The sequence below is a fragment of the Arenimonas fontis genome (assembly GCF_008386465.1).
Taxonomy (GTDB): domain Bacteria; phylum Pseudomonadota; class Gammaproteobacteria; order Xanthomonadales; family Xanthomonadaceae; genus Arenimonas; species Arenimonas fontis.
Genome location: NZ_VUOD01000011.1, coordinates 1 through 56077 on the forward strand (window position 1 = coordinate 1; position 56077 = coordinate 56077).

Annotated in this window: 51 protein-coding genes (1 of these 51 cut by a window edge); 30 read left to right on the forward strand and 21 right to left on the reverse strand. The window is 69.9% G+C overall.

Annotation, left to right across the window (positions count from 1 at the left end):
- A partial coding sequence (locus tag F0415_RS11060) for a transposase (protein WP_149860985.1) occupies window positions 1–121 on the forward strand: 121 nt, incomplete at its 5' end.
- A gap of 18 nt (window positions 122–139) precedes the next feature.
- Here F0415_RS11060 and F0415_RS11065 read toward each other — a convergent pair.
- The gene (locus F0415_RS11065; protein ID WP_149861283.1) at window positions 140–910 is read right to left on the reverse strand and encodes an ABC transporter permease; all 771 of its coding nucleotides are present in this window, start codon (window positions 908–910) and stop codon (window positions 140–142) included.
- Complete coding sequence (locus F0415_RS11070; RefSeq protein WP_149861284.1) at window positions 907–1842, reverse strand: ABC transporter ATP-binding protein; 936 nt, start codon at window positions 1840–1842, stop codon at window positions 907–909. Before F0415_RS11070 ends, F0415_RS11065 begins: the two co-directional genes overlap by 4 nt.
- A 126-nt stretch (window positions 1843–1968) precedes the next feature.
- On the opposite strand from F0415_RS11070, the gene F0415_RS11075 reads away from it, so the two are divergent.
- The 4 genes from F0415_RS11075 to F0415_RS11090 all read left to right on the forward strand — a co-directional run bounded on the left by F0415_RS11075 (window position 1969) and on the right by F0415_RS11090 (window position 6235).
- Window positions 1969–2721 (forward strand): FAD-binding oxidoreductase, encoded by a 753-nt coding sequence (locus F0415_RS11075; protein ID WP_281286604.1) that lies wholly within the window; start codon window positions 1969–1971, stop codon window positions 2719–2721.
- A 159-nt stretch (window positions 2722–2880) separates the two neighbouring features.
- Window positions 2881–4332 carry an alpha/beta hydrolase gene (locus F0415_RS11080; protein WP_149861285.1) on the forward strand — a complete coding sequence of 484 codons (1452 nt, stop codon included), beginning with the start codon at window positions 2881–2883 and terminating at the stop codon, window positions 4330–4332.
- On the forward strand, window positions 4329–5063 hold the full coding sequence (locus F0415_RS11085) for an ABC transporter ATP-binding protein (RefSeq protein WP_149861286.1): 735 nt from the start codon (window positions 4329–4331) through the stop codon (window positions 5061–5063). Before F0415_RS11080 ends, F0415_RS11085 begins: the two co-directional genes overlap by 4 nt.
- Window positions 5060–6235, forward strand: coding sequence for an ABC transporter permease (locus tag F0415_RS11090; protein WP_149861287.1), 1176 nt, complete (start codon window positions 5060–5062; stop codon window positions 6233–6235). Before F0415_RS11085 ends, F0415_RS11090 begins: the two co-directional genes overlap by 4 nt.
- A gap of 107 nt (window positions 6236–6342) precedes the next feature.
- Here the strand turns inward: F0415_RS11090 and F0415_RS11095 are convergent, their stop codons facing one another.
- From F0415_RS11095 to rpmH, 5 genes are all read right to left on the reverse strand, one after another.
- A complete protein-coding gene (locus tag F0415_RS11095) occupies window positions 6343–7347 on the reverse strand; it encodes an energy transducer TonB (protein ID WP_149861288.1) in 1005 nt (334 codons plus the stop codon).
- A gap of 160 nt (window positions 7348–7507) precedes the next feature.
- Complete coding sequence (gene mnmE / locus F0415_RS11100; protein ID WP_149861289.1) at window positions 7508–8836, reverse strand: tRNA uridine-5-carboxymethylaminomethyl(34) synthesis GTPase MnmE; 1329 nt, start codon at window positions 8834–8836, stop codon at window positions 7508–7510.
- 193 nt (window positions 8837–9029) lie between these two features.
- Window positions 9030–10754 carry a membrane protein insertase YidC gene (gene yidC / locus F0415_RS11105; RefSeq protein WP_149861290.1) on the reverse strand — a complete coding sequence of 575 codons (1725 nt, stop codon included), beginning with the start codon at window positions 10752–10754 and terminating at the stop codon, window positions 9030–9032.
- A gap of 38 nt (window positions 10755–10792) precedes the next feature.
- Window positions 10793–11239 (reverse strand): ribonuclease P protein component, encoded by a 447-nt coding sequence (rnpA, locus tag F0415_RS11110; protein ID WP_246149946.1) that lies wholly within the window; start codon window positions 11237–11239, stop codon window positions 10793–10795.
- Between the two features lie 52 nt (window positions 11240–11291).
- Window positions 11292–11432 carry a 50S ribosomal protein L34 gene (gene rpmH / locus F0415_RS11115; protein WP_026817103.1) on the reverse strand — a complete coding sequence of 47 codons (141 nt, stop codon included), beginning with the start codon at window positions 11430–11432 and terminating at the stop codon, window positions 11292–11294.
- Between the two features lie 177 nt (window positions 11433–11609).
- Between rpmH and dnaA the strand changes: the two genes are divergently transcribed.
- The 12 genes from dnaA (at window position 11610) to F0415_RS11175 (ending at window position 25628) form a co-directional block, all read left to right on the forward strand.
- Window positions 11610–12932 (forward strand): chromosomal replication initiator protein DnaA, encoded by a 1323-nt coding sequence (gene dnaA, locus F0415_RS11120; RefSeq protein ID WP_149861291.1) that lies wholly within the window; start codon window positions 11610–11612, stop codon window positions 12930–12932.
- A 224-nt stretch (window positions 12933–13156) separates the two neighbouring features.
- Window positions 13157–14257 (forward strand): DNA polymerase III subunit beta, encoded by a 1101-nt coding sequence (gene dnaN, locus F0415_RS11125; RefSeq protein WP_149861292.1) that lies wholly within the window; start codon window positions 13157–13159, stop codon window positions 14255–14257.
- Between the two features lie 97 nt (window positions 14258–14354).
- Entirely contained in the window at window positions 14355–15437 is a 1083-nt protein-coding gene (gene recF / locus F0415_RS11130) for a DNA replication/repair protein RecF (RefSeq protein WP_149861293.1), read from the forward strand.
- Window positions 15438–15787: 350 nt separating this feature from the next.
- Window positions 15788–18241, forward strand: coding sequence for a DNA topoisomerase (ATP-hydrolyzing) subunit B (gene gyrB / locus F0415_RS11135; protein WP_149861294.1), 2454 nt, complete (start codon window positions 15788–15790; stop codon window positions 18239–18241).
- 85 nt (window positions 18242–18326) lie between these two features.
- The gene (locus tag F0415_RS11140) at window positions 18327–19043 is read left to right on the forward strand and encodes a CPBP family intramembrane glutamic endopeptidase (RefSeq protein WP_149861295.1); all 717 of its coding nucleotides are present in this window, start codon (window positions 18327–18329) and stop codon (window positions 19041–19043) included.
- A gap of 78 nt (window positions 19044–19121) precedes the next feature.
- Complete coding sequence (locus F0415_RS11145; protein ID WP_149861296.1) at window positions 19122–20711, forward strand: UUP1 family membrane protein; 1590 nt, start codon at window positions 19122–19124, stop codon at window positions 20709–20711.
- Between the two features lie 3 nt (window positions 20712–20714).
- The gene (locus F0415_RS11150; RefSeq protein WP_149861297.1) at window positions 20715–21686 is read left to right on the forward strand and encodes an alpha-L-glutamate ligase-like protein; all 972 of its coding nucleotides are present in this window, start codon (window positions 20715–20717) and stop codon (window positions 21684–21686) included.
- 189 nt (window positions 21687–21875) lie between these two features.
- On the forward strand, window positions 21876–23138 hold the full coding sequence (locus F0415_RS11155) for a tetratricopeptide repeat protein (protein ID WP_149861298.1): 1263 nt from the start codon (window positions 21876–21878) through the stop codon (window positions 23136–23138).
- Window positions 23139–23252: 114 nt separating this feature from the next.
- Window positions 23253–23912, forward strand: a complete 660-nt coding sequence (locus F0415_RS11160; protein WP_149861299.1) for an energy transducer TonB — start codon at window positions 23253–23255, stop codon at window positions 23910–23912.
- Window positions 23913–23960: 48 nt separating this feature from the next.
- Entirely contained in the window at window positions 23961–24746 is a 786-nt protein-coding gene (locus F0415_RS11165; RefSeq protein WP_149861300.1) for a MotA/TolQ/ExbB proton channel family protein, read from the forward strand.
- A gap of 27 nt (window positions 24747–24773) precedes the next feature.
- Window positions 24774–25187, forward strand: a complete 414-nt coding sequence (locus F0415_RS11170; protein ID WP_149861301.1) for an ExbD/TolR family protein — start codon at window positions 24774–24776, stop codon at window positions 25185–25187.
- Window positions 25188–25199: 12 nt separating this feature from the next.
- The gene (locus tag F0415_RS11175) at window positions 25200–25628 is read left to right on the forward strand and encodes an ExbD/TolR family protein (RefSeq protein ID WP_149861302.1); all 429 of its coding nucleotides are present in this window, start codon (window positions 25200–25202) and stop codon (window positions 25626–25628) included.
- Between the two features lie 149 nt (window positions 25629–25777).
- Here F0415_RS11175 and F0415_RS11180 read toward each other — a convergent pair whose 3' ends face one another.
- On the reverse strand, window positions 25778–26539 hold the full coding sequence (locus F0415_RS11180) for a pyridoxine 5'-phosphate synthase (protein WP_149861303.1): 762 nt from the start codon (window positions 26537–26539) through the stop codon (window positions 25778–25780).
- Window positions 26540–26624: 85 nt separating this feature from the next.
- Here F0415_RS11180 and F0415_RS11185 point away from each other — a divergent pair, with 85 nt between their 5' ends.
- Window positions 26625–29498: a ligand-binding sensor domain-containing diguanylate cyclase gene (locus tag F0415_RS11185; RefSeq protein ID WP_149861304.1), complete on the forward strand. Its 2874-nt coding sequence runs from the start codon at window positions 26625–26627 to the stop codon at window positions 29496–29498.
- Between the two features lie 36 nt (window positions 29499–29534).
- On the opposite strand, the gene F0415_RS11190 is transcribed toward F0415_RS11185, so the two are convergent.
- The 3 genes from F0415_RS11190 to cls all read right to left on the reverse strand — a co-directional run bounded on the left by F0415_RS11190 (window position 29535) and on the right by cls (window position 31557).
- On the reverse strand, window positions 29535–29777 hold the full coding sequence (locus tag F0415_RS11190) for a GlsB/YeaQ/YmgE family stress response membrane protein (protein ID WP_149861305.1): 243 nt from the start codon (window positions 29775–29777) through the stop codon (window positions 29535–29537).
- Between the two features lie 38 nt (window positions 29778–29815).
- The gene (locus F0415_RS11195; RefSeq protein ID WP_149861306.1) at window positions 29816–30088 is read right to left on the reverse strand and encodes a hypothetical protein; all 273 of its coding nucleotides are present in this window, start codon (window positions 30086–30088) and stop codon (window positions 29816–29818) included.
- Window positions 30089–30150: 62 nt separating this feature from the next.
- Window positions 30151–31557: a cardiolipin synthase gene (cls, locus tag F0415_RS11200; protein ID WP_342780507.1), complete on the reverse strand. Its 1407-nt coding sequence runs from the start codon at window positions 31555–31557 to the stop codon at window positions 30151–30153.
- A gap of 52 nt (window positions 31558–31609) precedes the next feature.
- Here cls and F0415_RS11205 point away from each other — a divergent pair, with 52 nt between their 5' ends.
- Window positions 31610–32692, forward strand: coding sequence for a PA0069 family radical SAM protein (locus F0415_RS11205; protein WP_149861308.1), 1083 nt, complete (start codon window positions 31610–31612; stop codon window positions 32690–32692).
- A 106-nt stretch (window positions 32693–32798) separates the two neighbouring features.
- On the opposite strand, the gene F0415_RS11210 is transcribed toward F0415_RS11205, so the two are convergent.
- Together F0415_RS11210 and F0415_RS11215 are read right to left on the reverse strand one after the other, a co-directional pair.
- Entirely contained in the window at window positions 32799–33497 is a 699-nt protein-coding gene (locus F0415_RS11210; RefSeq protein WP_149861309.1) for a 2OG-Fe(II) oxygenase, read from the reverse strand.
- 53 nt (window positions 33498–33550) lie between these two features.
- Window positions 33551–34552 (reverse strand): class 1 fructose-bisphosphatase, encoded by a 1002-nt coding sequence (locus F0415_RS11215; RefSeq protein ID WP_149861310.1) that lies wholly within the window; start codon window positions 34550–34552, stop codon window positions 33551–33553.
- Window positions 34553–34681: 129 nt separating this feature from the next.
- On the opposite strand from F0415_RS11215, the gene F0415_RS11220 reads away from it, so the two are divergent.
- Both F0415_RS11220 and F0415_RS11225 read left to right on the forward strand, forming a co-directional pair.
- On the forward strand, window positions 34682–35914 hold the full coding sequence (locus F0415_RS11220) for an MgtC/SapB family protein (protein WP_149861311.1): 1233 nt from the start codon (window positions 34682–34684) through the stop codon (window positions 35912–35914).
- Window positions 35915–35934: 20 nt separating this feature from the next.
- Complete coding sequence (locus F0415_RS11225) at window positions 35935–36534, forward strand: hypothetical protein (protein ID WP_149861312.1); 600 nt, start codon at window positions 35935–35937, stop codon at window positions 36532–36534.
- Window positions 36535–36549: 15 nt separating this feature from the next.
- Here F0415_RS11225 and F0415_RS11230 read toward each other — a convergent pair whose 3' ends face one another.
- Together F0415_RS11230 and F0415_RS11235 are read right to left on the reverse strand one after the other, a co-directional pair.
- Window positions 36550–37191, reverse strand: coding sequence for a response regulator (locus tag F0415_RS11230; RefSeq protein WP_149861313.1), 642 nt, complete (start codon window positions 37189–37191; stop codon window positions 36550–36552).
- Window positions 37188–38330, reverse strand: a complete 1143-nt coding sequence (locus F0415_RS11235; RefSeq protein WP_188310373.1) for a sensor histidine kinase — start codon at window positions 38328–38330, stop codon at window positions 37188–37190. Before F0415_RS11235 ends, F0415_RS11230 begins: the two co-directional genes overlap by 4 nt.
- A 141-nt stretch (window positions 38331–38471) precedes the next feature.
- Here F0415_RS11235 and F0415_RS11240 point away from each other — a divergent pair, with 141 nt between their 5' ends.
- Window positions 38472–39158 carry a DUF2306 domain-containing protein gene (locus F0415_RS11240; RefSeq protein WP_149861315.1) on the forward strand — a complete coding sequence of 229 codons (687 nt, stop codon included), beginning with the start codon at window positions 38472–38474 and terminating at the stop codon, window positions 39156–39158.
- Between the two features lie 51 nt (window positions 39159–39209).
- On the opposite strand, the gene F0415_RS11245 is transcribed toward F0415_RS11240, so the two are convergent.
- Together F0415_RS11245 and phhA are read right to left on the reverse strand one after the other, a co-directional pair.
- Window positions 39210–40730 (reverse strand): FAD-dependent oxidoreductase, encoded by a 1521-nt coding sequence (locus tag F0415_RS11245; RefSeq protein ID WP_149861316.1) that lies wholly within the window; start codon window positions 40728–40730, stop codon window positions 39210–39212.
- A gap of 94 nt (window positions 40731–40824) precedes the next feature.
- Window positions 40825–41712, reverse strand: coding sequence for a phenylalanine 4-monooxygenase (gene phhA / locus F0415_RS11250; protein WP_149861317.1), 888 nt, complete (start codon window positions 41710–41712; stop codon window positions 40825–40827).
- Window positions 41713–41839: 127 nt separating this feature from the next.
- Here phhA and F0415_RS11255 point away from each other — a divergent pair, with 127 nt between their 5' ends.
- Window positions 41840–42316 carry an Lrp/AsnC family transcriptional regulator gene (locus tag F0415_RS11255; protein WP_149861318.1) on the forward strand — a complete coding sequence of 159 codons (477 nt, stop codon included), beginning with the start codon at window positions 41840–41842 and terminating at the stop codon, window positions 42314–42316.
- 12 nt (window positions 42317–42328) lie between these two features.
- On the opposite strand, the gene F0415_RS12795 is transcribed toward F0415_RS11255, so the two are convergent.
- Genes F0415_RS12795 through F0415_RS11270 form a run of 3 tightly spaced genes read right to left on the reverse strand, consistent with a single transcriptional unit; the run spans window position 42329 to window position 45346 of the window.
- The gene (locus F0415_RS12795) at window positions 42329–43528 is read right to left on the reverse strand and encodes a GGDEF domain-containing protein (protein WP_149861319.1); all 1200 of its coding nucleotides are present in this window, start codon (window positions 43526–43528) and stop codon (window positions 42329–42331) included.
- Between the two features lie 45 nt (window positions 43529–43573).
- Window positions 43574–44335, reverse strand: a complete 762-nt coding sequence (locus tag F0415_RS11265; protein WP_246149947.1) for a rhomboid family intramembrane serine protease — start codon at window positions 44333–44335, stop codon at window positions 43574–43576.
- Window positions 44336–44374: 39 nt separating this feature from the next.
- Complete coding sequence (locus F0415_RS11270) at window positions 44375–45346, reverse strand: TerC family protein (protein ID WP_149861321.1); 972 nt, start codon at window positions 45344–45346, stop codon at window positions 44375–44377.
- A gap of 267 nt (window positions 45347–45613) precedes the next feature.
- Here F0415_RS11270 and F0415_RS11275 point away from each other — a divergent pair, with 267 nt between their 5' ends.
- The 5 genes from F0415_RS11275 (at window position 45614) to F0415_RS11295 (ending at window position 50567) form a co-directional block, all read left to right on the forward strand.
- Window positions 45614–46786 (forward strand): GGDEF domain-containing protein, encoded by a 1173-nt coding sequence (locus F0415_RS11275; RefSeq protein ID WP_149861322.1) that lies wholly within the window; start codon window positions 45614–45616, stop codon window positions 46784–46786.
- A gap of 35 nt (window positions 46787–46821) precedes the next feature.
- Complete coding sequence (locus tag F0415_RS11280; protein WP_149861323.1) at window positions 46822–47994, forward strand: class I SAM-dependent rRNA methyltransferase; 1173 nt, start codon at window positions 46822–46824, stop codon at window positions 47992–47994.
- Window positions 47995–47997: 3 nt separating this feature from the next.
- Entirely contained in the window at window positions 47998–49200 is a 1203-nt protein-coding gene (locus F0415_RS11285) for a TCR/Tet family MFS transporter (RefSeq protein WP_149861324.1), read from the forward strand.
- A gap of 46 nt (window positions 49201–49246) precedes the next feature.
- Entirely contained in the window at window positions 49247–49840 is a 594-nt protein-coding gene (gene folE / locus F0415_RS11290) for a GTP cyclohydrolase I FolE (protein WP_149861325.1), read from the forward strand.
- A 157-nt stretch (window positions 49841–49997) separates the two neighbouring features.
- Window positions 49998–50567, forward strand: coding sequence for a hypothetical protein (locus tag F0415_RS11295; RefSeq protein WP_149861326.1), 570 nt, complete (start codon window positions 49998–50000; stop codon window positions 50565–50567).
- Between the two features lie 12 nt (window positions 50568–50579).
- Here F0415_RS11295 and F0415_RS11300 read toward each other — a convergent pair whose 3' ends face one another.
- Entirely contained in the window at window positions 50580–54107 is a 3528-nt protein-coding gene (locus F0415_RS11300) for an indolepyruvate ferredoxin oxidoreductase family protein (protein WP_149861327.1), read from the reverse strand.
- 189 nt (window positions 54108–54296) lie between these two features.
- Between F0415_RS11300 and F0415_RS11305 the strand changes: the two genes are divergently transcribed.
- Together F0415_RS11305 and F0415_RS11310 are read left to right on the forward strand one after the other, a co-directional pair.
- Window positions 54297–55493, forward strand: a complete 1197-nt coding sequence (locus F0415_RS11305) for an EAL domain-containing response regulator (protein WP_149861328.1) — start codon at window positions 54297–54299, stop codon at window positions 55491–55493.
- An 11-nt stretch (window positions 55494–55504) separates the two neighbouring features.
- Window positions 55505–56077, forward strand: partial view of an ATP-binding protein gene (locus F0415_RS11310; RefSeq protein WP_149861329.1) — the start only. 2277 nt of this gene lie beyond the right edge of the window; 573 of the gene's 2850 nt are visible here — the first part of the coding sequence; the start codon lies at window positions 55505–55507; the stop codon falls past the right edge of the window.

The following is a 56077-nucleotide window of genomic DNA, read 5'->3' on the forward strand; positions in this document are numbered from 1 at the left end:
AACCAATCTGGTCGAAGGCATCAACAACAAGATCAAGGTCATCAAGCGGGTGGCCTACGGCTACCGGGACGACGCCTACTTCTTCCTGAAGATCCGGGCGGCCTTCCCCGGACTTGGGTGAAGAACCAGAAAAATGGGGTCAGCTGCGCAGGCCGGTGCCTTTGGAGAGCAGGCGCAGGGCCAGGGCACCGAGGACCAGCACGAAAGCCAGCATCAGGGCATAGGCGGTGACTATCGGAACGTCGCTCTGGCCCAGCAGGCCGTAGCGGAAGGCGTTGACCATGTAGAAGATCGGGTTGAGGTGGGTCGCCGCCTCGGCCCAGGCCGGCAGCAGCTTCACCGAATAGAACACGCCGCCGAGGTAGGTCAGCGGGGTCAGGATGAAGGTCGGCACGATGGCGATGTCGTCGAACTTCTTGGCGTACACCGCGTTCACGAAGCCGGCCAGCGAGAAGATCACCGCGCCCAGCACCACCGTGCTCAGCGTCACCAGCGGGTGCGGCAGGCGCACGGTGGTGAACAGCATCGCGATGCCCAGCACGATCGCGCCGACCATCAGGCCGCGCAGCACGCCGCCGGCGACGTAGCCGCCGAGGATCACCCAGTTCGGCATCGGACTGACCAGCAGCTCCTCGACGTGGCGGCCGAACTTGGCGCCGAAGAAGCTGGAGCTGATGTTGCCGTAGGCGTTCTGGATCACCGACATCATCACCAGGCCGGGGACGATGAAGTCCATGTAGCCGATGCCGTCCATGGGCCCGATCCGCGAGCCGATCAGGCTGCCGAAGATCAGGAAGTACAGGGTCATGGTGATCGCCGGCGGCACCAGGGTCTGGCCCCAGATGCGCATGATCCGCGAGACCTCGCGGCGGGCGATGGTGTAGAGCGCGACCAGGTTCGGGTTGCTCATACCGCCACCTCCGGCTTGCCGGTCAGGCGCACGAACAGTTCCTCGAGCCGGTTCGACTTGGTGCGCATGCTGCGCACGCGGATGCCGGCCTCGGCCAGGCCGGCGAACACGCGGTTGAGATCCATCTCGCGCGGCATCTCCAGGTCCAGGGTGTGGTTGTCCGGCGCCGTCAGGCGCACGCCGGGAATGGCTGGCAGCATCGGCGGCAGCACGCCGTCGATGTCGAGCAGGAAGCCTTCGACATCGAGCTTGGCCAGCAGGCTGCGCATCGGCCCCTGCTCGATGATGCGGCCGTGGTCGATGATGGCGAGGTTGCGGCAGAGGCTCTCGGCCTCTTCCAGGTAGTGCGTGGTGAGGATGACGGTGGTGCCGGCGGCGTTCACCTCGCGCAGGGTCTTCCACATGCCGCGGCGGATCTCGATGTCGACGCCGGCGGTGGGCTCGTCGAGGATCAGCAGCTTCGGCCGGGTCATCATGGCGCGGGCGATCATCAGCCGGCGCTTCATGCCGCCCGAGAGCGTGCGCGACATCTTCGTCGCCTTGTCCCAGAGCTGGGCCCGGCGCAGTTCCTCCTCGGCGCGCGGCAGGGCCTCGCGGCGCGGGATGCCGTAGAAGCCGGCGTAGTTGACCAGGATGTCGAGCGGCTTCTCGAACATGTTGAAGTTGATTTCCTGCGGCACCAGGCCGATCAGCCGCATCGCTTCCGAGCGCCGCGCGTGCAGGTCGACGCCGAACACGCGGACATCGCCGGCCGTCTTGTTCACCAGCGAGCTGACGATGCCGATCAGGGTGGACTTGCCGGCGCCGTTCGGCCCGAGCAGGGCATAGAAGTCGCCCGGCTGGACCGTCAGCGAGACGCCCTTGAGCGCCTCGACGCCGTTGTCGTAGGTCTTGCGGAGATCGCGGATCTCCAGCGCGGCTTGTTCGCTCATGAGGTTCCTGTGGCCGCGGCGCGCCTGCGCCGGGAAGGGTCGGCCGGTATTATACGGAGCCCCTTGCCGCGGCCCCGGGCCGCCGTCCGGGACAGTCCATCCCATCCGCCTGCACCGGAGGCTCCTGTGGCCATCGTCCAGTTCCCGCTCCGCCTGGTGGGCAGCCGCATGCTCGCGCCGAGCGTGCGCCATCTGGTATTCGCCCGTGACGATGGCCAGCCGCTGGACTTCATCCCCGGACAGTTCATCCAGGTGCATTTCCAGTACCCGGACGGCACGCCGACCAAGCGCAGCTATTCCCTCGCCACCATCCACGACCATGCCCTGGGACCGGGCGAGGCGGTGGAGATCGCCGTCAGCTACGTGCCCGGCGGTGCCGCCACTGCCCTGTTCCAGGCCATGGACGAGGGCCAGCAGATCATGGCCAGCGGCCCCTACGGCCGCTTCTGCCTGATGCCGAACGACGCCAACCGGCGCTACCTGCTGGTCGCCACCGGCACCGGCGTCACCCCCTACCGCTCGATGCTGCCGAAGCTGGCCGAGCTGATGCGCACGCGCGACATCGAGGTGGTGGTGCTGTTCGGCTGCCGCAGTCCGGCCGAGCAGCTGTACGCCGGGGACTTCCTCGCCTTTGCCGAGAGTCACCCGGGTTTCCGCTACATCACCTGCTTCAGCCGGGAGATGCCGGCGGCGCCGCGTCCGGACGACCGTTCCGGCCACGTCCAGGACGTCCTGCCGGAACTGGCGCCCGACCCCGACGGCGACATCGCCTACCTGTGCGGCAACCCGAACATGGTGGACGCGGTGTTCGAGGCCTTGAAGGCGGCGGGACTGGCCGTGCCGCGCATCCGGCGCGAAAAGTACGTCTCCGGCAAATAGCGTGACGGCCGCCGCCGACGCCGGACGGCGTCCGTGTTCCCGCCTTCGGTCCCGGCCCGCCGGCTCCCGTCGCGCCCCGGCCCGTTCCGTCACATTCCTGCTTCCCGTCCGTCCCTTCTGTCATCCTGACGGCCTTGCGGCCACCGCTGAGGGAGTGTGATGAAGCGAATGCTGTTGTCGCTGGTTCTGACAGCCGGCCTGGTCCCGGCGACGGGACAAGCGCGAGCCTGGGGCAGCCTGGAATTCACCACGTGCGAGCTGGGCCAGCCCGGTTCCGCAGTCACGGTCCAGGCCGAATGCGCCCGCCTGGAGGTCCCGGAGAATCCGGATCGACCGGACGGCCGGAAGATCAGTCTCAAGGTGGCCATGCTGGCCGCCCGCGCCGCCGAGCCGGCTGCCGACCCGGTGATCTTCCTTGCCGGCGGTCCGGGCCAGGCCGCCACCGAAACCTTTCCGGCCATGGCCGCTTCGCTGTCGCGCCTGCGCGACCGGCGGCATCTGCTGTTCATGGACCAACGCGGCACCGGCGGCTCGCATCCGCTGGCCTGTCCGTTCCCGGACGAGCTCGCCGGCGACCTGCCGCCGGAACGCCTGGTGGCCCTGGCCCGCGACTGCCTGGCCGAGCTCGATGCCGACGTGGCGCAATACACCACCAGCGTCGCCGTGCGTGACATCGAGTCGCTGCGGCAGGCCCTGGGCGCACCGGCACTGAACGTCTACGGCGGTTCCTACGGCACCCGGGTCGCGCAGCAGTACGCGCGTCAGTTCCCTGACGCGGTGCGCAGCCTGATCCTGGACGGTATCGTGCCTCCGGACCTGGCCCTGGGTGCCGAGCACGCGCTGAACCTGGACGCCGCGCTCGAACCGATGCTGGCGGCCTGCGCGCGGCAACCGGCCTGTGCCGAGGCCTTCGGCCAGCCCTACCGCCGCCTCTACACGCTGCGCGACCGCGCCCGGGCGACGCCGGAAACGGTGCGCATCCGCGATCCGCTGAGCCACCGTCCGCGCGAGCTGCGCCTGGACGGGGCCACGGTGGCGATCGTGGCCAGGCTGTTCGCCTATGCGCCGGAAACCGCCGCCCTGCTGCCGCTGCTGGTGGACGAGGCCCTGCAGGGCCGGCCGGAGTCGCTGCTGGCCCAGGCGGTGATGGTGATGGATTCGCTGACCGGCCAGATCAACCACGGCATGCAGCTGTCGGTGACCTGCGCCGAGGACGCGCCGCGGCTACAGCGCAAGGGCGGGGACGAACAGCGCCTGCTGGGCAATGCGCTGGTGGAGGTGCTGCTGCAGCAGTGCAGCGTCTGGCCCAGGGGACCGGTGGCGCCCGGCTTCGCCGAACCCCTGCGCAGTGACGTTCCAGCCCTGCTGCTGTCGGGCGAGTTCGACCCGGTGACCCCGCCGCGCTACGGCGAACGCGTGGCCGAGACCCTGCCACGGTCGCGGCACCTGATCGGCAAGGGCCAGGGCCACATCCTGCTGGCCCGCGGCTGCACCGCGCGGCTGGCCGCCGAGTTCCTCGATTCGCTGGACCCGCAGGGCCTGGACGCGAGCTGCCTGGACGTGCTCGGCGCCAGCCCCTTCTTCACCAGCTACAACGGAGCCGAGCCATGATCGAGGTACGCGACCTGCACAAGGCCTTCGGCAAGGTGAAGGCGGTGGACGGCGTCGGTTTCCGCGCCGAGGACGGCCGCATCACCGGCCTGCTGGGTCCCAACGGCGCCGGCAAGACCACCACCCTGCGCATGCTCTACACCCTGATGCGTCCGGACCGCGGCCAGGTGCTGGTGGACGGCATGGACGCCGGCACCGACCCCGAGGCGGTACGCCGGCGCCTGGGCGTGCTGCCGGACGCACGCGGCCTGTACAAGCGCCTGAGCAGCCGGGAGAACATTCGCTACTTCGGCCGCCTGCACGGTCTGGACGAGGCCACCATCGCCGCCCGCACAGACGCGCTCGCCGCCGCCCTGGACATGGGCGACATCATCGACCGCCGCACCGAAGGCTTTTCCCAGGGCCAGCGGGTGAAGACGGCGATCGCCCGGGCCCTGGTGCACGACCCGCGCAACGTCATCCTGGACGAGCCGACCAACGGCCTGGACGTGATGGCCACGCGGGCGATGCGCCGCTTCCTGCGCCAGTTGCGCGACGAGGGTCGCTGCGTGCTGTTCTCCAGCCACATCATGCAGGAGGTGGCGGCGCTCTGCGACCACATCGTGATCATCGCCCGCGGCCGGGTCGTGGCCGAAGGCAGCGCCGACGAGCTGCGCGCGCAGACCGGCGAGGACAACCTCGAAGACGCCTTCGTCAAGGCGATCGGCAGTGAAGAAGGACTGATGGCATGAACGCCGGCCTGACCGTGTTCCTGAAGGAGGTCGTGGAGAACCTGCGCGACCGCAAGACCGTGATGAATGCCCTGGTGATGGGTCCGCTGCTGGGACCGGTCCTGTTCGCCTTCCTGATGGGCTTCATGATCAGCAAGCAGCTCGACAACGCCGAGAAGCCCTTGCAGGTGCCCGTGGCCGGCGCCGAGCATGCGCCCAACCTGGTTGCCTGGCTGCGCCGCCAGGGCGTGGACGTGCAGGACGCGCCGGCCGATCCGGAGGCGACGATCCGTGGACGCCAGGCCAGGGTGGTGCTGCGCATCCCGGCCGATTACGGCGCGTACTGGCGCCAGGGCCGCACCGCCCAGGTCGAAGTCCTGCACGACAGTTCGGACCAGGAAGCGCGCGCCCCGCATTCGCGGCTGGTATCGCTGCTGGAGGCATACGGTCGCCAGCAGTCGGCCCTGCGGATTTCGGCCCGCGGCCTTCACCCGGCCATTCTCCAGCCGCTGGCGGTGGCCAGCCGCGACCTGGCCAGCAGGCAGCAGCGGGCCGGACAACTGCTGGCCTTCCTGCCCTACCTGCTCGTCCTCGGTTCCTTCCTCGGGGGCATGTACCTGGCCATCGACACCACCGCCGGCGAACGCGAACGGCAGTCGCTGGAGCCGCTGCTGGCCAATCCGGCCAGCCGCGCCCAGATCGTGCTGGGCAAGCTCGGCGCCACCTTCGCCTTCGCCATGGCCAGCATGATGCTGAGCCTGGTGGTGTTCGGCATCGCCTTCCGGTACATCCCGCTGGACCGGCTGGGCATGAAAGTGGAGTTCGGCGCCTCGCTGGTGCTGAGTGCCGGTCTGCTGATGGTGCCGCTGGTGATCTGCTTCGCCGCCCTGCAGACCGTGGTGGCGGCCTACGCGCGCAGCTACCGCGAGGCGCAGACCTACCTGTCGTTGCTGATGCTGCTGCCGATGATCCCGTCGGTGGTGTTGATGGTCTCGCCGATGCGGCCGGAGGACTGGAATTCGGCGGTGCCCCTGCTTTCGCAGAACCTGCTGGTGATGGCCCTGGCCCGCGGCGAGGAGATCGGCCTGCTGCGCTACGGCCTCAGCTTCGGCGCCACCCTGGCCCTGGCCACCCTGCTGGTCTGGCTGGCGGTGCGCATCTACCACCGCGAACAGCTGGCCGTGTCGGCCTGAGCCCGCTTGCGCCGGCGGGCCGCGGCGCCCGGCACGGTGGCGGGTGAAGAAGCAAAAAGCCCGGCGGATCACCGCCGGGCTTCCCGTCCCTTTGCTTGTCGCCTTCCTTACGGCCGGAAGACGAAGGTGCGCGAGATCGTGACCTGCTCGTCCAGCGGCTCGAAGCGCCAGTCGCGAACCGTCTGCAGCACCTCGCGGTCGAAGACGCCGCGCGGCTGGGCGGCAACGATCCGCACGTCGGCGACGCTGCCGTCGGTGGCGATCACGATCTCCACCGTCACTTCGCCGGATTCGCGGGAGCGATAGGCCGCGCGGGGATAGGCCGGCTGCGGCGTGCGCACCGGGATCGGCGTCGTGCGACGGGGCCGGGTCGGTTCCGCGGGAGTCTGGGCGGTCGGCTGGGCCGGGGTCGGCGTCGTCGGCGCCGGGGTGGCGGGGGCCGGCGTGGCCGGCTGCGGCGCCGGGGTGGCGGGCTGCTCCGGCTGGGCGGCGGCGGCCCGCGCGGCTTCCTCCGCGGCGCGCTGGGCGGCCAGCTCCTGCTCGCGCTGGCGCTGCGCCTCGCGGGCCGCTTCCTGGGCGGCGCGCTCGACCACCGCGGCCTGGCCCTTGGCGATCGAGTCGCGGATGCGCGGCAGGGCCGGTGCCTGGGGATCGGTGCGCTCGATCAGGGCACGAAGGCGCTCGGCCTCGGTGAAATCCTCGCGGCCGATGGCCTGTTCGGCGGCGATGATGGCGTAGGGCATCAGGTCGATCAGGGCGCTTTCGGCCGAGGCATCCGGCTTGTCGCTGCGTTTGCGCAGGGCCAGGTAGTACTCCATGGCGTTGTCGCCGGCCGGCGCGTAAAGACGCTGTTCGCGCAGGGCCTGGCCGCCGCGTTCACGCAGCTCCTCCACCGACAGGGCGGCGAGGGCGGCCTCGGCCTCGGCGGCGGCCTGCTCGGCGGCGATCTGCTCGGCACTGGGGCCGGCGGGTTCGGCCGGGGCGGGCGCCTCGGCACCGGTAGTGGCGGCAGGTTCGGACGGTTCGTCCGTCGAGCAGGCGGCCAGGCCCAGGGCGAGGGCCAGGGCCAGCGTCCAGCGCAGGGAGCTGGCGGAGGCGGCGGATGCGGTCATCGGATTTCCCCTGAAAGCTGCAAGAGCATGACGTTCAGCACATAAGAGTTTGGCCGCATTGTCAAGGCCAGCACGTTTCGCGGTGGGCCCTGGCCACGGGCGGAAGCGGGAAAGGTGACGCAGATCGCGGTTTCCGCTGCCCCACCGGCGCCAGGGCCGCCTACTTGCCGATGCAGAAGCTGGAGAAGATCCGTCCCAGTAGCGCGTCGGCATCCACCCGGCCGGTGATCCCGCCCAGCGCCTCCTGGGCCAGGCGCAGTTCCTCGGCGGCCAGTTCGCCGGCCCCTTCCGCCAGCCGGGCCGCCGCGGCCTCGAGCCGCTCGGCGGTGTCGGCCAGAGCCTCCAGATGCCGGGCCCGGGCGCTGAAGACACCTTCGCTGCCTTCGCCCAGGCCGGCAGCTTCGCGCAGCGCCATTCGCAGCAGCTCCAAGCCGGCGCCGGTGCGGGCCGAGAGCCAGAGGTGCCGGCCGTCGGCGCGGTCTTCGGCATGGGGCGGAGCGCCGCTGAGATCGCATTTGTTGTGCAGCCACAGCACCGGCACGCCCGCCGGCAGGCCGGTCGGCGGCTGCGGCGCGCGGTCGTCCAGCACCGCCAGTATCCGATCGGCCCGCCCGAGTTCGGCGCGGGCGCGGCGGATGCCCTCGGCCTCGACCGGATCGGGCGAATCGCGCAGGCCGGCGGTGTCCACCAGGGTCAGTTCGATACCGTCCAGGCGCAGCCGCTCGCGCAACAGGTCGCGGGTGGTGCCGGCGATGTCGGTGACGATGGCGCGATCCTCTCCGGCCAGGGCATTGAGCAGGGAAGACTTGCCGGCGTTGGGCGCGCCGACGATGACCACGTGCAGGCCATCCACCAGGCGCTTGCCGCGCTCGGCCGCGACCCGCAATGCGGCCAGGCCCTCGCGCACCGTCTGCAGGCGCCGGCGCAGTTCCGGCGCGGCCAGAAAGTCGATCTCCTCTTCCGGGAAATCCAGCGCCGCTTCGAGCCAGGTGCGCAGCGCGGTCAGATCCTCGGCGACTGCGTGCACCCGCTGCGAGAACTCGCCTTCGAGGGAGCGCCGGGCGGCGCGGGCCGCGGCTTCGGACGAGGCATTGATCAGGTCGGCGACCGCTTCGGCCTGCGCCAGGTCCAGCCGGCCTTCCAGGAAGGCGCGCTCGGTGAATTCGCCGGGGCGGGCCTGCCGCGCGCCCAGCTCGAGGCAGCGCGCCAGCAGCGCCGCGAGCAGCACCGGGCTGCCATGGCCCTGCAGCTCCAGCACTTCCTCGCCGGTGTAGGAATGCGGTGCCGGAAACCAGATCAGCAGGCCATCGTCGATCAGCTCGCCGCCGGCCTCGCGGAAGCGCGCGTAGTGGGCGTGACGCGGCCTGGGCGGGCGGCCCAGCAAGGTCCGCGCGATCTCCGGTGCCCGCGGCCCGGACACCCGCACCACACCGATGCCGGCGGCGCCGGCGGCGGTGGCGATGGCGGCGATGGTGTCCCGCTGGCTCATCGGGTCCTGCTGGATAAGGATTCAGGCGCGGATTTACGCGGATGGACGCGGATAAAGCAATTCGAGTTCAGGCCGGGAGGTGCTTCCGCGCATCGCCGGGATGAGTGGGGTGCGGAGCCGGAGAGATAAAGAGGGCGGCCTGGGCCGCCCTCTTTTCCGGAACGCTTCATCCGCGTTGATCCGCGTCAGGAACCTATTTGACCGCCGCCGGTGCGGTCTTGTCGCCGTGGCGCTTGGTGATGACCCACTGCTGCAGCAGGCCGAGGATGCCGTTGGTGCACCAGTACAGGACCAGGCCGGAGGGAAAGAAGGCCATCAACACGCCGAAGGCGATCGGCATGAAGGTCATGATCTTCTTCTGCATCGGGTCCATGCCCGGTGTCGGCGTCATCTTCTGGGTCAGGTACATGACCGCCAGATTGATCGCCGGCAGGATGAAATAGGGGTCGGGCGCGGTCAGGTTCTGGATCCAGCCGATCCAGGGCGCCTGGCGCATCTCGACGCTCTCCAGCAGCATCCAGTACAGCGCGATGAACACCGGAATGGTGACCAGGATCGGCAGGCAGCCGGCGGCGGGGTTCACTTTCTCCTTCTTGTACAGCTCCATCACCGCCATCTGGAACTTCTGCCGGTCGTCACCGTAGCGCTCCTTGAGGGCCTCGATGCGCGGCTGGATCGCCCGCATCCGGGCGAAGCTCTGGTACTGCTTGGCCGACAACGGGTACAGGATCAGCTTGATGATCAGCACCGTCAGGATGATGGCCCAGCCCCAGTTGCCGGTCAGCGCGTGCAGCGGCTTGAGCACGAAGTCGAACATCGGCTGGGCCAGGAAGGTGAACACGCCGTAGTCCAGGGTCAGCTTCAGGCCCTCGGCCACGTCCTGCATCTGCGCCTGCAGCTTCGGGCCCACCCACAGCGTCGCCTCGCGGGTGGCGCTGGCGCCCGGCGCCAGCTCGAAAGGCGCGCCGACGCTGCGTACCAGGTAGCGGGTCTGGCCGTTGCCCAGGGTCGCCAGCGAGAAGCGCTGTGGTTCGCTCTTGTCCGGAACCCAGACCAGGGCGAAGTGATGTTGCAGCATGGAGATCCAGCCACCGGTGACGTCCTTGTTCAGCGGCCCGTCCTCGACGAAATCCGCGAAGGTCCGCTTCTCGAACTTGTCCTCCGGGCTGTACCAAGCGGCGCCGACGAAGCTGTAGGCCTCGGGATTGGTGAAGCTGAAACCGCCACCGCGCTCCGGCGGGGCGACCCGCTGCAGCTGCTGGTAGCCGTAGCCGCGCCAGACGGCCTCTCCCTGGTTGCGGATCTCCTGGCGGACGGTGATCGCGTAGCTGCCGCGCTCGAGCACCAGAACCTTGCGCACGCCGAGGCCGCCGGGGTCGGTCCAGACCAGGGGGACCTCGAGCCGGTCCTGGCCCTCGGCAAGTTCGTAGCGGCCACGGCCATCTTCGGTCCGGAACATCGCTTCATGGCTGGGTGCCGCGCCGGCGCTGGCCACCAGGCCGGACTGCGCCACCGAGAAGTCGGCCGCATCCAGGTCGAGCAGGCGAACCTTGCGCTCCGGCCGGTCCTTGTCCACCGGGTAGGCCAGCAAGTCGGCGCCGACCACGCTGCCGCCCCGCAGGTCCACGCGCAGGTCCAGCACGTCGGTGCGTACCGTCAGCAGGCGGGCGGGTTCGGCCGGGTCCGCGGACGCGGCCGGCGCAGTGCCCGACAGGGCCGGCGCTGCCGGCACCGCCGTCGCCTGCGGGACGGAACCGTCACCGGCGGGCACGGCCCCGTCCCCGGGAAGCGGCTCGGCGCCGGCCTGGGCGTCCGGGCCGGTCGGGGGGACGGGCGCCGGCGCCTGGGTCCATTGCAGATACAGCATGGCGCCGACGAGCAGCCAGGCGACGAGAAGGAAGGTGCGGGTCTGGTTCATGGGCAGGCGGCGATCGCCGGCGGGGCGCCGGGTACGCGTCAGGACTCGGGCGGATTCGTGGCTGGGCGCGCGGACGCGTCCGGGAAGGGCGGCATTGTGCCGCCCGCGGCCGGGGCCTTCAATGACCGGGCACGTTGCAGCAGACCCGCCAGTTGCTCGCGCAGCGCCGACAGGGGCTGGGCGGCGGCGCCCGGCTGGGCGACCAGGACGTAGTCGCCGGCGGGCAGACCGGCCCGCTCCTGCCGGAACAGCTCGCGCGCCAGGCGCTTGATGCGGTTGCGGACGACCGCCCGCTTGTCCACTTTCCGCGACACCGCGATTCCGAGCCGGGGCTCGCCGGGCTCGGAGCGAAGGCGGACGATCAGGCGGAGTTGCGGGCTGGACAGCCGCTTGCCTTGCTTGAAGGCCGCCTGGAAGTCGGCGGCAGCGCGCAGGCGCGCGCGCGGCGGGAAGGAGCGAGAAATGTCGGGCGCCTGCGGAGCCAAGGCCGGATCCGATGCCCGTGCGGCCACCGCCGGCCGGGCCGGCGGCGACGGGTCAGACGGCGAGGCGGGCGCGGCCCTTGGCACGGCGACGGGCGAGGATCTTGCGGCCGTCGGCGGTCTTCATGCGGGCGCGGAAGCCGTGGTCGCGCTTGCGCTTGAGGTTGCTGGGCTGGTACGTGCGCTTGGTGGCCATGATGGCACCCCGGTAGGCGGAATGGGCGGAAAAGACGCGGGACTATAGCGGCCGGGCCTTTTTGCGTCAAGGCGAAGCGGCGTGGCATCCGGCCTCGGCCGGCGCTAGACTGCGCCACCCCGATCACTTATCCACAGCGGCGCCCCGGTGCCGCGCCGCAGGAATTTTCCCCACGACATGGATGCTGCCTGGCCCCGCTGCCTGGAACGACTGGAGGCCGAACTGCCGGCCGACGAGGTGCACACCTGGTTGCGGCCGCTGCAGGCGGAGGTCCGCCCGGACGGCGTCACCCTGTACGCGCCCAACGAGTTCGTGGTGGACCGGGTGCGTCAGCATTACCTGGCGCGGATCCGCGAACTGATCGCCCATTTCACCGGCCAGCCGGCCGCCGTGGGTCTGGCGGTGGGCTCGGCCGGCCGCTCCGAGCCGCAACCCGCGGCGGCGTCCCCGCGGCCGGCCGCGCCGACGCCGGCGGCACCTTTCCAGGGCAACCTGGATCCGCACTACACCTTCGAGAATTTCGTCGAGGGTCGCAGCAACCAGCTGGCGCGCGCCGCGGCGCTACAGGTGGCGCAGGCGCCGGCCCGATACAACCCGCTGCTGCTGTACGGCGGTTCGGGCCTGGGCAAGACCCACCTGATGCATGCCGCCGGCAACCTGATGCGGCGGAACAATCCCGGCATGCGGGTGCTGTACCTGCGCTCGGAGCAGTTCTTCAGCGCCATGATGAAGGCGCTGCAGGAAAAGACCATGGACCAGTTCAAGCGCCAGTTCCACGAGGTGGACGCGCTGCTGATCGACGACATCCAGTTCTTTGCCGGCAAGAACACCACCCAGGAGGAGTTCTTCCACACCTTCAATGCGCTGTTCGACGGCAAGCAGCAGATCATCCTGACCTGCGACCGCTATCCGCGCGAGGTGGAGAACCTGGAGACCCGGCTCAAGACCCGCCTGACCTGGGGTTTGAGCGCCGCCATCGAGCCGCCCGACTTCGAGACCCGGGTTGCCATCCTCAGCACCAAGGCCGCCGAACGCGGCGTGCGCCTGCCCGAGGAGGTGGCTTACCTGATCGCCAAGCGCATGCGCTCGAACGTGCGCGACCTGGAAGGAGCGCTCAACACCCTGGCGGCCCGCGCCAACTTCATGGCCCGGGCCATCGACGCCGATTTCGCCCTGGAGACCCTGCGCGACCTGTTGCGGGCCCAGCAACAGGCGGTCTCCATAAGCAACATCCAGAAGACCGTGGCAGACTACTACCAGCTGCGCATGGCGGACCTGCTGTCCAAGCGCCGGACCCGTTCCCTGGCCCGGCCGCGGCAGATGGCGATGGCCCTGTCCAAGGAACTGACCGAGCACAGCCTGCCGGAGATCGGCGATGCTTTCGGGGGGCGCGACCACACCACCGTCATGCACGCCTGCAAGGTGATCCGCGAACTGCGCGAGACCGACGGCAAGCTGCGCGAGGACTGGGACAAGCTGCTGCGCAAGTTGAGCGAATGAGGCGCTGCCGGGAAACCTCGGGGCGACCTGTGGACAAGCTGGGGGAGGATTCCGGGGCCGGATTCTGTCCACAGCTTTTCCCGAACGGTCCGGGGTCCGGCCCACAGCCGCGACGCCCAGAAAAGATAAGCAAAAACAAGAGGTTGCATGTGTTATCCGGCATTTTTGCCGGCTCCACCGCCACCACGTTCTGATATATCCACCCTAGGAGCTTGGGGAACCGCATGCGTTTCAGCCTGACGCGAGAAGTCCTTCTCAAACCCCTGCAGCAGGTCGTCAACGTGGTCGAACGGCGCCAGACGTTGCCGGTGCTGGCCAACCTGCTGGTCAATGTCGAACGCGGTCGCCTGTCCATGACCGGCACCGATCTGGAAGTCGAGATGGTGGCCCGGTCCGAGGTCGAGGACGGCCAGGACGGCGAGACCACCATTCCGGCCCGCAAGCTGTTCGAGATCGTGCGGGCCCTGCCCGACGGCAGCCGGGTCACGGTCAGCCAGTCCGGCGAGAAGGTGACGGTGCAGGCCGGTCGCAGCCGCTTTACCCTGGCCACCCTGCCCGGCAAGGACTTCCCGGCGGTGGAAGACCTGGAGCTGGTGGAGCGTATCCGTGTTCCCGAGGCGGCGCTCAAGGAGCTGATCGAGCGGACCGCCTTCGCGATGGCCCAGCAGGACGTCCGCTATTACCTCAACGGGCTGTTGCTCGACCTGCGCGAAAGCTCGCTGCGTTGCGTGGCCACCGATGGCCATCGCCTGGCCCTGTGTGAAGCGCCATTGCCGGCAGGGGCCCAGACCCGCAAGCAGATCATCCTGCCGCGCAAGGGCGTGCTGGAGCTGCAGCGGTTGCTGGAGGGTGGAGACCGGGAGGTCGAGCTCGAGGTGGGCCGCAACCACCTGCGCATGCGCCGGGAGGACGTCACCTTCACTTCCAAACTGATCGAGGGCAAGTTCCCGGATTACGATGCGGTGATTCCGATCGGCGCGGACAAGGAAGTGAAGGTGGATCGGGAAGCGCTGCGGGCCGCCCTGCAGCGCGCCGCGATCCTGTCCAACGAGAAGTACCGGGGCGTCAAGCTGGAGATCAGCCCTGGCCAGTTGCGTATCGTGGCGCACAATCCCGAGCAGGAGGAAGCGCAGGAAGAGGTCGAGGCCGAGACCCGGGTGGACGGCCTGTCCATAGGCTTCAACGTGACCTACCTGCTGGACGCCCTGAGTGCGTTGCGGGAAGAGTCGGTGCTACTGAACCTGCGGGACGCCAATTCCTCGGCCCTGGTCCGCGAGGCCAGCCACGACCGCAGCCGGCACGTGGTGATGCCGCTGCGGCTGTGAGCCGTGGGTTCGCCCACCCTGCCCGCCGCCCGGCCCATGCCGGGCGGTGTCGTTTTGTGGGACTGGAAGGGGCTGGCCGGGGTCCGGGAGTAGGCCCATGCGGTTGAATCTGCTGCGGGTCCGCAATCTGCGCTGCCTGGTAGAGGCGGAACTGGCGCCGGCCCCGGGCCTGAATCTCCTGACTGGCGGGAACGGGGCCGGAAAGACCAGCCTGATCGAGGCCGTGCATTTGCTGGGGTATGGCCGCTCCTTCCGTGGCCGTGTCCGCGACGGGCTGGTCCGCGGCGGCCAGACGGCACTGGAGTTGTTCGCCGAGTGGCAGGACGGCCAGGGCCGCCGCCGAAGGGTCGGCCTGCGCCATACCGGCCAGGAGTGGGAAGCCCGCCTGGACGGGGCCCCGGCCCCCAGTCTGACCGAGCTGTGTGCCGAGCTGGCGGTGGTGACCTTCGAACCCGGCAGCCACGAGCTGCTTGCCGGCGGCGGCGAACACCGGCGACGTTTCCTGGACTGGGCCTTGTTCCACGTGGAACCGGAGTTTCTCCCGGTCTGGCGACGTTACGCGCGGGCGCTCAAACAGCGCAATGCCCTGCTCAAGCGGCAGCCGGTCGCCGCCGCCCTCGAGCCCTGGGACCAGGAACTGGCCCAGGCCGGGGAGATATTGAGCCGGCTGAGAAGTGCCTATCTGGCGCGGCTGGAACCGGTGCTGGCCTCGACGGCGGAGGAGTTCCTGGCCGAGCTGGGTCGCCCGGGCCTGCGCTTCCAGCCGGGTTGGCGCCGGGAGGAGCAGAGTCTGGCTGATGCGCTGCTGTTGAGCCGGGAGCGGGATCTGGCGCTGGGCTACACCAGTCTGGGCCCGCACCGGGCGGACTGGCGGGTGGAGTACCCGGCCCTGCCCGGCCGGGAGGCCCTGTCACGGGGCCAGGAAAAGCTGACCGCCCTGGCCTGCGTCCTGGCTCAGGCCAGGGCCTTTGCCGCCGACCGGGGCGAGTGGCCCCTGGTCTGCCTGGACGATCTCGCCTCCGAGCTGGATCGGGTGCATCTGGCGCGCGCGCTCACGTCGCTGGTGGGGTCCGGGGCGCAGATACTGCTGACCGCCACCGAGATGCCCGATCTCCTGGCCGGGCCACTGGCGCCACAAGCACGGTTCCACGTGGAACAGGGGGTGCCGCGGCCCCTCTGAAGCCTCCGGACCCGGGTTGGGTCATCGCCGGGGAAGGGCTGGGCGGAAACAGGGTCCGCCAACCAGGCGGAACCGGGCCCGACGGAATCCCCACCCAAGGCCGGCCACCCGCCTGAGGTGCCGTGCCTGCTCCGGCAGGCTAGTTCGCCCGGCCGGGGTCACGCGGCCGTCGCGGGCATCCCGGTGGCCTGGTCCGGCCGATCGGGCTCGCGTGAGGGCCCCATCGGCGGTCCTGCCGCCTGCCTTGTACGCTGCCCGCAAGGTATACTCGCGCACTCATTATTGATAAGCGCGCTGCGGCTCCTCCGGGGACGCGGCCGCGGCCAGGATTCCCGCGAGACTGCCCTTCGATGACCGACGCCCCGACCCCGCAGAGCCCCGGCAGCACCAACTACGACTCCAGCAAGATCACCGTCCTGCGCGGCCTGGAAGCCGTACGCAAGCGCCCCGGCATGTACATCGGCGACGTGCACGACGGCACCGGCCTGCACCACATGGTGTTCGAGGTGGTGGACAACGCCATTGACGAGGCCCTGGCCGGATACTGCGACCACGTCGTGGTCACCCTGCATGCCGACGGGTCCTGCTCGGTGGCCGACAACGGCCGCGGCATCCCGGTGGACATCCACAAGGAGGAAGGGCGTTCGGCGGCCGAGGTCATCCTCACGGTGCTGCATGCCGGCGGCAAGTTCGACGACAACAGCTACAAGGTGTCCGGTGGCCTGCACGGCGTTGGCGTGTCGGTGGTGAACGCGCTCAGCAGCCGCCTGTGGCTGGACATCTGGCGTGACGGCCAGCACCACCAGCAGGAGTACGCCCTCGGCGAGCCGGTCTACCCTCTCAAGGCCGTGGGCCCCTCCGGCAACCGGCGCGGAACCACCCTGCGTTTCCTGCCCAGCGCGGACATCTTCACCGATACCGAGTTCCACTACGACATCCTGGCCAAGCGCCTGCGCGAACTGAGCTTCCTGAACTCCGGGGTGCGCATCGAGCTGGTGGACGAGCGCGAGGAGGGCAAGCACGACGTCTTCCAGTACGAAGGTGGCATCCGCAGCTTCGTGGAACACCTGGCGACGCTGAAAACGCCCCTGCACCCCACGGTAATCTCAGCCATGGGTGAGAAAGACGGCATTTCCGTGGAGATGGCGGTGCAGTGGACCGACGCCTACCAGGAAACCATGTTCTGTTTCACCAACAACATCCCGCAGAAGGACGGCGGCACGCATCTGCAGGGCTTCCGCGCCGCGCTGACGCGCACCCTCACCACCTACATCGAACAGAACGGCATCGCCCGCCAGGCCAGGATCAACCTCAGCGGCGACGACATGCGCGAGGGCATGATCGCGGTGCTGTCGGTCAAGGTGCCCGACCCCAGCTTCAGCTCGCAGACCAAGGAAAAGCTGGTCAGTTCCGAAGTGCGCCCGGCCGTGGAGGCGGTGGTGGCGGCCAAGCTGGAGGAGTTCCTGCAGGAGCGTCCGAATGAAGCGCGCGCCATTGCCGGCAAGATCGTCGATGCTGCCCGAGCCCGCGAGGCCGCGCGCAAGGCCCGCGACCTGACCCGGCGCAAGGGCGCGCTCGACATCGCCGGCCTGCCCGGCAAGCTGGCCGACTGCCAGGAGAAGGATCCGGCCCAGAGCGAGCTGTTCATCGTCGAGGGTGACTCGGCCGGCGGCTCGGCCAAGCAGGGCCGCAATCGCCGCAACCAGGCGGTGCTGCCGCTGCGCGGCAAGATCCTCAACGTCGAGCGCGCGCGCTTCGACCGCATGCTCTCCAGCGCGGAGGTCGGCACCCTGATCACGGCGCTCGGCACTGGCATCGGCAAGGACGAGTACAACCCGGACAAGCTGCGCTACCACCGCATCATCATCATGACCGACGCGGACGTGGACGGCTCGCACATCCGCACCCTGTTGCTGACCTTCTTCTACCGGCAGATGCCCGAGCTGATCGAACGCGGCCACGTCTACATCGGCCTGCCACCGCTGTACAAGCTCAAGCAGGGCAAGAACGAGATCTACCTGAAGGACGACGCGGCCCTGAACGCCTACCTGGCCAACTCGGCGGTGGAAAACGCCGAGCTGGTGCCGGGCGAAGGCCTGCCGGGCATCTCCGGTCCCGCCCTGGAGAAGTTGCTGCTGGCCTACCTCGGGGCGCGCGACACTGCGCGGCGCTTCGCCCACCGTGTCGACACCGCGGTGCTGGAGGCGATGCTGGAAATGCCGCCGCTCAGCGCCGAGCAGTTCGCCGCGCCGGCGCAACTGGCGCCCTGGTGCCGGCAGCTGGAGTCGCGGCTGAACGCCACCGGTCTGGGCCGTGCCCGTTACCGTTTCGACATCCAGGCCGCCGATGAGGAGCGCGGCCTGCCGGCCGCCTTGCTGGCACACCGTCAGCAGCACGGCCTGACGGCCACCCAGGTGGTGCCGGCTTCCCAGCTGCTGGGTGGTGAACTGCGCGCCGTCACCGAAGTGGCCGGCCAGCTCGATGGCCTGCTGCAGGCCGGTGCCGAAATCCGCCGGGGCGGCCGCAGCCAGCCGGTGTCCAGCTTCCGCCAAGTGCAGGAATGGCTGATGGAAGAGGCCAAGAAGGGTCGCACCATCCAGCGGTTCAAGGGCCTGGGCGAGATGAACCCCGACCAGCTGTGGGAAACCACGGTCAATCCGGAAACCCGGCGCCTGCTGCGGGTGCGGATCGAAGACGCCGTCGCCGCCGACCAGATCTTCTCTACCCTGATGGGCGACGTGGTCGAACCACGCCGCGAGTTCATCGAGGACAATGCGCTGAGGGTGGCCAACCTCGATGTCTGAGGCCGGAACGGGCGTAGCCCCGCCGCCATTGCCGTCGCCTCCGTCCGACGCGGCGGCCGGTCCGGTCTCGCCATCGCTGGCGGTGATGGCGACGATCGATTTCTGCCTGGCCATCGGCGCGATGCTGGGCCTGGCCTTCCTGTTCGTATTGCCGGTGGCCGTGCTGGCGATGGCGGAGGCGGGAACGGAGGCCGTGCGCGCCGCCGGTGCGGAGGCGGTGATGGCCGGCTGGCTGACCGAAATGGTGACAGCGGCGGTCCTGGCCAGCCTTTGCGCCGCCGTGCTGGTGTGGCTGATCAGGCGCCGGACCCTGGCAGGACATCTGCCGGCCATGCCAGGCGCGCGGGCCGCCCTCGTGGCAGTGGCGGGCGGCCTGGCGGTACAGGCCTTCGCCATCGGCGTCGGGCTGCTTGGCCAGCAAGTCGGCGGCGAGGTTCAACCCAGCAATGCGCTGCCACTGGCCGAGCTCGCCCAACGAAGCCCGTGGCTGGCCTGGCTGCTGGTGGTGGCGGTGGCCCCGCTGGCCGAGGAGTTGCTGTTCCGGCACGTGCTGCTGCGCCGCTTCGCCCTGGCCGGGCGCGCCGGCCTGGGCCTGGCCATCACCTCCCTGGGTTTCGCCGCCCTGCACGAGCCCTGGCCCGGTGCGGCAGGCGTAACGGCATGGTTGAGCACGGTGATGGTCTATGTCGCCATGGGCCTGGGGTTCGGCCTGGTGTACGTGCGAACCGGCCGCTTCTGGGCCGCCGTGCTGGCCCACGCCGTCTGCAACCTGGCCGCATTGCTGGCCATGACGTATTCCTGAGTTCGGGCCGGGCGGTACACTTTGCCGGCGCCGCACGGCGCCCGCCGGCATGAAGCCGGAACGCGAACCGGACAGGCCATGAGCAAACGACATCTCTATCTGTTGGCCCTGGCCATCATCGTGGCCGCGCTGGCGGCCATGCACTACAAGTGGAACACCCTGCGTTTCCCGGTCGTGCCGGACGCGAAGGTGCAGGTGTGGACCGTGCAGGCGCACGTGGAATACCAGCCGCGCCGCGCCGCCAACACCGTGACCCTTCAGCTGCCCTGGCACACGCCTGGCTGGATCGTGCTGGACGAGCGTTTCGTCGCCCGCAACTACTCCAAGCTCGAGGAACGCAACGCCCAGGGCCGGGAAGTGCAATGGGCGATCCGGCGCGCGCTCGGCGAGCAGGACCTGTACTACCGCGCCACCATCGTCCGCTCGGAACTGCGCGACGAGGACCGGCTGGATTTCGAGCCGGCGATCCCGCCGCCGCCGGAGCTGGAAGAGCCCTACGCCACGGCAGCCCAGACCCTGCTCGACCAGGTTCGCGAACGGTCCTCGAACACGGTCACCTTCGCCCGCGAACTGCTGCGCCGCCTGGGCGAAACCGAGCCGAGCGAGGAGGTGGCGTTGCTGCGTGAGCGGTTCGGCCAGGACGACAGCGCCCGCACCGCCTTCGTGGTGCAACTGCTGGCGATCCGCAACATCCCGGCCCGCATGGTGCATGGCATGCACCTGCCGGAACAGGCCTCGGAACAGGACGGCCGCCTTCTCAGCTGGCTGCTGGTGCACGACGGCCTGGCCTGGCACATGCTGGATCCGCGCACGGCGGCCGAAGGCATGCCGCGCGACCTGTTCGTCTGGAGCACCTCGGGCAAGCCGGTCCTGGTGATCGACGGCGAACCGCCGGCGACCCTGCAGTTCAGCGTGGCGCGCAACCTGGCCGACGCCATGGCCACGGCCGAGCGCCGACTGGAAGTGCGCGATGCCAACCTGGTGCGCTACTCGCTGCTCAGCCTGCCCCTGCAGGCGCAGCAGACCTACCAGGTGCTGCTGATGGTGCCGGTGGGCGCCTTCATCATGCTGATCCTGCGCAACCTGGTCGGGGTGAAGACCTACGGCACCTTCATGCCGGTGCTGGTGGCCCTGGCCTTTCGCGAAACCGCACTGGTGGCAGGCATCGTGCTGTTCGTGCTGGTGGTCGGCACCGGCCTGCTGGTGCGCTTCTACCTCGAGCGCCTGCGGCTGCTGCTGGTGCCGCGGCTGACCGCGATCCTGATCGTGGTGGTGCTGTTGATGGCGGCGGTCAGCGTCTTGTCCAACCGGCTGGCCATCGAAGTCGGGCTGAGCGTGGCACTGTTTCCGATGGTCATCATGGCCATGACCATCGAGCGGATGTCGGTGGCCTGGGACGAGCGCGGCGGCGCCACCGCCATCCGCGAGGGCATCGGTACCCTGGTGGTGGCCGCGGTGGCCTACGTGGTGATGAGCTGGCAGCCGCTGGAGCACTTCGTGTTCGTCTACCCGGAGGTGCTGCTGGTGCTGTTCGCCCTGTCGCTGGTGCTAGGCCGCTACTCCGGCTACCGGCTGAGCGAGCTGGTGCGGTTCCGGGCCCTGGCCGGCGAACCGGACCCGATCGCCCCGCCGCCGGAGAAGCCGGCGGCGCCGGACGCCAGGGCCTGAGCCATGGCCTGGTTCAATCCCTTCCGGGTCGCCAGGCGGCTGCGCCAGATCGGCCTGATCGGCATCGGCGAACGCAACGCCCACTACGTGCTGATGCACAACCCGCGCAAGTTCTACCCGCGGGTGGATGACAAGCTGCTGACCAAGAAGCTGGCGCTCAAGGCCGGCTTGCCGGTGCCCGACCTGTACGCGGTCGTGCGCGAAGAGCACGAGATCGCCGAACTGCACGACAAGCTGGCCTGTCGCGACAGTTTCGTGGTCAAGCCCGCGCATGGTTCCGGCGGCGACGGCATCCTGGTAATCACCGGCCGGCGCGGCGACAAGTACCGGCGCGCGTCCGGCACCCTGATGAGCCGGGAGGAATTCGAGCACCATCTGTCCAACGGCCTGTCGGGACTGTATTCACTGGGTGGCCAGCCGGATCACCTGATCGTCGAGTACTGCGTGCAGTTCGACCCGATCTTCGATCGGGTCAGCTACAAGGGCGTGCCGGACATCCGCATCATCGTTTTCCTCGGTTATCCGGTGATGGCGATGATCCGTCTGCCGACCCGCATGTCCGACGGCAAGGCCAACCTGCACCAGGGCGCCATCGGCGTCGGCATCGACATCCCCAGCGGCCGGACCAAACGCGGCGTCTGGGGCACCGAAGTCATCCGCGAGCACCCCGATACCGAACAGAGCATCGTCGGCCTGGAGATCCCGCAGTGGCCGCGCCTGCTGGAAATGGCCGCCCGTTGTCACGAACTGTCAGGACTGGGCTACGTCGGCGTGGACTTCGTGCTGGACAGGGAGCGCGGCCCCCTGATCCTCGAGCTCAACGCCCGGCCCGGCCTGGCCATCCAGATCGCCAACGGCAATGGCCTGGGGCATCGCCTGCGCAAGATCGAAGCGCTGCGCGACGCTGGCCGGCTGTCCCGCGATCCGGTCGAGCGGGTTGCCTTCGCGCGCGCCAACTTCCCGACTACCGGCTGAACGGCGCCCGCCTCTTAACGCGGTTTTAAGACCGTGGGCGCACGGTCACGCCATTCTTCGGACGCCAAAGAGCCCCTATACGGCGGCGGACGGTCGAACCGGCCAAAGCCGGCTTGAGCCGGCGGCGAAATCCCGTTTACCCTAGCCGGCCCCGGCCGCGTTCAGGCGCGGCAGCAAGGAGTATCACCCATGAAGGCATTGCAGCATCTCAAGCTGGTCGCAGTCGCGTTCCTGGTCGCGGCCCTGGCCGTCACCGACGCCGACGCCCGCCGGGAGAAAAAGCAGGAGGCGTCCGTCGACTTCCCGAACGCCACCCGCGTGGACCCGAAGCCGGACAGCAGCCCGCGCCTGGCCAAGGACATGCAGCGCATGAACGATGCCTATGGCGACGGAGACATGGAGAAGGTGCTGCAGATGGCCGGACAGGTGCTGGCCAGCAGTAGGGCCAAGCCGTACGACATCGCCGTGGCGCACATGTTTTCCGGTTTTGCCGCTTACGATCTCGGCCAGGTCGATCTGGCCATCGAGCACATGACCAAGGCGATCGATACGAACGCCCTGCCCAACAACAACCACTTCAGCACCATGCACACCCTGGCGTCGATCTACGCCCAGGAGGAGCAATACGACAAATCGATCGAGTACCTGGATCGCTACATCGCCGAAACCAGGACCGACAAGGCCGACGTCTATGCCCTGAAGGGGCAGATCCACTACAACAGTGAGCAGTACCCGCAGGCAGTGGAGGCCATCAAGCAGGCGATGCAACTGCAGAAGCAGAACCAGCCGGCCAGCTGGCAACAGATCCTGATGGCCTCGTACCACGAGATGGGCGATGACAACGCGGCCCTGGCCCTGGCAGAGCAACTGTACCGGGACAGCCCCGAAGACAAGCAGGTCGTGCTCAACCTGGTCACCATCTACAGCCAGCTCGACCAGAGCGACAAGGCCATCGCCCTGATGGAGCAGGCCCGGGCCAAGGGGATGCTCACCGAGCAGCGTGACTATGAGGTTCTCTATTCCGCCTACCTGAACACCGATGGCGGCGAAGCCAAGGCGGCCGAGGTCATCAAGGAAGGCCTCGACAAGGGACTGCTCCCCGGTGACGCCCGGACCTACACCTATCTTGGGCAGGCGTATTACTTCAGCGACCAGGTGAGTCCGGCCATCGAGGCTTTCCGCAAGGCCGCCGCCGCGGCCGCCGACGGCGAGCCGGGCCTGTATCTGTCGCAGATCCTCAGCAACGAAGACCGGCAGCCGGAGGCCAAGGCAGCAGCCCAGGCCGCACTGGCCAAGGGCCTCAGGAAACCCGGCGAGGCCTGGATGATCGTCGGTCGGGCCGAGTTCTACATGGACAACCTTCCCGCGGCCCGTGCGGCCTACCAGGAGGCCATGAAGGATCCGGCGACCCGGGAACAGGCCAGGAAGGCGCTGGCCCAGATAAGCCGCTGATTGCGGGCGTTTGGTAAACGAAAAGCCTCTGGTATAAGCTAGCAAGTTCCCGCCGGGCCCCGGCGGGCCGCGGCCACGATGCCGCCAGAACGAACGAACCGAGCCGCCACCTGCATGACGGACACGATACACAACTATCAAGACAAGCCCCAGGGCATCAGCTGGGCGCGCATCGGCGGCAACGCGTTTGCCATTGCCCTGCATGCCGTCGTGTTCATGGCGATGATGGCGCCGGTGAACCCGCCCGGTAAGGAAGGGCCCAAGGAAGAGGTGACGCTGGTCAGCTTCATCGAGCCGCCGCCGCCGCCGCCGCCGCCGCCGCCGCCGCCGCCCGAGCCGCCGAAGGTCCTGCAGAAGATCATCGAGCAGCCGCGCCCGACGCCGGTGCCGCCGCCGCCGGAGGAGCCGCCGGTGGTGTTCGACGAGCCCAGCCCGATCGACATCGAGGCGCCGCCGCCGGCGCCGCCGGCGCCGCCGGCGCCGCCAGCCGATTTCGCGCCATCGGAAGACATCAGCGGGCGTGCGATGTTCCCGCCGCGTTATCCGCCGCAGGAACTGCGCCGCGGCATCGGCGGCCGGGTTGTGCTGCGCGTGACCATCGACGCCAACGGCAATGTGCTCAACGTCACGATCGAGCGCTCCAGCCGCAACCGCAATCTGGACCGTTCGGCCATGGACGCCGCGCGGCGCTGGAAGTTCAACCCCGGCATGCGCAACGGTCAGAAGGTGGGGGGTGACGTCCTCGTGCCTGTCGACTTCATTCCACCGCGTTAAAGCTCCAAGACCACTCCCAACGGTTCACTACCCTAGAAAGGCACCCTTATGCTGCAGGACATCATTCTCAACGCTGCTGCCGCCGCTGCCGGCGGTGCCGCCAACAACGCCGAGGCCCTGTCCAAGATGGGCTTCGCCCACCTGATGAACGAGATGATGGGCGACCCGGGCGAGTTCATCGTCTCCTGGGTCGTGCTGATCATGCTGGTCGTCATGTCCTTCGGTTCCTGGTGGTACACCATCGTCAACGCCATCAAGAACGCCATGATCTCCAAGCGCGCCGACAGCATCGTGCGCACCTTCTGGGAGACGCCCAACGCCCAGGATGCGATCCGCTTCATGGAAGAGCAGCCGGCCAACGAGCCGTTCTCCAAGATCGCCCTGGATTGCGCCCAGGCCGCCGCCCACCATCAGCGCCATGAGGGCAGCCGCCTGGTGGACGCGCTGAACCGCTCCGAGTTCATCGATCGGGCCCTGCGCCAGGCGGTGACCCGCGAAAGCGCCAAGCTCGAGAACGGCCTGACCTGGCTGGCCACGGTCGGCGCGACGGCTCCGTTCGTCGGCCTGCTCGGTACCGTGTGGGGCATCTATGGCGCCCTGATCCGCATCGGTGCCACCGGCCAGGCCTCCATCGACGCCGTCGCCGGCCCGGTGGGCGAGGCGCTGATCATGACCGCCCTGGGTCTGTTCGTCGCCATCCCGGCGGTGCTGGCCTACAACGCCTTCGTGCGCCAGAACCGCAACACCTACGCCAAGTTCGATACCTTCGCGCACGACCTGCACGACTTCTTCGCCACCGGTTCGCGCGTGGGCGACGCCCCGGGCAAGCGTTAAGCAACCGACCGACCAGGAGCCAAAGGCATGGCCTTCTCCAGCAATTCCTCCGGCGGCGGCCCGATGGCCGACATCAACGTCACGCCCCTCGTGGACGTGATGCTGGTGTTGCTGATCATCTTCATGATCACGGCGCCGCTGATGTCGCACAAGGTCAAGGTCGAGCTGCCGCAGGCCACCCTGGAAGAGAAGCCTGTCATCGAGATTCCGCCGATCACCATCGCGGTGACGGCGGAGGGCAAGACCTACTGGAACGACGAAGCGGTGACCCGCGACATGCTCGAAGCCCGGTTGGCGGTGACGGCCCAGCGCCAGCCGCAGCCGCAGATCGACATCCGCGCCGACAACATCACCCGCTACGAGATCATCCACGAGATCGTCCAGGATGTCCGCCGGGCCGGTATCCGCAAGGTGGGCTTCGTGTCCACTCCCGAGCGCTGAGGTAAGACCGCCATGGCATTTTCCAGCAATTCCGGCGGCGGCCCGATGGCCGACATCAACGTCACGCCCCTCGTGGACGTGATGCTGGTGCTGCTGATCATCTTCATGGTCACCGCGCCCGCCCTCTCCTACCAGATCCAGGTGGACCTGCCGCAGCGTTCGACCAAGCCGCCCGAGCAGCCCAAGGACCCGCCCGAGCCGATCCGGCTGCGGGTGGAAGCCGGCGGCACCGTCACCTGGAATGGCACGCCGATGCCGATCTCCGCCCTGCAGGCCGCCCTCGAGGTGGAAGCCGAGCGGGCCGGCGGCGACGTGACCAAGCAGCCCACCGTCGAGATCCAGACCGATCCCGACGCCCAGTACGAAACCCTGGCCAAGGTCCTGTCCCGCGCGAAGAACGCGGGCATGGCCAAGATCGCCTTCGTGGAACCGGGCGCCTGAGACCCGGCTTCCGGCCATACCCTGCAGCGACGCCGCCCACCCGGGCGGCGTTTTTTTGCGCCTTCGGAGCCAGCGTCCGGAAGCCGGGCCAGGCGCCGGGATCCGGGGCTGTGCCGTTGTGTCAGACCGTCCGAACGGAAAGCGTCGGCTCAGCTGCCCTGCCGGCTGGCGGCGATGATGTCCAGGTAGGCCCGGACGGTGGTGTCCAAGCCGGCGTACAGGGCTTCGCCGATCAGGGCATGACCGATGGAGACCTCCAGGACGCCGGGCACGGCGCGCAGGAAATCGCCCAGGTTCTCCTGGCTCAGGTCATGGCCCGCGTTCACCCCCAGTCCCAGTGCCCGGGCGCGCCTGGCCGTTTCCGCGCAGCGCTCCAGCTCCGGTCCTGCCATGCCGGCCGCGTGGGCTTCCGCGTACGGGCCGGTATAGATCTCGATGCGATCGGCCCCGATCTCGGCCGCCCTGTCCAGGGCCGGCGCCCCGGCATCCACGAACAGCGACACCCGCACCCCCATGGCCTTGAGCTCGGCTACCAGCGGGCGCAGCCGATCCGCGTCCCGGGCCAGGTCGAAGCCATGATCGGAGGTGATCTGGCCGTCGCCGTCCGGCACCAGCGTGGCCTGGGTCGGGCGTACCCGCTCCACCAGGGCGAGAAAGCCCGGATAGTCGTCCCGCGGCGGTGCGAAAGGGTTGCCCTCGAGGTTGTACTCGGCCCGGCCGGCGACCAGCGCCGCCAGAGCGTCCACATCCGCCGGCCGGATGTGCCGCCGGTCGGGACGGGGGTGCACGGTGATGCCGCCCGCACCGGCGGCGATCGCCACCTCCGCGGCCCGGGTCACGCGCGGTTCGAGTCCGCCGCGGGAGTTGCGCAGCACGGCCACCTTGTTGACGTTCACGCTCAGTACGGTCATGCGTCCAGCGTACTGCGGCCACCGCCCGGCGGAAAACCGGTTCCCGGCCCCTTTTCCGCCCCCCGGCGGGATGGATAATCGGCCCATGCGCCCGTCCCGCCTCGTCCTGATCGGCCTGTTGGCCTTCTGCCTGCTGGCCCCGCTGCCCGAGGCGAGCGCCGGGACCATTCCCGGCGCTCCGCTGTTGCAGAGCTTCGGATCGGGCGTCACCAAGGCCATGCCAGGACACTTCGCCCTCGCCACCGGCGCGGGCGGCGAGCTGTTCGTCGGCAATGTCGAGGGCGTGCTGGTGTACGACGGCGTCACCTGGGAGTTGACCGAGCTTGCCGGTCGCTCCCCGGGCCGTTCGCTGGCCCTGGGGGCCGACGGACAAATCTACGTCGGCGGCTACGACACCTTCGGCCGGCTGGCCCGCAACGGCGAGGGACGCTTCGTCTACGAAGAGCTGCTGAGCCGGGCCGGCCTGCGCGATGTCCAACGTCACGTCGGCATCGTCTGGGAGGTGCTGGCCCGACCGGAAGGCGTGTACTTCCGCGCCGAGCGGAACCTGCATTTCCTGCCCTACGACAACGGCAACCCGGAACGCTGGCCCCTGCCGGAAGAGGCGCGATCGTTCTACGTGGTGGACGACCAGCTTTGGCTGCGCGTGCAGGGCCAGGGCCTGGTGCGCTTCGACCAGGGCCGCTTCGTTCCGGTACCCGGCGGGGCAAGCTTCGCCGATGTGCCGGTCGCAGGCCTGGTGGAGCGTCCGGACGGAGTCCTGGTGGTGGCGGAAAATGGGCTCCACCGCCTGGGCGGGAATGGCGTGCAGGCCGTGCCCGGCGAGGGCAGCGACGTGGTCCGCAGCACCCGCAGCTACGTCGTGCAGGCCTTGGCGGACGAAAGCCTGGTGGTCGGCAGCCTGGACGGAACCCTGTTTCGGCTCGATCGCGAATTGCGTCTGCGCGAGCGCATGGCTCTGGGCGCGTTCGCCGTCCATGCCCTCGGCCTGGATCGGGAGGGTGGCTTGTGGGTGGCCACCGAGGGGGACCTGTACCGTCTGGCCTTGCCCTCTCCCTGGTCCTTCCTCGGGCCCGAGCAGGGCCTGGTCGGCACGCCGCTGGATTTCGCCTGGCACCGGAACGCGCTCTGGCTTGCCACCAGCCGCGGCGTCCAGCGCCTGCGCCAGACCGGAAGCGGCCTGAAAGCCGAGCGGCTGGACTGGACCAGGTTCGAGGCCCACGCCCTGCTGGAGACCGAGGCAGGCCTGCTGGTCGGCCTGCGCGAAGCCATGATGGTGCTGGATCCAGGCAAGGAAGCGCCTCGCGTCCTCTGGGGTGGGGCGCCCGAGCGGGGCATCTATGCGCTCGAGCGATCGACTTTCGACAACGGCCTGGTGTACGCGCTCGGCAGCACCGAACTGGTCCTGCTGCGCCTGCACGACAACCGTTGGCAGGCATCGGCGGAAATCCCGCTGGAAGGGATCAGCGTCAACGGCCTGGAGGAGCTGGCGCCCGGCGAACTCTGGTTCGGCGATACCCGCGGCCCGGTGCAACGCTGGCGCATTGACACGGCGACCGGCAAGGTACTGGAACGCACCCGCTTCGACGACGCCCGCGGCCTGGTCGTGACCCCGCGCGAGGGCACCTTCGTCTATCAGCTGGATGGGCAGCTGCGCGCGATCAGCGGCAAGGCCGGCTTCCGCCGGGAAGGCGAGCGTTTCGTCCCCGATGCGGCACCGCCCTACACCCTGGTGGACAAGCCGCATGAACTGCTGGTGGAGGAAACGCCGCTGGGCGCCTTCGCCTACACCCGGCGCCAGTTGTGGCACCGCCCTCCCGACGCGGACCGTTGGCTGGCCATGCATCCCGGTTCGCCGCAGGCCGTCGGCTACGCGAACCTGCGGGTGAACAGGGACGGCGTCCTGCGCATCGCCACCTGGTCCGGGCTGTTGCAGTACGACCCGGAAACGCCGGCGCCGCAGCCCAGTCCGCTGCATCTAGGCATGGAGACGGTAACGGCGCGCGGCCCGGACGGCAGCGTCCTGCGCCTGCCGACCCGTACCGGAGACCAGCCGGTCGAGGTGCCGGCGGGCCACAGCCTCAGCCTGCGCTTTGCCATGGTCAGCATGGAAAGCGGCGCCGAGTTCCGCTATCTGCTGCATGGCGTCACCCCGGAATGGAGCAGCTGGGCCGATCGGGACCTTTTCATCCGCGCGCTGCCGGCCGGCGACTATGCCCTGGAGGTGCAGGCCCGTACCCGCACCGGGCGCATGGCGCCGGGCATGATCTATCGGTTCCGGGTGCTGCCGCGCTGGTATGAGCAATGGTGGGCCATCGGCCTGGGCTTGCTGGCGGTCGCCGGCTTCGCTTCCCTGTTGACCGTCTGGAGCGTCCGTCGCCGCACCGAACGCTACCTGATGGAGAATCGCCGGCTCGAGGCGCGCATTGCCGAGCGCACCCACGAGCTGGAAGAGCTCAACCGCAGGCTGGCCGAACTGGTAACCGAGGATGCGCTGACCGGCGTGGCCAACCGGCGCGCCCTGGAAAGCGGTTTGCGCCGCGAGTGGTACCGCTGCCTGGACCAGCGCCGGCCGCTGTCGGTGCTGATGATCGACGTCGACCACTTCAAGGCCTACAACGACACCCACGGCCACCTCGAAGGCGACGCCCAGCTGCGCCGGATCGCCCAGCGGCTGGCCGCCGAGCACGATCCGCAGCGCGAGCTGCTGGCCCGTTACGGCGGCGAGGAGTTCGCCCTGCTGCTGCCGGGGGTGCACCGGGACGAAGCGGCGCGCAGGGCCGAGCGCATCCGCTCAGCCATCTCCGCTTCGGATATCGGCATGACCGTCAGCATCGGCGTCGCCGGTTACGAGCCGGACGTGCAGTCCGATCCGGAGAACCTGCTGCGACGCGCCGACGCGGCCCTTTACGCTGCCAAGCGCGCCGGCCGCAACCGCGTCGAAGTCGACGCCGGCTGAGGGCTGGCCTGGAGCCGGCCGCCCCGGCCAGTCCGATCAGGCCTTCTTGATCAGCCCGATGATCGCCAGCAGGATCACCGCGCCGACGAAGGCGGTGATGAAGCTGCCGACGGTGCCGCCGAAGGCGATGCCCAGCTTCGGCAGCAGCCAGCCGCCGAGCCAGGCGCCGACTACGCCGACGACGATATTGATGATCACGCCGAAGCCGCGGCCCTTCATCACCACGCCGGCCAGCCAGCCCGCCAGGGCACCGATGAGCAGGAAGATGATCAGGTTCATGCAGACCTCCGGGGTCGGGAACAGGGACGTTGCGGTCTTCAGGTCGCCGGTCCGTCCGGCGGCGTTCCGCCGTCGCCTGGCGATTTCCTGGCCTCCGCCCGTTCGCGGATGCGGCGCAACTCGTCCGGGCTCAGGATGTGGCTGACGTCGCGCGAGCGGCTGGCGATGCGCGCCTGCAGCCAGCCCACCACCCAGGCCAGCATGAAGCCGAAGGCGCCGAGCAGGAACAGGAAGGACAAGGCGGTGGAGATGCCCCGCGACATCGCCAGGGCCAGGCACAGCACCGACAGCAGCAGGTAGATCCAGTACATGGGCGCACCTCGCGTTGCCCGGCAGTGTAGCCGAAGCCGGCAACGACGCCAGCCCTGCCGGATCAGAGCAGGGGCGACAGCAGCCTTGCCCAGGCTTCACCCAGGCGCCGCCCGAGACCGCTGGCCCGGCCGGCGACGACTTCGCGGCTTTCCGCCAGGCACGCCGCGATCTCCTTTTCCAGGGCGCCGGCGGTGCCGACGTCGTGCAGCAACACGTTCAGCTCGAAGTTCAGGCGGAAGCTGCGGTAGTCGAAGTTGGCGCTGCCTAGCAGGCAGGTATCGCCGTCCACCAACAGCGCCTTGCTGTGCAGCATGCGCGGCTGGTACTCGAACACGCGGATGCCGGCCGCCAGCAGCTCGTCGTAATAGGAGCGGGCGGCAGCGCGGACGATGGCGGAATCACTGCGCGCGGGCACCAGCACGCGCACGTCCAGTCCCCGCAGCGCCGCCGAGGTGAGGGCCATGCGCGCGGCCTCGCCGGGCACGAAGTAGGGGGTCACCAACCAGACCCGCCGGTCTGCCTGATGGATGGCCTCGACCATGACCCGGTGGATGGCCTCCCAGGGCGAATCAGGGCCGGACGGCAACACCTGGGCCAGCAAGCGGCCAGGCGGAAGTTCCGGCCACAGATTGCGGTCGCGCAGGGCCACGCCGGTGGTGTAGTGCCAGTCCTCGAGGAAGGCCAGTTGCAGCCAGCGCACCACCTCGCCGCGCAGGCGCAGGTGCAGGTCGCGGAAGGCGTCGGCGCGCAGGCGTTCGTCCTGGGTGTCGGAAACGTTGATGCCGCCGGTGAAGGCCTCCCGGCCGTCCACCACCACCAGCTTGCGGTGGCTGCGCAGGTTCACCCGCGGTCGCCACAGCCAGCGCAGCCGGGCCGGGTGGAACCAGGCGACCTCGGCGCCCGCCTCGCGCAACGGGGTCAGGAACCGGTTCGGGGTCCGGCCCGAGCCGATCGCGTCCAGCAGCAGCCGGACCCGCACCCCGGCACGGGCGCGCTCGGCCAGGGCGTCACGCACCGTCGTCCCGATCCGGTCGGCTTCGAAGATGTAGTACTCCAGGTGCAGGTGGTGCTGCGCGCCGGCGATGGCGGCCAGCAGCGCGTCGTAGGTGGCGTGACCGCCGACCAGCAGCTCGGCCTCGGTGGCGGTGGCCGGGGCGTAACGAGTGACGGACTGGCCCAGTTTCGCCACCGTGACGCAATCCTCGCTGGCCCGCAGGCCGTCCGGAAGGGCCGCCTGCAGGCCGGAACGCGCGCGGGTGCGGCGATGCCGTTGCCGGCGGATCCGCTGCGGCCCCAGGAAGTGATAGACCACCAGCCCCAGCACCGGCAGCGCCGCCAGCGCCAGCAACCAGCTGAGGGTCGCGATGGGCTCGCGCTTCTGCAGCACGATCCAGCAGGCCAGTACCAGCAGGTACAGGCCCCACACGGCCAGCAGCCAGGGTTCGAGCTGGGGCCAGAGTTCGCGCATCTGGGTCATTCGTGTCCCGGCCGGTGAGACGGCGCCGGCGTAGGCTGGAATGATGGCAGACAAGCCGCCAGTGCAGGCGATCAAGGGCCGGGGCGCCGCCGGCAACGGCGAGGGCCGCTTCGCGGTGACGCGGGTGCAGGCCGAGGACGACGGCTGGTTCCGGGACGGCGAGCCGCCGCCGAACCCGGCCACCACGGTCACCGAGGAACGGGCCCGTTCGCTGCTGCGGCGGAACGATTCGCCCGACCTGCCCTTCGACCGGTCGGTCAACGCCTACCGCGGCTGCGAGCACGGCTGCTTCTACTGCTTCGCCCGGCCCTCGCACAGCTACCTGGAGCTCTCGCCCGGCCTGGATTTCGAGACGAAGCTGTTCGCCAAGAGCAATGCCGTCGAAGTGCTGCGTGCGGAGCTGGCGAAACCGTCCTACCGCTGCGCGCCCGTCGCCATGGGCACTAACACCGATCCCTACCAGCCGATCGAACGGCGCTGGCGCATCACCCGCGGCATCATCGGGCTGCTGGGAGAATGCCGGCACCCCTTCACCATCCTCACCAAGAACGCGCTGGTCGAACGCGACATCGACCTGCTGGCGCCGCTGGCGCGGGAAGGCCTGGTTTCGGTGGCGCTGTCGGTGACGACGCTGGACAACCGGCTGTCGGCGCGCATGGAGCCGCGGGCCAGCGCTCCGCACGCGCGGCTGCGGGCGATCCGCCGCCTGGCCGAGGCAGGCATTCCCACCGGCGTGGTGTTCGCGCCGGTCCTCCCCGCCATCAACGACCACGAGATGGAGGCGGTGCTGGCGGCGGCACGCGAGGCCGGGGCCATCCGCGCCGGCTATGTCCTGCTGCGGCTGCCGCACGAGCTCAAGGACCTGGTCCGCGAGTGGCTGCAGGCGCACTACCCCGAGCGCGCCGCGCACGTGCTCAGCCTGGTGCGGCAGGCGCGCGAGGGCAAGGACTACGACGCCCGCTTCGGCCTGCGTCAGCGCGGCAGCGGCGCCTGGGCCGAACTGCTGGCGTCGCGCTTCCGCCTGGCCACGCACAAGTTGGGTTACCGGGAATGGCGAGCGCTGCGGCTGGATGCGACGAAGTTCCGGCCGCCGGCCGAAGCCTCGCCGCAGGGCCGCCTGTTCTAGCCGGCAGCCGGTGCGGGAGCAGGGGTTGGGGCAGCGGGCCCGGCCGGCGGGCCAGCGGGCCAGCGGCCGGGGCGCGTGGCGGGGCCTGCGCGGCGGGGCTTGTGTCCTAGGCCTGCCCGAAAATCTGCTCGGCCCGATTGAACAGGATCCAGCTGGTGGCGATGTACTTGTCGCCGCCCTCTGGCCGGTTGCCGCGATGGGTGTGGGTGAAGGCCGCCGGGGCGATCACCAGGCTGCCGGTGCGCGGAGCGATCTTGCGGTTCTGGTACAGGAATTCGGTTTCGCCGGCGGCGAAATCGTCGTTGAGGTAAACCGTCCAGAGCAGGTGCCGGTGCAGGGTCTCGCAGCGGGCATCGCGCGGGTACAGCTCGCAGTGCCAGTAGGGATAGCCGCCCTGGCCGGCGCGGTAACGCTGCAGGTTGATGGCGCCCGGGCGCAGCAGGCTGCGGGCGATGCTGGTCAGGGATTCGTCGCTCAGCGCGGGGAAATCCTCGGCCCGGAGCGGCCGCGAGCCGTCCGGCAGCGGCACCTGGATCATCAGCGGCGCGATCAGGCAGTAGGGATAGCGGCGCAGGTAGCGCACCAGGCAGTGGAGCAGGGCCTGGCTAAGTTGGGCCTCGACATCGCGCCATTCCGGCTTGCCGCTGATGCCGATGTCGCGACTGTCCTTCAGTTCCGGGTGCAAGCCGCCCCCGACCAGGCCGGGCTGGTCCTCCCCGCTGGCGTCGAACCGGCGCACGATGTCGGCACAGAGCTCCGGCGCCAGGGCGCCCTCGAACACTTCGATGAAATCGTCGTTGCGCATCCGTGCCCCTCCCCGGGCAATGGCGACGCCCGTCCGCGGCGTGTCGGGCCGGTTCAGCCGTCGGCGTGGTAGCCCACGGCCGCTGCCACCTCGTTGCGCGAGCCGAGAAACACCGGCACGCGCTGGTGCAGGGCGGTCGGCTGCACTTCCAGCAGGCGCTGGCGGCCGGTGCTGGCGGCGCCGCCGGCCTGCTCGACCACGAAGGCCATCGGGTTGGCTTCGTACATCAGACGCAGGCGGCCGCCCTTTTCCCGGCACTTGGCATCCAGCGGGTACATGAAGATGCCGCCGCGGCTGAGGATGCGGTGCACGTCGGCCACCATGCTGGCGACCCAGCGCATGTTGAAGTCCTTGCCGCGCGGACCGGTCTTGCCGGCGAGCAGGTCGGCGATGTAGCGCTGCGTGGCCGGCTCCCAGTGCCGCTGGTTGGACATGTTGATGGCGAACTCCTGGGTGTCGGCCGGGATCCGCACGTCACGGCGGGTCAGCAGGAAGCTGCCGATCTCGCGGTCCAGGGTGAACACGTGCGTGCCGTGGCCGGTGGTCAGCACCAGCAGGGTGCTGGGGCCGTAGACCGTGTAGCCGGCGGCGACCTGGGCGGTGCCGGGCTGCAGGAAATCCTCGTCGCGCGGCTCGGTCACGCCCTCCGGGCAGCGCAGCACCGAGAAGATGGTGCCCACCGAGACATTGACATCGATATTGCTGCTGCCGTCCAGCGGGTCGAACAGCAACAGGTAGTTGCCGCGCCGCGCCGCGTCGGGGATGGCCTGGCTATGGTCCATTTCCTCCGAGGCCAGGCCTGCCAGATGGCCGCCCCAGGCATTGGCTTCCAGCAGGATCTCGTTGCTGAGCACGTCCAGCTTCTTCTGCGCCTCGCCCTGCACGTTGCCGGTGCCGGCCTCGCCCAGCACGCCCCCGAGGGCGCCCTTGCCGACGGCGATGGAGATGGACTTGCAGGCGCGGGCGACCACCTCGATCAGCAGTCGCAGGTCGGCGTTGATGTGGCCGGCATGCTGTTCCTCGATCAGGTGGCGGGTCAGGGAGATGGGGCTCATGGCGCTCCGGCAGTTGGCGGGACCCCGCCATTGTCCGACATTTGGAAACCCGGGTCAGACCCCCTACCCTGAGCCTGGGGTCAGACCCCTGACCTGGAGCCGCTGCTCCGACCCCGGTGAGGAGGGGAGATGGCGACGGAAACGCCCTGGGTACCCCTGGCCACAGCCCTGGGCCTGGGCCTGCTGATCGGCGCGGTGCGCGAACGCCGGCAGCAGGACCGGCCCAGTCCGCCTGAGGCCGGCCTGCGCACCCATGGTCTGGCGGCCCTGTGCGGCGCCGTCGCCCTGTGGCTGCAGCCGGCGGCGTTCGTGGCCGTCCTGGTGCTGGTGGGCGTATTCGTGGCCATGAGCTATCGGCAGAGCCGCACCGAGGATCCCGGCCTGACCGGGGAGGTCGCCCTGGTCCTGACCACGCTGCTGGGCGGCCTGGCGGTCGGTCTGCCGGAACTGGCGGCCGCCCTGGGCGTGGTGGTGGCCGTGCTGCTGTATGCCAAGGCGCCCCTGCACCGTATCGCCCGCGACCTTGTCAGCGAGGCGGAACTGCAGGACGGCCTGATCCTGCTGGCCTCGGCCCTGGTGATCCTGCCGCTGGTACCCGACCGCAACCTCGACCCCTGGGGCGTGTTCAATCCGGCCCTGCTGTGGAAGCTGGTGGTACTGGTGATGGCCATCAGCGCCATGGGCCACGTCGCCCTGCGGCTGGTGGGCAATCGCTGGGGGCTGGCCGTGGCCGGCTTCTTCGCCGGCTATGTCTCGTCCACTGCAGCCGTGGCCGGGTTCGGTCAGCGTGCGCGAAACGCACCCTCCCTGCGGACCCAGGCGGTGGGGGCGGCCATGCTGACCAACCTGGCCTCGCTCAGCCTGTTCGTGCCGGTGCTGCTGGCCGTGGCGCCGGGCCTGCTGCCGGAGGTCTGGCGGGAGCTGGCGGCGGCGGCGACGGTCCTGGCCCTGGGCGGCGCGCTGGGCCTGCGTCGCGATGACGGGGGACCGCCGCCGCCCACGGCGGCCCAGCGGATGTTCCGTTTTCGCCAGGCGCTGGCCTTCGCGGTCATCATCACCGGCGTCCTGATCGTTTCGGCGGCGCTGAACGCCTGGCTGGGACCGAAGGGCGCGATGGCCGGCGCTACCGTCGCCGCCCTGGCCGAGGTGCATGCCGCGGTCGCCACCGTCGGCAGGCTCAGCGCCGAGAACGTATTCGACGCAGGCCAGGCGCGCTGGGCCCTGGTCGCCCTGCTGGGCGCCAGCGCCCTGGCCAAGTCGGCGGTGGCCCTGGCCTCCGGCGGCGCCGCCTACGGCCTGCGGGTGACGCTGGGCCTGGCGCTGATGGTCGCCGCCGCCCTGCTGGCCATCATCCTGTCCTGAGGATCCGGGGAAACGCCGCCGTGAACATTGCCCATGTCCCGCTCGCCCTGGCGCTGTCGGCCCTGGCGGCCTGCCGGTCGGATACGCAGGCTCCTGACGCCGCCGGGGCCGTCGCCCCCGCCGTCGCCGCGCGCCCGCCGCCGACCGCCGCCCCGGCAGACACCGACACGGCCGCAGCGGCGGCCTCCGGTCCGGACGTCGTTTCCGGCGCCGCAGGGGAAAGCGGCGGGCCGGCACCCGCCATCCTGCGTGGTCGGGTCGCTTATCCCGGCGAGCATTACCCGGCGATGCGAGTCTGCGCGATCGCCGCCGCCGATCCAGGAAGCGGCTACTGTCTGGAAACGGCGCAGGACGTCCCGGCCTTCGAACTGGTGGTGCCGGCCGGCGAATGGTGGCTGGCCGCCTGGCCGCTGGAGGAAGCCGCCGCCGAGCCGGGCCTGCTCACCCATGCCTCCGCGTGCATCGCCCGGGCCGAGGCCGGCTGCGACGACCACGCGCTGCTGGCCATCGCCGTGGGCGCCGGCGAGATTCGCGAGGGCCTGGCCGTCAACGACTGGTACTACGATCCGCGCGCCTTCCCGCCGCCGATGCCGCCGCGCGGAGAGCCGGCGCCGGAATGAACGGGCCCGGCCCGCTCAGATGATCCGCAGCGTGATCGCCTTCAGCACCGCCCGCGTGCGGTCGCGGGTGCCCAGCTTGTCCAGGATCTCCGACACGTAGTTCTTCACCGTGCCCTCGCTCAGGTGCACGGCGCGGGCGATCTCCTTGTTCGAGTAGCCGCCGGCCAGCAGGCGCAGGATGGCCACCTGCCTTTCGCTGAAGGTGTCGGTGGGCGCGCTGGTATCCCGATAGGCGTAACGGGCCCGCACCGGATCGGTGGGCACCGGCGCCAGCAGGGTGTCGCCGGCGGCGACCCGGGTGATCGCCTCGTACAGGTCTTCCGGCGAGGCGTCCTTGAGCAGGAACCCCTGGGCGCCTGCCTCGGCCGCGCGCAGGGGCAGATCGTCCTCGTCGAAGGTGGTCAGCAGCACCACCGGGGTGGCGTCGCCACGCGCGCGCAGGGCCCGCACCAGGCCGAAGCCGTCCAGGCCGGGCATGCGGATGTCCGAGAGCACCACGTCCACGCTGGTGCCGGCCAGGGCGGCCAGCAACTCGTCGCCGTCGCCGGCTTCCAGGATCACTTCCAGCTGCGGAAAACCGGCCAGCAGGGCCCGGATTCCGCTGCGGACCAGGGCCTGGTCGTCGGCCAGGGCCAGCCGGAGCGCCGGCGCATTCATCCGGCCACCGCCGGCAACCAGGCCTGCAGGTGCACGCCGCCGGTTTCGGTGCGGCGCAGCTGCAGACCGCCGCCGGCGGCCTCCAGGCGTTCGCGCATGCCGCGCAGGCCGTTGCCGGGCCGCAGCTCGCCGGCGCCGCGGCCGTCGTCGCGCAGGTCCAGGCGCAGCCGGCCGTCCTCGCGCCGCAGCACCACCCACAGGGTATTGGCCTGGGAGTGGCGGGCGGCGTTCACCAGCGCCTCCTGCACCGCACGCAGCAGGGCCTCGGCCTGCTGCAGGTTGGCGGGGCGGGCATCCTCGGCCAGTTCCAGCTCCAGGCGCGGGCGCGGAAAGCATTCGCCCAGGGCGCGGATGGCGGCGGCCAGGTCCACCCCGTCGCTTCGCCGCATCGCCTGCACCACGCCGCGGATGTCCGCCAACAGCTCGTCGGCCAGTTGCACGCACAGGGCGGTACGCGGGTCGGCCCCGGCAACGGGATCGCGGGCCAGTGCCGCCAGGTTGAGCTTGAGCGCGGTCAGCTTGTGTCCGGCCACGTCGTGCAGATCGCGGGCCAGGCGCAGGCGTTCGCGGTCGCGCGCGCCCTCGGCCAGCAGGGAGCGGGTGGCCAGCAACTCGGCGTGGGCGGCGCGCAGCGCCTCGCCGGCGCGCTCGGCCCGCATGGCGTAACGCATCACCAGGGCAGCGAACAGTTGGAAACTGCTGTAGCCGATGATCGTGATCAGGATGAAATGCTCGCGTTGCCAGGTCCGCCACATGACCAGGCCCATCGCCAGATTGAGCGCGAGCAGCCAGATCCATAGCGCCCGGCCTTCGTAACGCGCCGCCAGCACCGCCGCCAGCAGCACCATCAGGATCGGGGCCGGCGCATACGGCGCCAGGCCGACCGGCGCGAGGGCGCTGGCGGCCATCAGCAGGGCCAGGGCCACGAAACCACGCTCGCCGAGCGACTGCCCGATCCGGTCCTCGGCCATGAAGCCGATCAGGAACACCACCGCGCAAGCGCGCGCCAGCCAGCCGCGGAGGGGATCGTGCTCGACCGCATGGCCCAAGCCCAGCCACACCGCCGCCCAGGCCAGATAGGCCGCCAGGCTCAGCGGAGACAGCCAGCTGCCCGCGGTGGCGAGGGTGCGCAGTTCCATGCCGCAAGCTTGCGGCCGGCCACCGGGCCGGGCAAGGCGGAATCCGCAACTGGTGACTTCCGGCACCCGCATCCGATGACCGCCGGCACCTCAGTCGCCGCCGCTGTCGGAGCATCGTGGCGGCGAACCGGGAGGATCGCCATGACCAGCCTGCTCTACCAGACCCTCGTCCTCATCCATGTGGCGCTCGGCAGCGTAGCCCTGCTCAGCTTCTGGACCGCCGGCCTGAGCCGCAAGGGCAGTCGCGTGCACCGGCTGGCCGGCAGGATCTACCTGCCGGCGATGGCGGCCCTGCTGGCCGGCGCCGTGCCGATGGTGGCGATCATCCTGCCGAGGGCGCCGGTGATCGGCGGCTTTCTGGCCTATCTGCTGATCCTGACCGCCACCGCGCTGTGGGCGAGCTGGCGCGCCGTCCGCGACAAGCGCGACTGGGTCCGCTACACCGGCCCGGTCTATCGCGGCCTGGCCTGGGCCTGCCTGTTGGCCGGCCTGGCGGTGGTGTGGCTCGGCCTGTTCCATGCCCGGCAGATGCAGTGGGTGATCGTGCTGTTCGGGCTGATCGGCATCGTCGTGTTCGTGCAGGCCAGGCGCTTCGTCAGGCGCCCGCCGACCGATCCGCGCTGGTGGTTGAAGGAGCATCTGGAGGCCATGCTGGGCAACGGTATCGCCACCCATGTCGCCTTTCTCGGCATCGGCCTGCCGCGCCTGTTGCCGATGCTGGACCCGCAGATGCTGCGCACCGCCGCCTGGATCCTGCCGATCGGCGTGGCCCTGGCTGCCGGCGCCTGGCTCAGCCGCAAGTACCTGCCGCCGCGGCCGGCGCGCTGAGTCTCGCCGGCGCCGGGCCCGTTGCCGCGATTGCCCGGCCAGCCGCACCGCTCAGGCCGGCCGACGCAGCTCCGCTTCGATGGCCAGCAGCTCGCGGTCGCGGCCGATCGCCGCCGCCGCCAGCAGCCTGCCGTCGCGAAGGTAGCGGACCAGACAGCGGTCGGACGCGGGCGAGCCATCCATCACCGCTTCGGTCCAGCCCTTGCCATGGCCCAGATAGCGCAGATCCGTGCCGTAGTGGTGGGTCCAGAAGAAGGGCGGGTCATCGAAGGCCTGTTCGCCGCCCAGCATGTTCGCGGCGGCGACCTGGCCCTGGCGCTGCGCGTGCACCCAGTGTTCGACCCGCGCCGTGCCGCCGGCATGCGGATAACGGGCGACGTCGCCGGCCGCGAACACCCCGGCGGCGGACGTGCGCAGGCGCGCGTCGACCAGGATGCCGTCGTCCACGGCCAACCCGGCGGCCTGGGCCAGGGCGGTGCGAGGGTTGACGCCGACGCCCAGCAGGACCAGGTCCACTTCCAGCCGCCTGCCGTCGGACAGCCCGAGCCAGCGACCGTCGAAACCGGTCGGCCGGCAGTCCAGGTGGAAGGTCACGCCCTGCTGCCCGTGCAGGTCGAGCAAATGCCGGGCCAGGTCCTCACCCAGCAGGCCGGCCAGCGGCAGCGTCTCCGGCGCGATCACATGCACGCCCAGGCCTCGCGTGCGCAGCGCGGCGGCGGCCTCCAGGCCGATGAAGCCGGCACCGACCAGGGCGATCCGGCGGGCGCCGGAGGCCGCCGCGATCAGCGCGCGGGCGTCGGCCAGCGAGCGCAGCACGTGCACCTCGGGACGATCGAAGCCGGGCAGGGGCAGGCGCCTGGGCTCGGCGCCGGGGGCCAACAGCAGGGCGTCGTAGGCGAAATCCCGGCCGGCGCGGGTGCTGACGCGTCGCCGCGCCGGGTCGAGCGCGGCCACTTCACAGTCCAGATGCAGGCGGATGTCCCGCTCGGCGTAGAACGACGGCGGGCGCAGCGGAATCCAGTCCTCCGGCGCGGTGCCGGCCAGGTAGTCCTTGGACAGGTTGGGCCGGTCGCAGGGCGGCGAGTCGTCGGCGCTGAGCAGGTCCAGCGCCCCGTCGAAACCCAGGGCGCGCAGCCGCTCGGCAGCGGCAAAGGCGGCCGCGCCGCCGCCGACCAGGACGATGCGACGGGGCTTCCGGTCGGCGGCGGAGAATGCCGGTCCGGCGGCCGGCGCCGGCGCGTGTTCCCTGACGAAAACGCGGCCGGCCACCGTCTGCACCTGCCAGCGGTCCAGCGAGGCGAAGGCCGGCGCCTTCAGCGCCTGGCCGCTGCGCAGACTGAAGCAGGCATGGTGCCAGGGACAGCGGATCTCCTCGCCCACCCGCAGGCCCTCGGACAGCGGCGCGCCGTAGTGGCTGCAGCTCCCGGACACCGCATGCAGGCCGTCGGCCAGGCGTGCCAGCAACACCGGCGTGCCCTCCACGTGGCCGGCGAGAACGCCATCGTCGGGGATGTCGGCCAGGGCAACCCCCAGCCCGAAGTCAGGTCCGGAAACGGCAGGGATTTCGCCCATGACGGCACCTCCCAGGGTTCGATACCCGGCGAGCGGCCACTCTATACCCTTTCCGCCGCGCGCCTCTCCCGAGCGGGATTGCAGCCGGAGCGGATCAGACGTCGCCGTCGTCCAGCCAGCCCTCGCCGGTGCCGCGATGGATCACCGCATCGCCGGGCTGCACCGAGCCGGCGGGAAAACTGTCGAGCTGCGCCAGCTTCGCGTAGATCGGCGTGAAGTCCGGCGCAGTCGCCTCCATCAGCTGCTCGTAGCTGTCTATGACGAAATAGGTCTTCTGGTAGGTATCGATCCGGTAGCGCGTGCGCATGATCCGCTCGAGGTCGAAACCTATGCGGTTGGGCGCCTCGCTTTCCAGGCAGTGGATGGACTCGCCCTTGGAGCTGACGATGCCGCTGCCATAGATGCGCAGGCCGCCGGCTTCGCGGATCAGGCCGAACTCCACGGTGTACCAGTACAGCCGGGTCAGGTTCACCAGCGCGTCGGGACCGATGCCGTGCGCCTTGACGCCGCCACGGCCGTAGGCGGCCATGTAGTCGGCGAATACCGGGTTCATCAGCAAGGGAACGTGACCGAACAGGTCGTGGAACAGGTCGGGCTCGCTCAGGTAGTCCAGCTGCTCGGGCTTGCGGATCCACCAGGTGACCGGGAAGCGGCGGTTGGCCAGGTGTTCGAAGAAGGTCAGTTCCGGCAGCAGGCCCTCGACGCCGATCAGCTCCCAGCCGGTGGCCTTGCGCAGCAACGGATTGAGCTCGTCGAACTTCGGAATGCGGTCGGCCGACATGCCCATGGCCCGTTGCTGGCGCAGGAACTCCTCGCTGGCCCGGCCCACCAGCACCTGTTGCTGGCGCGCGAACAGGGTGGCCCAGACCTCGTGGTCGGTGCGGCTGTAGCTGGACCAGGGCTGTTCGACCACGGCGGTGGTGTAGACCGGCACATAGCCCTTGTCGGTGAGCTGGTGTTCGACGCGGCGCGGCTGGTTCATGGCGGCCTCCGGGCTTCCGTATGGGAACAAGTCTAGCGCCGGGGAGACGCAATTGCCTTGCATGCTTGCATGATTACCCTGAATGAGCGCAACATCATTGCGCGAAAAGCAGCATCAGCGATCAATAATGGACAATACGCGCCTCGACCGTACCGACCTGGCCCTGCTGGCCGAGCTGCAGCGCGAAGGCCGCCTGAGCAATGCCGAGCTGGCCGAACGGGTCCGGCTTTCGCCCTCGGCCTGCCTGCGCCGGGTGCAACGGCTGGAACAGGCGGGCGTGCTGGCCGGCTACACCGCGGTGCTGGATCCGGCCAGGCTCGGCCTGGGCCTGCAGGCCTTCGTGCGCGTGCAGCTGGAACGGCACGAGCCCGACCTGGTGGCCGCCTTCGCCGAGCGGGTGAACCGCTGGGACGAGGTGGTGGCCTGCCACGCCCTCACCGGCGACATGGACTACCTGCTGTACGTGGTGGTGCAGGACCTGGAGCATTTTTCCCGCTTCCTGCTCGACCGCCTGCTCAACGCCAGCGGCGTCGCCGACGTGAACACCAGCTTCGTGCTCAGGACGGTCAAGCCGCCGCGCGGACTGCCCCTGAGCCATCTGTGAGACAGCGCCGGCCTAGGGCCGCGTGTCCACCCATCCGCTCATCGGATCGGCGATCACCAGGTTCCGGCCAGCGTTCTTGGCCGCGTACATGGCCCGGTCGCCGCGTTGCAGCAGTTGCGAGAACAGGCGATCGGCCGGCGCCAGCACCGCCACCCCGATCGACAGCGTCACCGGCCGCAAGACGTCTCCCAGCACCAGCGGCAAGGCATTGAAGTTCTCGCGGATGCGCTCGGCCGCCGCCACCGCGCTGGCCGAATCGGTGTTGGGCATCAGCACCACGAACTCCTCGCCGCCCAGGCGGCCCAGCAGGTCGTCCGCCCGCAGGCAGTCGCGGATCCGCTCGACGGAACGCACCAGGGCCTCGTCGCCGGCGGCGTGGCCGAGCTCGTCGTTGATGCGCTTGAAGTGGTCCAGGTCTATGACCAGCACCGCCAGCGACATGCCGTGCCGGCGTGCCGCCGCCATCATCCGCGCGCCGAGTTCCTCGATGGCACGGCGGTTGTAGCAGTCGGTCAGGTAGTCCACCCGCGCGGCCCGCTCGAGCTCGCGCGCGCTGCGCTCGTTGCCCATCAGCAGGAAGCCGACCGTGGCGACCACCGGCAGGATGCCGCCGACCGCATAGGTCAGGATCTGCACGTGGTTTAGCGTGAAGACACCGGTGACCCGGGCCGGGTCCACCAGCAGAACGCCGGCGCGGTAGGCCAGGATGCCGCCGGCCGCGGCGAAGGACAGGCCGACCACGTGATGCAGGCGGTCGCGTCGGTGGGCATGACGGTAGAGGGTCCGGGCGCCGTAGGCGAGGATCGCGGCCATCGCCAGCGACACCACCACCAGCCGGGCGGTCAGGTCCGGGACGAGCAAGCCCCACCAGACGGAGCCGGCCACGACGACCAGCCATGGCGCCAGCAGCGGGGCGGGTCGGGCCCGACTGCCGAAAAAGCGATGCAGGGCCAGGGCATAGGCGACGAAGGCGAAGGCGATCAGCGCATTGGCCAGCACCACCGTGGCCCAGGCGGGCGCGCCGCCGCGCAGGGTGATCAGGACGAAGCCGGCCGGCTGTACCAGGGTGGCGACCACCCACCAACGCACGGCGGGCCGCACGGCGTCCGGAACGGACCGGGCCACCGCCATCAGCACCAGGCCGATCAGCAGGGTCAGCAGCGCGCCGACCAGCAAGGCCGAAGGGATGTCGAACTGCCAGTCCGGGCTCATGGCCGGGCAAACGGGGTGGCCGCTGGCGAGCGGACAGCCCCGGCCTCAGACATCGCCGTCATCCGTTTCGCGCCGGCGCGGGCGGAAAGGCAGGACCTGCCCGCGCGGTTCCTCCGGCCGCTGCCAGAGGACGGGCACCTCCCGGGGCGGCGGCGGTTCCAGCGGGTCCTCGATCTTCGCGCGCCCGGCATCGCCCTCAGGGTCTTCCGACTCCCAGCTGTAGCGCTGCCGCGGTGGCGGCGGATCCAGCCGGCGCCAGCGCAGGGCCGCCAGCACGCCCATGGCGGCGCCGCACAGATGGTATTCCCAGGAGACGCCGGGCTCGCGCGGCAGCACCGTCAGCAGCATGCCGCCGTAGAAGAAGAAGGCGATCAGGCCGGCGGCGATGGCGGTGCGGTCGCGCCGTAGCAGGCCCAGGGCGAACAGCAGGAACCCCAGGCCGTGGGTGAGGCCGCTGGCGCCGATATGCGGCGCATCGCCGGCGGCGATGAACCAGGTGCCCAGGCCCGAGCCCAGCCAGATCAGCGGCAGCGCCCGCAGTGTGGCGCGCGGGTACACGGTATGGACCAGCGGCGCCAGCAACAGCAAGGCCACGCCATTGCCCAGCCAGTGCCCGGGCGAGCCGTGCAGCAGGGGCGCGGTCAGGACCCCGATCAGGCCGGCCGGCGACTGCGGTACCAGCGCGCCCGGCCAGGGGCCGGAGAAATGGATGGCGCCCAGCGCGGCGACGAAGGCCATGGTGGCCAGCAACCCGCGCCGTAACCTTTGCCGCACCGCCTCGGCGTACTGCCGCTGTTCCGGGTCCATGCCGGCCATCGTGGGGGCGTCGGCGGCGGGCGCAAGGGCTCAGAGGCCCGGCCGGCCCGCCTGCTCGGTCCTGGGCCGGATCCACAGGCTCAGGGCCATGGCGGTGGCGATGGTCGCGGCCACCACGCCCAGTGAGACCGTGATCGGAATCTTGTAGACGTCCACCAGCAGCATCTTGGCGCCGATGAATACCAGCACCAGGGCCAGGCCGTAGGCCAGCAGGTGGAACTTCTCGGCGGCGCCGGCCAGCAGGAAATACAGCGCGCGCAGGCCCAGCACCGCGAACACGTTCGAGGTCAGCACGATGAACGGGTCGGTGGTGATGGCGAAGATGGCCGGGATCGAGTCCACGGCGAAAATGACATCGGTGACCGCGATCATCACCAGCACGATGAACAGCGGCGTGTACTTGCGCCGGCTGCCCTGACCGATCCACAGCGCCTCGCCGTGATAGCGGCGGATCAGCGGCAGGTGGCCGGTGATCCAGCGCAACACCGGGTTCTTGTCCATGTCCGGCTCCTGGCCGGCGGCCCAGAGCATCTTTACGCCGGTGAACAGCAGGAAAGCGCCGAAGAAATACAGGATCCAGTGGAAGCGGGCGATCAGCGCCGCGCCGATGAAGATCATGATCGCGCGCAGCACGATCGCGCCGAGCACGCCCAGGATCAACACCCGCTGCTGCGATTGCGGCGGCACCGCGAAATAGGTGAACAGCATCAGGAAGACGAAGATGTTGTCCACCGCCAGCGCCTTCTCCACCAGGTAGCCGGTGAGAAACTCCAGGGCGATGCGTTCGGCCTCCTCCGCCGGCGCCTGGCCGCGCAGGTACCACCACAGGCCGGCGTTGAAGGCCATGGCCAGGGCGACCCAGGCCAGGGACCAGACCAGGGCTTCGCGGGTGCTGACCTTGTGTGGACCGTTCTGGCGCAGGACCAGCAGGTCCACGGCCAGCGCGGCCAGGACCAGGGCGGTGAAGACGACCCACAACAGCGGGGTTCCGATGGTTTCCATGAGGGCTCCGGTGCGGTGACGATCGACCGCGCCGGGCCGGGTTCCGGGACGGAACGGCCTTCGCCTGACGCGGGCGAAGGTCTCGCTCGCAGGCCGGAACCTGCCTGCCGGACCGGGGCCGGTCGAACCGGCCCGTGATGACGATCACGGCAGCGGGAGCTACTCCCCTTCTACGCTGTACAGTCTGCCATGGGCCGTGAGGAGGCTGTCAAAGCCCCCCTCGCGGCGCCCGCCCGGACTGGGCCTGGCGGGCGAACGGGAGGCAGCATGCTGGATGTCCGGACGATCTTGGTGCTGGCGGTGCTGCTGGGCGTGGTCACCGTCCTGCTGCTGACCCACGCCGGCCGGGCCTTCCCGGCCGAGCGGCGCAGGCATTTGCGCATCTGGACGGTGGCCCTGCTGTTGCAGCTGGTCGCCTGGACCCTGCTGGCGATGCGCGACCTGGCACCGGACGCGGCTTCCATCGCCCTGGGCAACGGCCTGCTGCTGCTCGGTTACGCCGAGATGTGCCGGGCGGTGCGCGGGTTCCGGGAGCTGCCCGAACGGGCCGGCGCCTGGTGGGCGATCGTGCTGGCCGCCACGGTCATGCTGTGGCTGCTTTCGGCCATTTGGCCGCATTACTCGGCGCGGGTGCTGGTGGTGTGCGCGGTCGGCGTCCTGACCCTGGGGGGAATCGGCTGGGCGCTGCGCCGGCCGTTCCGCCGCGAAGGTTTCGGCGCCGCCCGGTTCACCGGCGTCTACGCCTGGCTGGGCGTGGCCCTGCTGCTGTGGCGGATGGGCGTGCACGCCGGCGAGCCACAGGCCCAAGGCAGCCTGCTGCAGGCCGCCGCCGCCGACCTGGCGGTATTCGTCTACGCCTCCCTCGGCGTCACCTTCCTCAGCCTGGGGTTCGTGCTGATGCACACCGAGAAGGCCTACAACGCCCTGCGCCAGCTGGCCTCGGTGGATCCGCTGACCGGCGTGATGGCGCGTGCGGTGCTGCTGGAAGCCGGAACCCGCATGCTGGCGGAGGCCCGCCGGCATGGCCGCGTGGTCAGTGCGCTGCTGCTGGACCTGGACCAGTTCAAGCCGGTCAACGACAGCCTTGGTCACGAGGCCGGCGACCGCATGCTGCGGCACCTGGCGGAGCGGGCCCGGCAGGTGTTGCGTGGCGAGGACCTGCTGTGCCGGATGGGCGGCGACGAATTCGTGGCCCTGCTGCCCAATACCGACCTGGCCGGCGCCCGCCGGGTAGCCGAACGCCTGCACGAGGCCCTGACCCGCGATCTGCTGGTGTTCCGCGGCATCGAGCTGCCGACCCCGGTATCCATGGGCGTGGCCGAGGCCGGCCGCGGCGAGCTCGACCTGGAGGCCCTGATCAAGCGCGCCGACGAAGCCATGTACGCCGCCAAACGCGCCGGCGGCGATCGCGTCGAAGCGGCGCCGCCGCCGCCGGGCTGAGCCCGTGCCGGCCGCCGCGCCGGTAGAATGCGGCGATGGAAACCCCCGCCCTGCCGGTGATCCGGCTCAAGATCGAGCGCCGCTCCAACCATCCCTGGATCTTCCAGAAGATGGTCGAGAAGCCGGTTGCCAAGCCACGCCCCGGCAGTCTGGTCGACATCCTCGACGCCAGCGGCCAATGGGTCGGCCGCGGCTTCTACAACGGCCACTCGCGCATCGCCCTGCGCGTGCTGACCGACGATCCGGACGAAGCGCTGGACGAGGCCTTCTTCCGCCGCCGCATCCGCGCCGCCGTGGCGCTGCGCCGGGACATGCTGCGGCTGGACGCGGTTTCCGACGCCTGGCGCGTCGTGCATTCCGAGGGGGATGGCCTCTCCGGCCTGGTGGTGGACCGTTACGGCGACCTGCTGGTGGTGGAGTTCTTCTCGGCCGGCGCCTTCCGCCACCGCGAATGGATCTACGCCGCGCTGGCGGAGGCATTCCCGGGATGCCGCTTCTACAGCTTCGCCGAGGAGCACGTGCAGAAGCAGGAGAGTTTCGACTTCCGCGCGCCGGCGGCGCCCGAACCCAGCGTCATCAGAGAGCATGGGCTGAAGTTCCGCGCCAGCCCGGGCAGCGGCCACAAGACCGGCTTTTTCGCCGACCAGCGCGAGAACCGCGAGTACCTCTCGCGCTTCTGTGCCGGCGCGAAGGTGCTGGACATCTGCTGCAACTCCGGCGGCTTCGCCATCTACGCCAGGGCCCGCGGCGGCGCCGACGAGGTCACCGGCCTCGACCTGGACGAGGGCATCCTCGAGGTGGCGCAGCAGAACGCGCGCCTGAACGACGCCAGGGTGCGCTTCGTCCAGGCCGACCTCTTCCCATGGCTGCGCGAGGCGCAGCAGCGCGGCCAGCAATGGGACGTAGTGGTGCTGGACCCGGCCAAGATGACCCGCGACCGCGAGCAGGTCATTCCGGCCCTGAAGAAGTACCTGGACATGAACAGGCTGGCGCTGTCGGTGGTGAAGCCCGGCGGCGTCTTCCTCACCTGCTCCTGCACCGGCCTGGTCAGCGAGGAGCAGTTCCTGGACATGCTGCGGCGGGCGGCCTTCTACGCCGGCCGGACCGTGCAGGTGTTCAAGGTGGCCGGCGCCGGCGCCGACCATCCCTTCCTGGCGCATGTGCCCGAAAGCCGCTACCTGAAGGCGGTGTTCTGCCGCGTGGAGTGACGCATGCGCAACGCCGCGATGGTGTTCGTGTTCATCGTGGTGCTGCTGGACATCCTGGCCTTCGGCCTGATCATCCCCGTCCTGCCGCACCTGATCGAGCAGTTCGTCGGCGGTGATACCGCCACCGCCGCGCGCTGGGTCGGGGTGTTCGGCATGGTGTTCGCGGCGGTGCAGTTCGCCTGCGCGCCGATCCAGGGCGCGCTGTCGGACCGCTTCGGGCGGCGGCCGGTGATCCTGCTGTCCTGCCTGGGCCTGGGCCTGGACTTCATCCTGATGGCGGTGGCGCAGTCGCTGCCGCTGCTGTTCATCGGCCGGCTGATTTCCGGTGCCACCGCCGCCAGCTACTCCATCGCCAACGCCTACATCGCCGACGTGGTGCCGCCGGAGCGGCGCGCGCGCGCCTACGGCCTGCTTGGCTCGGCTTTCGGCCTGGGCTTCATCGTCGGTCCGGTGGCGGGCGGCCTGCTGGGCGACATCGACCTGCGCCTGCCGTTCTGGGTGGCGGCGGGCCTGGCCCTGGGCAACTTCGGCTACGGCCTGCTCGTGCTGCCGGAATCGCTGCCGCCGGAGCGGCGCAGCGCCCGGGTGGACTGGCGCCATGCCAATCCCCTGGGCGCACTGGCGCTGCTGCGCCGCTATCCGCAGGTGCTGGGCCTGGCGACCGTGGTCCTCCTGGGGGCGCTGGCGCACTACGTGTTTCCCAGCGTGTTCGTGTTGTTCGCCGACCACGCCTACGGCTGGGGCATCCGCGAGGTCGGCTATGTGCTGGCGGCGGTGGGCGTCTGCACGGCCATCGTCCAGGCCGGGCTGATCGGCCGCATCGTCGCCGCCATCGGCGAGCGCAGGGCGCTGCTGCTGGGCCAGGCCGCCGGTCTGGGCGGGTTCGCGCTGTACAGCATCGCGCCCAGCGGCGCCTGGTTCCTGGCCGGCATTCCGGTGATGGCGTTCTGGGGCCTGGCCAATCCCTCGCTGCAGGCCCTGGCCACCCGTCGCCTGGGGCCGGACGTGCAGGGACGGCTGCAGGGCGCCTTCATGAGCCTGGCCAGCCTGGCGGGTATCGTCGCGCCGGTAGTGTTCAGCCAGGTGTTCGCGGCCTCGATCGACGGCAGCCTGGGCTTCGAATTCCCGGGCGCGCCCTTCGCCCTGTCCATGCTGATCGTGGGCCTGGCGCTGTGGGTGTCGGAGCGGGCCAGCCGGCCGCGCTGAGCCGGGGCCGGCTACACTGGCCACCCCGAACCGGGAGGCTGTGACGATGAGCCGGAAGGAGAAGACCGTCAGCCAGGCCGAGGCCGAGGAGGCCGTGCGCACCCTGCTGCGCTGGGCCGGCGAGGACCCCGATCGCGAGGGCCTGCTGGACACGCCGCGGCGGGTGGTCGAGGCCTACGGCGACTGGTTCCGCGGCTACCGCGAGGATCCGCACGACTACCTGGCGCGCACCTTCGAGGAGGTGGCGGGTTACGACGAAATGATCGTGCTGCGCGACATCGAGTTCGAGTCGCACTGCGAGCACCACATGGCGCCGATCATCGGCAAGGTGCACATCGGTTACCTGCCTGACGGCAAGGTGGTGGGCATCAGCAAGCTGGCCCGGGTGGTGGAGGCCTACGCCCGCCGTTTCCAGGTACAGGAGAAGATGACCGCGCAGATCGCCCGCTGCATCCAGGATGTGCTGCAGCCGCGCGGCGTCGGCGTGGTGGTCGAGGGTGCCCACGAATGCATGACCACCCGCGGCATCCACAAGCGTGGGGTCGGCATGGTCACCTCGAAGATGCTGGGCAGCTTCCGCGAGGACGCCCGCACCCGAGCCGAGTTCCTCCGCTTCATAGACGTCGGCCCCGGCCGCTGACGGCCTCCCGGCGGGGCGCCGGCGTCACCGTCCCGGCTCGGACCCGGCCGACTCCGATCCTGCCCTGCCAGGACCCCTGGCCGGCGCCGGCCACCGCCCCGTCCGGGGCGTGGCCGCTGCTCCGACCCCGCGGGCGAAAGCCTATAATCGCCAGGCCATGAGCGACCCCCGCGCCCAGATCAAGGCCCTCCGCGACGCCATGGTGGCGGCCTCCCCGCCCCAGGCCGGCGCCTGGCTGGTCCGCCTCGAAGCCATCGAGCAGGCGATGACGGCCCTGCTGGCCGAACGCGAACGCCTGCTGCATGACGTCGAGGCCGCCGAACATTCCCGCGATGCCGCCAAGCTGCAGCAGATGAAGACGGCCGGACAGCTCAAGACCCTGCACAAGTCCCTGGCCGCCGCCGCCCCGGACGTGGCCGGCAGCAACGATCCGCAGTCCGATGCCCTGCGCCGCATCGAATGGCTGGCCAACCATGGCGGATCCGACCCGGCAGCGGCCGAAGCCGCCAAGGCCGCCGAGATGGACGCGCCCATCCCCGGTCGCGCCGTGCTGGAGGCCGTGGCCGCCGGCGAGCGCAAGTTCACCAAGGCGCAGCTGGATTTCAGCATCGCCGAGGCCATGGTCCTGACCGGCTGGGAGATGACGCCGCTGGAGCTGACCCAGAAGGGCGAGCCCTGGCTGGCCGAGCTGATCCTCAGGCACCAGCAGGGCGAAGCGGTCGGCTGAGTGCCGGCGTCCTCAGGCGGCGTCGCGCGCCGCCTGCGGGTTGCGCCAGCGCGCCAGCAGTTCGGCCTCGCGGGCCTTGGCCCTGGTCAGGTGCGCTTCCTTGACGTGACCGTAGCCGCGGATGTGCTCCGGCACCGAGGCGATCTCGGCGGCCAGGTCGGCATTGCCGGCATCCAGGCCCGCCAGCAGCTCTTCGATCACCTGTGCGTAGTCGGCGATCAGCCGCCGCTCCATCCGCCGCTCCTCCGTGCGGCCGAAGATGTCGAAGGCGGTGCCGCGCAGGCCCTTCATCTTCGCCAGCAGCCTGAACAGGGTGAACACCCAGGGGCCGTACTCCTTCTTGATCAGCCGGCCCTCGGCGTCGCGCCTGGAGAACAGCGGCGGCGCCAGGTTGAAGTGGATGCGGTAGTCGCCCTCGAACTGCTGCTCGATGCGCTTGCGGAACTGGCCCGAGGTGTACAGGCGCGCCACCTCGTACTCGTCCTTGTAGGCCATCAGCTTGAAGTAGTAGCGGGCCACCGCCTCGGTCAGCCTGGTCGAGCCCGGCAGCTTGCGCGCCTCGGCCTGGCGCACCTTGTCCACCAGGGCCAGGTAGCGGCCGGCATAGGCCTTGTCCTGGTAGTCGGTGAGGAAGGCGGCGCGGCGCTCGATCATCCGGTCCAGCGACTCGCTGATGTGTTCGTCGTCCAGCGGATCGGCCGGGCCGGTGGCGACCGGCTGCTCCGCCAGGCCGGCGGCTTCGAGCACCGCCTGCGGATCCACGGCGGCCAGGCGGCCCCAGGCGAAGGCCTGCTTGTTCATCTCCACCGCGGCGCCGTTGAGCTCGATGGCGCGGATCAGGGCCTCGAAGCTCACCGGCACCAGACCGCGCTGCCAGGCCACGCCCAGCATGAACAGGTTGGTGGCGATGGCGTCACCCAGCAGGGCGGTGGCGATCTCGGTGGCCGGCACCTGCAGCGGCTGGCGGCCGCCCAGGGCGGTGCGCACCGCCTCGACGATGCCGGCTGCCGGGAACTGCATGTCCGGCAGGCGGGTGAAGGGGCCGGGCATGGCCTGGTAGTCGTTCAGCACCACCTCGGTGCGGTCGGCGCGGATCTTCGACAGCGACCAGTAGTCGTTCACGACGACCATGTCACAGCCCAGCACCAGGTCGGCCTCGCCGGCGGCGATGCGCACGGCGTGGATGTCGGCCGGCGAGCGGGCGATGCGCACGTGCGTGGTCACCGCGCCGCCCTTCTGTGCCAGGCCGGTCTGGTCGAGCACGCTGGCGCCCTTGTTCTCCAGGTGCGCGGCCATGCCCAGCAGGGCGCCGATGGTCACCACGCCGGTGCCGCCGACGCCGGTGATCAGGATGTTCCAGGGCCGCTCGAGATCGGAGCGGAACTGCGGCTGCGGCAGCCGCGCCAGGCGCTCGGACGCGTCCACCCCCTTGCGCTTGCGCAGGCCGCCGCCCTTGATGGTGACGAAGCTGGGGCAGAAGCCCTGCACGCAGCTGAAGTCCTTGTTGCAGTTGCTCTGGTCGATCTCGCGCTTGCGGCCGTACTCGGTTTCCTTTGGCAGCACGCTGACGCAGTTGGACTTCAGGCCGCAATCGCCGCAGCCCTCGCAGACCAGCGAGTTGATGGCGATGCGCTTGGCCGGGTCCGGCATCTTGCCGCGCTTGCGCCGGCGGCGCTTCTCGGCGGCGCAGGTCTGGTCGTAGATCAGCACGGTGGTGCCAGGAGTCTCGCGCAGGCGCCTCTGCACCGCGTCGAGTTCCTTGCGGTCGTGGAACTCGACGCCGGCCGGGAAGATGGACTTGTCCGACCACTTCTCGATGTCGTCGCTGAGCACGACGATGGTCTTCACGCCCTCGCTGCGCACCTGGTGGGCGATGTCGGGCACGGTCAGGGTGCCGTCCACCGGCTGGCCGCCGGTCATGGCGACGGCGTCGTTGTAGAGGATCTTGTAGGTGATGTTGACGCCGGCGGCGATGGACTGGCGGATGGCCAGCGAGCCGGAGTGGAAGTAGGTGCCGTCGCCGAGGTTCTGGAAGACGTGCTTCTCCTCGGTGAAGGGCGCCTGGCCGGCCCAGGTGACGCCTTCGCCGCCCATGTGGGTGAAAGTGTCGGTGCGGCGGTCCATCCAGGTGACCATGTAGTGGCAGCCAATGCCGCCGAGCGCGCGCGAGCCCTCCGGCACCACGGTCGAGGTGTTGTGCGGGCAGCCCGAACAGTAGTGCGGCACGCGCGGGAAGTTGGCCCGCGGCAGGGCAAGCTCTTTTTCCTTGGCGGCGATCCACTTCAGGCGGTCGTCCATGGCCTCGGAGCGGAAAAAGCGCTGCACGCGGCTGGCGATGACACGGGCGATGCGGGCCGGGGTCAGCTCGTTGGTGCTTGGCAGCACCCAGTTGCCGTCCTCGTCGTACTTGCCGACGATGCTGGGGCGCTTGCCGTGCTCCCAGTTGTACATGTATTCCTTCATCTGCCGCTCGACGAAGCTGCGCTTCTCCTCGACGACGATGATGTCCTCCAGGCCGCGGGCGAACTCGCGGATGCCCAGCGGTTCCAGCGGCCAGGTCATGCCGACCTTGTAGACGCGGATGCCGATGTCCTCGGCCACCCTGCGGTCGATACCCAGGTATTCCAGGGCCTGCAGCACGTCCAGGTAGCTCTTGCCGGTGGTGACGATACCCAGGCGCGCCTTCGGCGAATCAATGACCACCTTGTCGATGCGGTTGGCGCGGGCGAAGGCCTGCGCTGCCTTCACCGCGTACTGGTGCAGGCGCATCTCCTGGTCCAGCGGCGGATCCGGCCAGCGGATGTTCAGGCCGCCCGGCGGCAGTTCGAGGTCGGTGGGCAGGACGATGTCGAGCTGGTGCGGGTTGACGTTCACCGAGGCCGAGGACTCCACGGTTTCGGCGATCGTCTTGAAGCCGATCCAGCGGCCGGTGTAGCGGCTCATGGCCCAGCCCAGCAGGCCCATGTCCAGGATGTCCTGCACGCCGGCCGGGTTGAGCACCGGCATCATTGCGCTCTCGAACTCGCCCTCGGAGCCGTGCGGCAGGGTCGAGCTGCGGCAGGCGTGGTCGTCGGCGGCCAGGGCCAGCACGCCGCCGAAGCGCGAGGTGCCGGCGGCGTTGCCGTGCTTGAAGACGTCGCCGCAGCGGTCCACGCCCGGGCCCTTGCCGTACCACATGGCGAACACGCCATCCACCTTGGCGCCGGGGAAGAGGTTGGTCTGCTGGCTGCCCCAGACCATGGTCGCGCCCAGGTCCTCGTTCAGGCCGGGGGTGAACTCGATGTTCGATGCCTTCAGGTGCTTGCGGGCCCGCCACAATTCCAGGTCGAAGCCGCCCAGCGGCGAACCGCGGTAACCGGAGATGAAGCCGGCGGTGTTCAGCCCGGCGGCCCGGTCGCGCATCTGCTGCATCAGCGGCAGGCGCACCAGGGCCTGCACGCCGGAAAGGTAGATCCGGCCCGTTTCCCGCGTGTACTTGTGTTCGAGCGTGTACTCGCGGTCGACCGGGGCGGCGGCGGGGGTCGGAGCGGGGCTGGACATGGGAATTCCGGGCGTGGGCAAAGACGCCGAATTATACAGGCCCGTCTTCATCGGCCCCGGCACGCCCTGGCCGGATCGGCGGCCCGCCGGCGTTCTCGCCCTTGCCGACCGGACAGGGCGGCCGGGCGGTTTTCCAGCCGCCGCCGACCGGTTTACAGTGCAGCCTCCGCCACAGGGGACTGGCGACAGATGGGTTTGTCCGACCTCCGCGTCATGTTGGTCGAGGACCACGGCTTCCAGCGCCGGCTGGGGCTGCGCCTGCTCGCGGACCTGGGGGTGGCGAACCTGCACGAGGCCGCCGACGGCTTCCAGGCCCTGGAGGTGCTGCGCCGGCTCGAAACCCCGCCCGACGTCATCCTGGTGGACCTGGACATGCCCGGCATGGACGGCGTCGAGTTCATCGGCATCGTCGCCGAGGAGCGACTGGCCCATTCCATCGCCGTGGTCAGCGCCATGGAACCCGCCTTGCTGCACACGGTTCAGGTGATGGCCAAGGCTTCCGGCCTGAAGGTGCTGGGTTGCATCGAAAAACCGCTCACGCCCGGCAAGTTGACCACCGTGTTGTCCCTGTACGACATGGACCCGGCCACGGCCGCGGCCGCCCTGGACGTGCAGGTGTCGCTGGAGGACGCCCGCCTGGCGCTGTCGCGCGGCGATATCCAGGCCTGGTTCCAGCCGCAGGCCGAGTTCCACAACGGCAAGATCGTCGGCGTCGAGGCCCTGGCCCGCTGGCGCCTGGCCGACGGCCGCATGGTGCCGCCGACCGTGTTCGTGCCGGTGATGGAGGCCGGCGGCCTGGCCGACGAACTGACCAGCCTCATGCTGGTGCAGGCCTGCGCCTGGTCCAAGCGCTGGGCGGCCCGGGGCCTGTCCCTGAAGGTGTCGGTGAACGTGTCCGGGCACAACCTGACCGGTCCGGAAGTGGCCGACCGCTACGAGGACATCCTGCGCGAGCACGGCCTGAAACCCGACCAGGTGGTGCTGGAGATCACCGAAAGCTCGGTGATGAGCGACACCGCCCGCGGCCTGGGCATGCTGGCGCGGCTGCGGCTCAAGGGCTTCGGCCTGAGCGTGGACGATTTCGGCACCGGCTACTCCTCGCTGTCGCAGCTGTCGCAGATCCCGTTCACGGAGCTGAAGATCGATCGCGGTTTCGTCAGCGGCGCCACCGTCCAGCCGCGCAAGCGGGCCATGATCGAAACCAGCCTGGATCTGGCGCGCAAGCTGGGTCTGGACGTGGTGGCCGAGGGGGTGGAGACGGAAGAAGAATGGCAGTTGCTGGCCCAGCTCGGCTGCGATGTCGCCCAGGGCTACCTGATCGCGGCGCCGGTGCCCGGCGAACAACTGCACGACGCCATCCAGCGCTGGCGCCAGGCGCATCCCTGAGGCTGTCGGCGGTGGCGCGCCCTGGCCCCACCTTCGGCATCCGGGTGCAACTGCTGGGCCTGTTCGGCCTGCTGCTGCTGACCGGCGCTGGCGTGTTGCTGCTGGACGAACTGGAGCGGCGCAGCAACCTGCGTACCCTGGTCGAGCTCAAGGACGAATCGCTGGCGACCCTGCGTCGTACCAAGGCGGTGTCCGACGCCTACGGCATGGACATCGTGGACACCACTTTCCGGGTCCGTAACGGCCTGATCAGCTGGGAAGAGGGCGTGCAGGTGGTGGACAACGCCCGCCTGCGCATCCAGGAGCATTGGCGGGCGCTTGAGAAGATGCCCCTGACCGAGGAGCAGCGGGTGCTGTTCGATCAGGTTGCGCGGGCACGGGTGCGCGCCGACACCGCCGCCGAAACGCTGCGCGGCATCCTGCTGCAGAAAGACATCGTGGCGCTGGGGCGCTTTGCCGACACCGAGCTGTACCCCGCCATCGATCCGGTCACCACCCGGATGAAGCATTTGGGTGACCTGGAGATGATCCAGGCCGAGCGGCGGGTGCGTGCCCAGGAGCGGCGGGCCGAGCGCACCGCCTGG

Bases quoted from the DNA above. Each gene is read 5' to 3' on its own strand.
- F0415_RS11065 (WP_149861283.1), bottom strand. From the start codon at position 910: ATGAGCAACCCGAACCTGGTCGCGCTCTACACCATCGCCCGCCGCGAG.
- F0415_RS11070 (WP_149861284.1), bottom strand. From the start codon at position 1,842: ATGAGCGAACAAGCCGCGCTGGAGATCCGCGATCTCCGCAAGACCTAC.
- F0415_RS11080 (WP_149861285.1), top strand. From the start codon at position 2,881: ATGAAGCGAATGCTGTTGTCGCTGGTTCTGACAGCCGGCCTGGTCCCG.
- F0415_RS11085 (WP_149861286.1), top strand. From the start codon at position 4,329: ATGATCGAGGTACGCGACCTGCACAAGGCCTTCGGCAAGGTGAAGGCG.
- F0415_RS11090 (WP_149861287.1), top strand. From the start codon at position 5,060: ATGAACGCCGGCCTGACCGTGTTCCTGAAGGAGGTCGTGGAGAACCTG.
- F0415_RS11095 (WP_149861288.1), bottom strand. From the start codon at position 7,347: ATGACCGCATCCGCCGCCTCCGCCAGCTCCCTGCGCTGGACGCTGGCC.
- mnmE (WP_149861289.1), bottom strand. From the start codon at position 8,836: ATGAGCCAGCGGGACACCATCGCCGCCATCGCCACCGCCGCCGGCGCC.
- yidC (WP_149861290.1), bottom strand. From the start codon at position 10,754: ATGAACCAGACCCGCACCTTCCTTCTCGTCGCCTGGCTGCTCGTCGGC.
- rpmH (WP_026817103.1), bottom strand. From the start codon at position 11,432: ATGGCCACCAAGCGCACGTACCAGCCCAGCAACCTCAAGCGCAAGCGC.
- dnaA (WP_149861291.1), top strand. From the start codon at position 11,610: ATGGATGCTGCCTGGCCCCGCTGCCTGGAACGACTGGAGGCCGAACTG.
- dnaN (WP_149861292.1), top strand. From the start codon at position 13,157: ATGCGTTTCAGCCTGACGCGAGAAGTCCTTCTCAAACCCCTGCAGCAG.
- recF (WP_149861293.1), top strand. From the start codon at position 14,355: ATGCGGTTGAATCTGCTGCGGGTCCGCAATCTGCGCTGCCTGGTAGAG.
- gyrB (WP_149861294.1), top strand. From the start codon at position 15,788: ATGACCGACGCCCCGACCCCGCAGAGCCCCGGCAGCACCAACTACGAC.
- F0415_RS11140 (WP_149861295.1), top strand. From the start codon at position 18,327: ATGGCGACGATCGATTTCTGCCTGGCCATCGGCGCGATGCTGGGCCTG.
- F0415_RS11145 (WP_149861296.1), top strand. From the start codon at position 19,122: ATGAGCAAACGACATCTCTATCTGTTGGCCCTGGCCATCATCGTGGCC.
- F0415_RS11150 (WP_149861297.1), top strand. From the start codon at position 20,715: ATGGCCTGGTTCAATCCCTTCCGGGTCGCCAGGCGGCTGCGCCAGATC.
- F0415_RS11155 (WP_149861298.1), top strand. From the start codon at position 21,876: ATGAAGGCATTGCAGCATCTCAAGCTGGTCGCAGTCGCGTTCCTGGTC.
- F0415_RS11160 (WP_149861299.1), top strand. From the start codon at position 23,253: ATGACGGACACGATACACAACTATCAAGACAAGCCCCAGGGCATCAGC.
- F0415_RS11165 (WP_149861300.1), top strand. From the start codon at position 23,961: ATGCTGCAGGACATCATTCTCAACGCTGCTGCCGCCGCTGCCGGCGGT.
- F0415_RS11170 (WP_149861301.1), top strand. From the start codon at position 24,774: ATGGCCTTCTCCAGCAATTCCTCCGGCGGCGGCCCGATGGCCGACATC.
- F0415_RS11175 (WP_149861302.1), top strand. From the start codon at position 25,200: ATGGCATTTTCCAGCAATTCCGGCGGCGGCCCGATGGCCGACATCAAC.
- F0415_RS11180 (WP_149861303.1), bottom strand. From the start codon at position 26,539: ATGACCGTACTGAGCGTGAACGTCAACAAGGTGGCCGTGCTGCGCAAC.
- F0415_RS11185 (WP_149861304.1), top strand. From the start codon at position 26,625: ATGCGCCCGTCCCGCCTCGTCCTGATCGGCCTGTTGGCCTTCTGCCTG.
- F0415_RS11190 (WP_149861305.1), bottom strand. From the start codon at position 29,777: ATGAACCTGATCATCTTCCTGCTCATCGGTGCCCTGGCGGGCTGGCTG.
- F0415_RS11195 (WP_149861306.1), bottom strand. From the start codon at position 30,088: ATGTACTGGATCTACCTGCTGCTGTCGGTGCTGTGCCTGGCCCTGGCG.
- cls (WP_342780507.1), bottom strand. From the start codon at position 31,557: ATGCGCGAACTCTGGCCCCAGCTCGAACCCTGGCTGCTGGCCGTGTGG.
- F0415_RS11205 (WP_149861308.1), top strand. From the start codon at position 31,610: ATGGCAGACAAGCCGCCAGTGCAGGCGATCAAGGGCCGGGGCGCCGCC.
- F0415_RS11210 (WP_149861309.1), bottom strand. From the start codon at position 33,497: ATGCGCAACGACGATTTCATCGAAGTGTTCGAGGGCGCCCTGGCGCCG.
- F0415_RS11215 (WP_149861310.1), bottom strand. From the start codon at position 34,552: ATGAGCCCCATCTCCCTGACCCGCCACCTGATCGAGGAACAGCATGCC.
- F0415_RS11220 (WP_149861311.1), top strand. From the start codon at position 34,682: ATGGCGACGGAAACGCCCTGGGTACCCCTGGCCACAGCCCTGGGCCTG.
- F0415_RS11230 (WP_149861313.1), bottom strand. From the start codon at position 37,191: ATGAATGCGCCGGCGCTCCGGCTGGCCCTGGCCGACGACCAGGCCCTG.
- F0415_RS11235 (WP_188310373.1), bottom strand. From the start codon at position 38,330: ATGGAACTGCGCACCCTCGCCACCGCGGGCAGCTGGCTGTCTCCGCTG.
- F0415_RS11240 (WP_149861315.1), top strand. From the start codon at position 38,472: ATGACCAGCCTGCTCTACCAGACCCTCGTCCTCATCCATGTGGCGCTC.
- F0415_RS11245 (WP_149861316.1), bottom strand. From the start codon at position 40,730: ATGGGCGAAATCCCTGCCGTTTCCGGACCTGACTTCGGGCTGGGGGTT.
- phhA (WP_149861317.1), bottom strand. From the start codon at position 41,712: ATGAACCAGCCGCGCCGCGTCGAACACCAGCTCACCGACAAGGGCTAT.
- F0415_RS11255 (WP_149861318.1), top strand. From the start codon at position 41,840: ATGGACAATACGCGCCTCGACCGTACCGACCTGGCCCTGCTGGCCGAG.
- F0415_RS12795 (WP_149861319.1), bottom strand. From the start codon at position 43,528: ATGAGCCCGGACTGGCAGTTCGACATCCCTTCGGCCTTGCTGGTCGGC.
- F0415_RS11265 (WP_246149947.1), bottom strand. From the start codon at position 44,335: ATGGACCCGGAACAGCGGCAGTACGCCGAGGCGGTGCGGCAAAGGTTA.
- F0415_RS11270 (WP_149861321.1), bottom strand. From the start codon at position 45,346: ATGGAAACCATCGGAACCCCGCTGTTGTGGGTCGTCTTCACCGCCCTG.
- F0415_RS11275 (WP_149861322.1), top strand. From the start codon at position 45,614: ATGCTGGATGTCCGGACGATCTTGGTGCTGGCGGTGCTGCTGGGCGTG.
- F0415_RS11280 (WP_149861323.1), top strand. From the start codon at position 46,822: ATGGAAACCCCCGCCCTGCCGGTGATCCGGCTCAAGATCGAGCGCCGC.
- F0415_RS11285 (WP_149861324.1), top strand. From the start codon at position 47,998: ATGCGCAACGCCGCGATGGTGTTCGTGTTCATCGTGGTGCTGCTGGAC.
- folE (WP_149861325.1), top strand. From the start codon at position 49,247: ATGAGCCGGAAGGAGAAGACCGTCAGCCAGGCCGAGGCCGAGGAGGCC.
- F0415_RS11295 (WP_149861326.1), top strand. From the start codon at position 49,998: ATGAGCGACCCCCGCGCCCAGATCAAGGCCCTCCGCGACGCCATGGTG.
- F0415_RS11300 (WP_149861327.1), bottom strand. From the start codon at position 54,107: ATGTCCAGCCCCGCTCCGACCCCCGCCGCCGCCCCGGTCGACCGCGAG.
- F0415_RS11305 (WP_149861328.1), top strand. From the start codon at position 54,297: ATGGGTTTGTCCGACCTCCGCGTCATGTTGGTCGAGGACCACGGCTTC.